Consider the following 57,671-nt stretch of genomic DNA (forward strand, 5'->3'; position numbering starts at 1 on the left):
CCAGAGATTATGTCTTGGGACGAGTATGCCTTTACCAAGGGAAAGATGAGTTTTATCGCACAAGATTTTGATCAGCTCAATATCATTACTGTTCTTGAGGGAAGAACACAAGCTATCATCCGCAATCACTTTCTTCGCTACGATAGAGCAGTCCGATGTCGAGTGAAAATCATTACTATGGATATGTTTAGTCCTTACTATGCCTTAGCTAAACAGCTTTTTCCATGTGCTAAAATCGTTCTAGATCGTTTTCACATTGTTCAACATCTTAGCCGAGCTATGAGTCGGGTTCGTGTCCAAATCATGAATCAATTTGATCGAAAATCTCATAAATACAAGGCCATCAAGCGCTATTGGAAACTCATCCAACAAGATAGTCGTAAACTCAGCGATAAACGATTTTATCGCCCTACTTTTCGCATGCACTTAACGAATAAAGAAATTCTAGACAAGCTTTTGAGCTATTCCGAAGACTTGAAACACCACTATAATCTCTATCAGCTCTTGCTTTTTCACTTTCAGAATAAAGAGCCTGACAAATTTTTCGGACTTATTGAGGAAAATCTAAAGCAGGTTCATCCTCTTTTTCAGACTGTCTTGAAAACCTTCCTCAAGGTTAAAGAAAAGATTGTCAACGCCCTTCAATTACCTTATTCCAACGCCAAATTGGAAGCAACCAATAATCTCATTAAACTCATCAAACGAAATGCTTTTGGTTTTAGGAACTTTGATAACTTTAAGAAACGAATTTTCATCGCTCTGAATATAAAAATGGAGAGGACAATCGTTGTCCTCTCCAGATGTTAGCTTTTTATTCAACCCACTACAGTTGACAAAGAGCCAAAACCTTTAAGTAGCCGGTTGACCAAAAGTAGAACAGATACGAAAAAAAAACCTTGAACCCAAGGCTTTTTCCTGTTGTATTAGATGCCCCCTACAGGGATCGAACCTGTGACCCACGGATTAAGAGTCCGCTGCTCTGCCAGCTGAGCTAAGGAGGCAAACAAAAAAGCTGTATTGGTGCCGAAACTTCACGGTTTGTATTGAACCCGCGCAATTAAGCAGGTGGGCAACTCGCTCTAACTGAAGCTGTTTCCGTGTGAGACGGCCTACATGCTGTTAGAAGACTTTTGTTTCCCTAATAATACAAAAAATAGTCGGTCAACACTTAAGTGTGAGGTCGTACACCACAGCGTTTCTATGTTTATATAATACCACTTTTTCAAAAAAAATCAAGGGGTAAATGTAATTATTTGGAAAGGATTTCACAATTTTCGTAATTTATCAATGGTTTCCTTGCGTTGAGCTAGGGCACGTTCGTATTTCCCAGTATCTTCTGGTGAGAAGTAGCTATGGTCGCGAATTTTTTCTGGCAAATAATCTTGCTTAACCCAGTGGCCGGGATAGCTATGAGGATAGAGGTAGTTTTGAGCGTTGCCTAGCTCCTTGCTACCGCTGTAGTGACCATCTCTCAGGTGTCTTGGGATTGGTAAGTGACCAGACGTTTTAAGGTCAGCCAGAGCCTTATCCATAGCCACATAGGCTGTGTTTGACTTGGGCGAGAGTGCCAGATCAATGACGACATTGGCAATGAGAATTCGAGCTTCTGGAAACCCAATCCTCTGTGCAGCATCTAAAGCAGTTACGGTATGGATCTGGGCATCGGGATTAGCCAAGCCAATATCTTCATAAGCAATCACAGTCAAACGACGTGCCAGGCTAGGTAGGTCACCAGCCTCTATCAGGCGAGCAGCATAGTGGAGACTAGCATCCACATCCGAACCTCGAATGGATTTCTGAAGAGCAGAGAGAACGTCGTAATGTCCATCTCCATCCTTGTCCATAGTAATGTAGCTTCTCTGCAGACTATTTTCCATAATATCGAGCGTGATATGGCGGACACCGTCATCATTTTCTGGGGTGGAGAGAACTGCCAAATCAAGCGAATTGAAGGCAGAACGGAGATCTCCATTGGTAGATGTCGCGATAAAATTAAGGGCATCAGCATCTAACTCAACTGGGAAATCAAAACCTCGTTCAGGGTCAGTCAGGGCGATTTGAATGGCTTCTTTGACATCTTGGTTAGACAAGGGTTCCAACTCAAAAATCTGAACACGACTACGGATGGCTGGGGTGACAGAAAAGAAAGGATTTTCAGTTGTTGCCCCAATCATGATGACTAGTCCGCTTTCTAAGAGAGGAAGGAGAAAGTCTTGCTTGGTTTTGTCGAGACGATGGATCTCGTCTAGTAGGAGAACTAGACCACCTGAAAATTTAGCTTCCTCGGCAATTTCTTGGAGACGTTTTTTGCTATCAACTGTCGCATTAAAGGTCCGAAAGGCATACTTGGTCGTTCCAGCGATTGCTGAAGCGATACTGGTTTTTCCGATGCCTGGAGGTCCATAGAGAATCATGGATGACAGTCGATTGGCCTCCACCATGCGACGGATGATTTTTCCTGGGCCTACCAGATGCTCCTGACCTATAACCTGGTCGATGGTTTTGGGGCGCATACGAAGCGCGAGATTGTCTGGCATAGCAGTCCTTTCTAACATGGATTTTCTGATACTAATGTGGTAATATGGTAGTATCTATTTTAGCATATTTCCGAGTATTCGGGGCGATTTAAGAGTCGTATAGAAAGAGGACAAAATGGCAACATACGGATTTTTAGATGTTTTACAAGAAGAGTTGGACAAGAACTTTCCCTTTGATTATGAGATTAGCTGGGACAAGCGCAATCATGCAGTAGAAGTGAGCTTTTTACTAGAAGCGCAAAATGCTGCAGGGGTGGAGATGTTAGATGAAGATGGAGAGGTTTCGTCAGATGATATCCTTTTTGAAGAAGCGGTACTTTTTTACAACCCTGCCAAGTCAACAGTTAATGCAGAAGACTATCTCACAGTCATCCCTTATCTGCCTAAAAAAGGTTTTTCTCGTGAATTTTTAGCCTATTTTGTCCTATTTCTCAAAGATACTGCAGAGGTTGGACTTGATGCTCTCATGGACTTTTTGGAAGACCCAGAAGCAGAAGAATTCGTCATGGAATGGAACCAAGAAGTCTTTGAAGAAGGAAAAGCAGGCTTGGAAGAGGGAGAATTTTACCCTTATCCGAGATATTAGGAGTTGGTTGGAGATTTTTATGAAGAAAATTGGGACTTATTTGGTTTATGTGCTAGCTTTTGCCTTTATTATGCTAGCTTTTGCTTGTGGAACCATCGCATTTGCAGAGTTGGGATATTCCGCAGTTTTAGCCTTTACTTTTGGTTATGCCTTCGCTCTTCTAAGCATGTATGTGATCTTTATTCTTCATGAGCTGGGACATGCCTTTTGTGGTTACTTGACAGGCTATAGGCTAGTAGCTTTTGGATTAGGCAACTTTCTTTTGGTTAAAAAGTCAGGCAAGTTTTATCTTAGCCGAACAGCTGTTCTCAAAAATGTTGGCGCTCAATACATTGGTTTAAAAGAGGATGAAAACGATCAAAGAATCATCCTGATGCTTTCAGGAGGCTTGATGGTTCATCTCAGCTTGATATTATTGGCGATAGTGTTTGGATTTTTGACAAGAAGCTGGTATTTTGCAGGGACTTGGATTTTTCTTAATTTGTCTTTCTTCCTAAATAACATTTTGCCAGTCGGCATCACCGATGGAGCAAAAATAGTAGAAATGATGCGGCATCCTGAGAATGTGACTTATGCTTATGTGATGTTGAGGCATTCTGCTCAAACTTTGCTGGCTCCTCAAGAATATGATTTGAAAGATTTTGTTCAACCAGTTCCTGAGGATGCAAAAGGGAGCTTTGTTGGTAGTGTATCAGCACTACAGGGATTAGTTTTTATCATGGAGGGTAAGCTTGAGTCAGCTAAAAAGCACTTGCAAACTTTACTTGAAAATACAGATAACTCAATGATTAGAACAATTTCTCAGTTATACCTTCTTCAAGTAACCTTGCTAGAAGGAGATAATAAGAAAGCGGAAGAATATGCAAGCATTCGAGGAGTCAAATCCTTTTTATCTCTAAAAACAGCAGATATGCAGGTCATTCAAGCTTGGTATCAATTTAAGGTAAAGAAAGATGTAGTTCAAACTCACAAGGCTATGAAGATTGCTAGACAGAAAATGAATAGCAGCCGAATGCTGCGGGATGAGAAAGCCTACTACCAGCAGTGGTTAGATGAGTTGGAACAAGCCATACAGGAAGAAGAGACTCAGGTTAGCTGAGAAATAGAAAAGGGAGCTGTCCGATGCTTCAGAAATTTAAGCGGTTATTTAGTAAGAAATCCCAAGAATCTCAAGAACGTGAGTCGTTTCTTCCCCGAAATCGCTTTGCGGATCTAGATTTCGAGCGAGTATTGAAGTCAGGAACTCGTTGTTGTGTTGATGAAGATGGGCACTATGTTGAGGATGGTAAAATCACATTATTTGAATTTTCTATAGACTTTGCAGAATTTGAGTTCATAGGTGATTTCAAAATTGAGGAGGAAGATCAGTTTAAGCAACTATTAGCTCGTTTGAATAGTTTTGACAATGCCATTCAGTCCCATTTGGAAAGCGAGTTGCAACAACCTATCCCTCAGTTTGCCAAGAATCTCGGCTATACTCAGAAGAGGTGGGAGAAAACCTTTTACTTCCATCCTTGGATATTAAGTTTTGATGAAAATCCTCCTAATCTTCGCTATGTTGCAGATTATGTCAATGATGAGTTTACGGTTTATTTTGCTAAAAAACATGGCAGATGGCAGGCGTACTGGGATGCAGAGTGCCAAAAGGAAATAGCAGAAGGCTAGTTCGGTCTTTTACAGACTCTAGTTGTTATCATAGGAAAGAGTAAACATCATGGAATTCTTGAATAAAAAGTTCGATTTCACAGGCTGCAAAATTGCTCTATTTTGTGGAGATAAGCTACTGACGATTTTGCGTGATGACAAGGAAAATATCCCTTGGCCCAATATGTGGGAGTTGCCAGGTGGGGGCCGTGAAGGGGATGAAAGTCCTTTCGAGTGTGCGGCACGTGAAGTTTATGAAGAAGTGGGAATTCATTTAAATGAGGATTGCCTGCTCTGGAGCAAGGTCTATCCCAGCATGCTCTTTGAAGGTCGGCAGTCTGTCTTTATGGTTAGTCAGATAAGTCAAGAACAATTCGACAAGATCAACTTTGGAGATGAAGGACAGACTTACAAACTGATGAGCATTGAGGAATTTCTCAATTCTAAACAGGCAGTGCCTCAGCTACAGGCGAGATTGAGGGATTATTTGGAGGAGAGTTTATGATAAGACTTGAACGAGCAGGAACAGAGGATTTAGAAACCATTATTGCCATTCAAAGAGCTAGTTTTAAAGCAGTTTATGACAAATATCAAGATGAATACGATCCTTATCTGGAGGACCGTGAACGAATTAAGTGGAAACTAGTCGAGCGTCCCAATAGCTATTACTACTTTGTGAAAGAAAACGAAGATAAAATCGGATTTCTACGAATTCAGACCAATGACGAGTTAACGAAAGCTTGGGTGGGAACGGCAGCGATTTTGCCCCAGTATCAAGGAAAAGGTTATGGCTCTGAGGGATTGCGCCTGCTAGAAGAGGAATTTTCAACCGTTAGACAATGGGATTTGTGTACGGTGTTACAGGATGCAGGCATGGTTGCTTTTTATGAGAAAAACGGTTACCGTCAAACCCATATCGAGCCTGAAAAAGAAGGTATGGATATGGTCTACATGAAAAAATTGATAGAGAAATAGAAAGGATGGTTCGGTTAAATTTCTAAACTGAACCTGCCCTAAACACGGTGCCAAAAAGATAAACTTCTCTTAGAAACAAGCGTCTTAAGAGAGTTTCCTATTTTGGCTTTGTGTTTTAAGGGCTTGGTATCTTAATGATGGAAACATGGCAAGAATTAAAAGTTACAGTGAAGCGTGAGGGGGAGGAGTTGGTTTCCAACCTTTTGATCGAGTTAGGCGCCCAAGGGGTTGCAATTGAAGATAGCATGGACTATGTGGGAAATGTGGACCGCTTCGGTGAGATTTTCCCAGAAGTCGAGCAACAGGAAGAAATCGTGGTGACTGCCTACTACCCTGACACAGTTGATGTAGCAGTGGTTGAGGCAGATTTGCAGGCTCATTTAGCAGAATTGACAGACTTTATGGATCTAGGAGAAATCAAGATTGGCACGACTGCCTTGGCTGAGGAAGACTGGGCCGACAACTGGAAGAAATACTATGAACCGGCACGCATCACCCATGACCTGACCATCGTACCGTCATGGACGGATTATGAAGCGACTGCTGGCGAGAAAATTATCAAGCTAGATCCAGGGATGGCCTTTGGGACAGGAACTCACCCGACGACCAAGATGAGCCTTTTTGCCTTGGAGCAGGTCCTTCGTGGTGGCGAAACAGTGCTAGATGTGGGGACAGGTTCTGGTGTTCTTTCTATTGCTAGTTCTCTTCTTGGTGCCAAGGAGATTTTTGCCTATGATCTCGACGATGTGGCGGTTCGTGTCGCTCAGGAAAACATTGAGCTCAACCCGGGCATGGAAAACATCCATGTAGCCCCAGGCGATTTGCTTAAGGGTGTGGAGATTGAAGCAGATGTTATCGTGGCTAATATCTTGGCGGATATCCTCATTCATCTGACAGAGGATGCTTATCGTTTGGTTAAGGATGAAGGTTATCTCATCATGAGTGGCATTATCAAGGACAAGTGGGACATGGTGCGTGAGTCGGCTGAGTCAGCAGGATTTTTCCTTGAAACTCACATGATTCAAGGGGAGTGGAATGCCTGTGTCTTCAAGAAGACCAAGGATATTTCTGGTGTGATTGGAGGCTAGCATGCAACAGTATTTTGTAAAAAGTCTTGCCACATCACCAGTCACCATCGAGGACAAGGAAACCAGTAAGCACATGTTTCAGGTGATGCGCTTGAAAGAAGACGATGAAGTGACATTGGTCTTTGATGATGGCATTAAGCGTTTGGCGCGTGTGGTAAATGTAGAGGCTCGTCAGTTTGAGGTAATTGAGGAATTAGCTGACAATGTGGAACTGCCAGTCCAAGTAACCATCGCATCTGGCTTTCCCAAGGGAGACAAGCTGGAGTTCGTCACTCAAAAAGTGACAGAGCTAGGTGCTAGCCAGATCTGGGCCTTCCCTGCTGACTGGTCCGTTGCCAAATGGGATGGCAAAAAATTGGGCAAAAAGGTTGAAAAATTAAAAAAAATCGCCCTTGGAGCAGCCGAGCAAAGCAAGCGTAACTTCGTTCCAAGCATCACCCTTTTTGAGAAAAAGGCAGATTTTCTAGCACAACTGGACCAGTTTGACCGCATCGTGGTGGCCTATGAAGAGTCGGCTAAAGAGGGAGAGGCAGCTGCCCTCATCCAAGCTGTTGCTGGACTGGAAAAAGGAGCAAAACTTCTCTTCATCTTTGGTCCAGAAGGTGGCCTTTCACCTGCGGAAATAGAAAGTTTTGAGGCTAAAGGAGCTGTTCTGGCAGGACTTGGGCCTCGTATTCTTCGAGCAGAAACAGCCCCGCTTTATGCCTTATCAGCCATCAGTGTATTACTAGAATTAGAGAAATAAGAGGAAGAAGATGGAACAAAAACACCGTTCAGAATTTCCTGAAAAGGAACTTTGGGATTTAACAGCCCTATACCAAGACCGTGAGGATTTCTTGCGTGCGATAGAGAAGGCGCGTGAAGACATCAATCAATTTAGCCGTGACTACAAGGGAAATCTTCACACTTTTGAGGATTTCGAGAAGGCCTTTGCAGAATTGGAACAAATATACATTCAGATGAGTCATATTGGCAATTACAGCTTTATGCCTCAGACGACAGACTATGGTAATGAAGATTTTGCCAATATTGCTCAGGCTGGGATGGACTTTGAGACAGATGCCAGCGTAGCTTTGACCTTCTTTGATGATGCCTTGGTAGAAGCAGATGAAGAAGTCTTGGATCGTTTGGGTGAATTGCCACATTTGACGGCCGCCATTCGTCAAGCCAAAATCAAAAAAGCCCACTATCTTGGGGCTGATGTGGAGAAGGCCTTGACCAATCTGGGTGAAGTTTTCTACAGTCCACAGGATATCTATACTAAAATGCGAGCTGGGGACTTTGAAATGGCCAATTTTGAAGCCCATGGAAAAACCTATAAAAACAGTTTTGTGACCTATGAAAACTTCTATCAAAACCACGAGGATGCTGAGGTTCGTGAGAAATCCTTCCGTTCTTTCTCAGAAGGACTTCGTAAGCACCAAAATACAGCTGCGGCAGCCTATCTTGCTCAGGTTAAATCTGAAAAATTGTTGGCAGATATGAAGGGCTACGACTCAGTCTTTGATTATCTTCTGGCTGAACAAGAAGTAGACCGTGCCATGTTTGATCGCCAGATTGACCTCATCATGAAGGACTTTGCGCCAGTCGCTCAGCGATATCTCAAGCATGTTGCCAAGGTCAATGGTCTTGAGAAGATGACCTTTGCGGATTGGAAATTGGACTTGGACAGCGCCCTTAATCCTGAAGTGACCATTGATGATGCCTATGATTTGGTCATGAAGTCGGTAGAACCTTTGGGACAAGAATATTGTCAGGAAGTTGCTCGCTATCAAGAAGAGCGCTGGGTGGACTTTGCTGCCAATAGTGGCAAGGATTCTGGTGGCTATGCAGCTGATCCATACCGTGTACATCCTTATGTTCTCATGAGCTGGACAGGTCGTTTGAGCGATGTTTATACCTTGATTCATGAAATCGGGCATTCTGGTCAATTTATCTTTTCAGACAATCACCAAAGCTATTTTAACGCCCACATGTCGACCTACTATGTTGAAGCACCGTCAACCTTCAATGAATTGCTTTTAAGTGATTACTTGGAGCATCAGTCTGATGATCCGCGTCAAAAACGCTTCGCTCTTGCTCACCGCTTGACAGATACCTACTTCCATAATTTCATCACCCACCTTTTGGAAGCAGCCTTTCAGCGTAAGGTATATACATTGATTGAAGAAGGAGAAACCTTTGGAGCAAGCAAGCTCAACAGCATTATGAAGGAAGTTTTGACAGATTTCTGGGGAGATGCTATTGAAATTGATGACGATGCGGCCTTGACTTGGATGCGCCAAGCTCACTATTACATGGGCTTGTATAGTTACACTTACTCTGCCGGTCTTGTAATTTCAACTGCTGGCTATCTCCATCTGAAACAATCAGAAACTGGAGCTGAAGACTGGCTCAATCTCCTCAAGTCAGGAGGTAGCAAAACACCACTTGAGTCAGCTATGATTATCGGAGCCGATATTTCAACAGACAAACCACTCCGTGATACCATTCAATTCTTGTCAGACACGGTTGACCAAATTATCGCCTATAGTGCCCAGTTGGGAGAGTAAAATCATAAAAGTGCAACAATAGAGCTATATTGTTGAGATTTTAGAATGACATTTATTTCATAAAGTTTGCCGAAGACTTTGTCTTCAGACTCTGCATCATTATAGATCTATCGGTTGGATTTTATATCTTGTCGTGGGCGATTAGACTAGGGAAAATACTTAGAAAAGGACGGAGATGCTAGTGCGTGTCAATAAAAAACTTAGCTTGTTTATCATTGGAATTGCTATGCCGATTTTGTTTATGATTTGGAAATTCAGTCAACCTGTTCTTCCAAAAACTTATCAGGAAGCTGTTCAGTATACTAAAGCAATCAATATGAAAGAAATGCGCTCCAAACTTGCAAATGGCGACGAGTTTGTTGTCTATATTGGAAGAGAATCCTGTCCCTACTGTCAAAAGTTTGTGCCCAATTTGGCTCTAGCGATTCAAAAAAGTCACCAGACGGTCTATTATTTAGATAGTGCTTCGGATGAAAAGGAGGAGATTACAGCCTTTGCAAAAGAAATGGATATCCAAACGGTTCCGAATCTTTCAGTCTATCAAAATGGTAGTAAATCACGCTATTTAGAGCAAGGAAGTTCCGCTAGTCTTGAAGAAATCCTTTCATTTTTAAAGAATGAATAGTTCTGAAGAATTATTATAAATGACAAAAAACGACTCCGAAAATTGGAATCGTAGAGATGAAAAAAGAGGTTAGATTTTTTTCCAACCTCACTTTTTTAATCTTAATGGAATTGCATACCACCATCAACGATAATGGTTTGACCTGTAATGTAGTTTGAATCTGGTCCAGCAAGGAAGCTAACTGCTGCAGCTACATCTTCTGGTTCAGATAGGCGTTTCAATGTAATATCTTTTGCGAATGTTTGCATACCCCACTCGTCGTCTTTTCCTGCATTTTTTCCAACTTCATGAGCGATATCATACATCATTGGTGTTTTAACGATACCTGGAGCATAGGCGTTGACAGTGATACCTGACTCTGCTAAATCACGCGCCAATGTTTGAGTAATACCACGAACAGCGAATTTTGTACCGCCGTAAACAGTCAAGTTTGGATTTCCGACAACACCTGCTTGAGAAGTAGCATTGATGATTTTACCACCGTGACCAAGTGCTTTGAACTGAGCTTGAGCAGCTTGTGCTCCCCAAATCACACCACCGACGTTAATAGCAAATGTGCGAGCGAATTGTTCCTCTGTAATTGTATCCAGAGGTGTAGTAGGAGCGACACCAGCGTTGTTTACAACAACGTTCAAGTCTCCGAAATGATCGACAACTTTTTGGAAAGCTGCAGCAACTTCTGCTTGTTTAGACACATCAGCTACAACAGCAAAAGCTTTATCTGCTGACAATTCAGTAACTGCTTTTTCAGCTGTTTCAGCGTTGTAGTCTAAAACTCCAACCTTAAAACCATCTTGAACCAAGCGTTTTGCGATTGCAAAACCGATCCCTTGACCTGCACCTGTAACGATAGCTACTTTAGACATATGATTCCTCCTCGGTATCCGTGATACCATTCAAACGTTCATAAAAGAACAGCAAAAGGTTTATAAGTGAGTCGTGATAGGTTTCTAAAAGAAGTCCTATCACGTTTTAGTATACACCTTTGTGAAATTTGTGTCAAACAAATACTTGGTTTTTGGAAAAAATTAACCTTCTAGGAGTGAAAAAAATATCTGAGACTAACATATTTATCTCTTATAATGAAGATAGCTAGAAAAGAATGTTGTATAATAGATTTGTATGATTGGAGGTATAGGGATGTATCAAGAATTGAAAAGAAAAGTAGTAGAAGCAAAACCGAGTTATCGTCAAGAAGAAATCCTGTGGTTGCTTGAGCACATAGGGAATCCGAGTCCAGAGATTCGCGATGAATTGGTTTTTACCAGTCTAGCTAGAGGGATTCAAGAAGAGTTATTTACAAAGGAGCAATTTCAGTTGATTGCTGCTGAGATTGTCTCTGATGGTGGACTAGATAAAGAGCTAGATAAGCTAGGAGCTTCAACGCTTGAACGTTCTTTTAGGGCACTTATTTATGCCAATCTCTTATCTGCCGATGGCAATCAACAGTCTCTTTTTTATCAAGTGCTTAAAACTGATATCAGAAATATGTTGCTCGATCAAGGGGTGCATTACCTTGAAAAAGAAGAGGATACGACAGGTTTTTCAAGTCAATATGGTTGGGTGCATGCTTTTGCTCATGGGGCTGATCTTTTGACTGAAGTTGTTTGTCATCCAGACTTTCCTAAAAATAGAGTTCATGAAGTATTTGACATACTTGGCCAACTATTTAAAAGAATTACGATTCGATTTATAGATGATGAGGACTGGCGCTTGGCCAGAGTGCTTTACGAACCTATTTTGCAAGGAAAGGTGGAGCAAGCGACACTGGCTTCTTGGATAAAATCACTTGATTTTCCGATAGAAGAGAGGGAAGATTTTTATAAATTTTCCAATTTCAGATCCTGTCTCTTAGAAGTCTATGTTCAACTCGACCAGAGAAATAGTTTACAAGATGACTTGAAAGAAGCTATTCAATTTTTTCAATATTAGATTTCGATTATTAAATGTGAAAACTTACACAATGTTTCCAAGCACATTTCTTGAAACCCTTTCCTTCTTCTGATAGACTAATACATAGTTTGAAAAAAGGAGATTTAACATGAAAAAATTTGTTGCTGAATTAATCGGTACTTTTATGCTTGTGTTCATCGGAACAGGAGCTGTTGTTTTTGGAAATGGTGTTGAAGGACTTGGACACCTTGGAATTGCTCTTGCTTTTGGTTTGGCAATCGTAGTCGCAGCCTTCTCAATCGGAACTGTTTCAGGTGCTCACTTGAACCCAGCTGTTTCTATCGCTATGTTTGTTAACAAACGTTTGTCATCTTCAGAGCTTGTAAACTACATCCTCGGTCAAGTGGTTGGTGCTTTCCTTGCATCAGGATCTGTATTGTTCCTCTTGGCAAATTCAGGTATGTCAACTGCAAGTCTTGGTGAAAATGCCTTGGCAAACGGTGTAACTGTCTTTGGTGGTTTCTTGTTTGAAACAATCGAAACTTTCTTGTTTGTTTTGGTCATCATGACTGTAACATCAGCAAGCAAAGGTAATGGCGCAATCGCTGGTTTGGTCATTGGTTTGTCATTGACAGCTTTGATTCTAGCTGGCTTGAACATCACTGGACTTTCAGTAAACCCAGCTCGTAGCTTGGCTCCTGCTGTCTTGGTAGGTGGCGCAGCTCTTCAACAAGTTTGGATTTTCATCCTTGCACCAATCGTTGGTGGAGTTCTTGCAGCTCTTGTAGCTAAAAACTTCCTTGGAACTGAAGAATAATTGAAACTCAAAAAGCCTTGCTCCTCATGATGAGGAACAGGGCTTTTTCGTATCTGTTTATACTCAATGAAAATCAAAGAGCAAACTAGCCGCAGGTTGCTTAAAGCACTGCTTTGAGGTTGTAGATGAAACTGACGAAGTCAGCTCAAAACACTGTTTTGAGGTTGTGGATAGAACTGACGAAGTCAGTAACCATACCTACGGCAAGGCGACGTTGACGCGGTTTGAAGAGATTTTCTAAGAGTATTAGCGGTTGTCAATTTTCTCTGGATAAAGGTCGTGTTGGAAGAGGCGTTGTTCTGCCAATCCTTCATACTTGGTTCCAGGTCTACCGTAGTTGTAGTAAGGGTCGATTGAAATACCACCGCGAGGTGTAAATTTCCCCCAAACCTCTAAATAGCGAGGGTCTAGCAAGTTGACCAAGTCTTTCCCGATGGTATTGATACAGTTTTCGTGAAAATCCCCATGATTTCGGTAACTAAAGAGGTAGAGTTTTAGGGATTTTGACTCGACACAGAGCTTGTCAGGAATGTAGGAAATATAAATCGTTGCAAAGTCTGGCTGCGCAGTGATTGGGCACAGTGAGGTAAATTCAGGGCAGTTGAATTTGATGAAATAGTCATTTTCTACATGACGATTGTCAAAGGATTCGAGGACTTCTGGTTGATAGTCAAAGATGTAGGTAGTTTCTTTATTGCCCAGTAGGCTTAAGTTTTTCATTTCTTCTTGTTGTGACATGATTTTTTCTTTCTAATCTTAAACACCACGTTGGTTATCGTAGAGGAGGGTATGGAGTTGGGGAAGGACGCGGACATTGCCCCAGCTATCGTCAGCAGCGACACGTTCCCATAGCTCTTTGAGGCGGTCCAGTTGTTCTTGGACAATATTGCCTGTAGCTTTGGGCTCAGGATTTCCCGCCGATAAGAAGAGGACATCTGGTCGGTAGCGTTCTTGAATGCCTTTGGCAAAGGCTAGGTCTGCATCATCAAAGACAGGGATTTTAAAGGTGACTTTGTCTGGATCTAGTTGAGAAACAATGAAATCCAAGGTCTCAAAGTTGACTTCCATCTTGGAAGAAGGAGGTTTGGGACTCAGAGTCACCTGGTCGATGTCTTTTAACCAATGTTGCCAGCGGGAGCCTTGGGTTTCAACAGCCAGAGTAACACCACGTTGCTTGAGCTTGGTGACTAACTCGGCCATGTTGGCAGCTAGGATGGCAGGATTTCCTCCAGACAGGGTTACATAGTCGTAGCTTCCTAGTTTGTCTAACTCAGCGATCACTTCATCAGCTGTCATGCGAGTAGGTTTCTCAGAACCATCCCAAGTAAAGGCAGAGTCACACCAGTCGCAGTGGTAGTCGCAACCAGCAGTGCGGACAAACATGGTTTTCTGGCCGATAGCACGACCTTCACCTTGAAATGTTGGGCCAAAAATTTCTAGAACTGGTAATTTAAGTACACGTTCCCTAGTCATCTAACCACTCCCGTCTAAACTCCGCAAAGGCAGTCGGAGTTTCATAGAGGCGAATGTATTCTAGGCGAAGACCACGCTCATCTGGCAACTCTTGGCTCATGGTCTGGAAAATCCAGTAAACCATATTTTCAGCGGTTGTATTCATGTAGGGCAGGGTTTCATTGAGATAGCGATGATCCAAGTGGGGTTCTAAGTAGTCCTTGTAGATTTGTTTGATATCCCCAAAATCGTAGGTCATGCCACGTTCATCTAAAAATCCACTGACAGCGATTTGCAGATGATAGGTATGGCCGTGCAGGGATTTGCATTTTCCCTCATAGTGAAAGAGGTGGTGGGCAGCATCAAAGGTAAATTCTTTTGAGACTAAGGTTCTGTGAGGATTGTAGACAAGGGATTCCCCAGTTTCTTGTTTGATTTCTTTGGGGGCAAAAAACATCAGGCCTCTCCTTTCTGCGAGAGATAAACCTCTAAACCATGTTGGCGTAGATGGCAGGCAGGACAGTCCCCACAACCAGTACCGATAATGCCATTATAGCAGGTCAAGGTCTTTTCACGAACATAGTCAAAGGCACCGAGTTGGTCGGCTAATTCCCAAGTTGCAGCCTTGTCTAGCCACATGAGAGGCGTTTGAATCACAAAGTCGTAATCCATAGCAAGGTTGAGGGTCACATTGAGCGATTTGATAAAGACATCACGACAGTCAGGATAGCCTGAGAAGTCTGTTTCGCACACTCCTGTCACGATATCCGTAATTCCACGCTGCTTGGCAAGGACTGCAGCAAAGGACAGAAAGAGATGATTGCGACCATCGACGAAGGTATTAGGCACCTCTCCTTCTTTTTGCTCAATTTCTAGATCGGAAGTCAAGGCATTTTCAGTAATTTGTCCTAGCAGAGACATATCTAGGATATGATGACGAATTCCTTGTTCCTCAGCGATTTCTTTGGCGACTTGAATTTCGAGATGGTGGCGTTGGCAATAGGCAAAGGTAACGGCTTCGACCTTTTCATAGTGTTGCTTGGCCCAAAAAAGGCAGGTTGTTGAATCTTGACCGCCACTAAAGACGACCAAGGCTGATTGACGTTTCATAGTACTCCTTCCAAAATGGGAAATGTTCAGAGCACGCAAAAAGCTCCCTAGAGGGAGCTAAAAAATACCAAGTATAGGTTTTTTTTAGCGATGGCATGTCCCAAACATCGTGATATTCTAGTTACAGTTTAGCATATTTTTTGAAAAATGGCAAAGGGCAAGAAAAAAGAGACCAAATGAATGCACTTGGTCTCTCCTTTGATTAGCTTAATTCAGCAACGATAGCTTTGATTTGTTCTGCAGTGTGAACACCAGCAACTTGTTTCACCACTTGTCCATCTTTTTTGAAAAGAAGAGTAGGGATAGACATGATACCGAATGAACGAGCTGTATTTGGATTTTCATCAACGTCCATTTTAACGATTTTCAAGACATCTTCTGAAAGTTCTTCAGACAATTTGTCCAAGATTGGACCTTGCATACGACATGGGCCACACCAAGTTGCCCAGAAGTCTACCAAGACCAATCCGTCTTTAGTTTCTTGTTCGAATGTTGCGTCTGTAATTGCTTTTGCCATAGTATTTCTCCTTTTTAGTTATATTGGCTTAAATCTTGTTTCATGAGATAGAAGAAAACATCTCCGTAAGTCCCATGGTAGTCCAAATCATGTCCCTTGTAGGTTACTTTTTGGACGGGGTAGTAGTCTGCGACACCAATTAGGCAGGCCTGTTGAGAACGTTCAAATTCTTCGTATGACTCGAAGGTCATGGTTCTCTCTTGCTTGCTGGCGTCAAGATAGGTGATTTCAATCATAGGATTCTCCTTTGCTAAATCATGTTTTCATTTTACTCCTTGAAAAAAGGAATGTCAAGAAAAATGATTGCGCACGCAAGTTTTTTAAAAAATATGTTAGGCCAACCAGTTTGATTTTGTTGCTAAGCTTTCTTCAACAGCTGTTTGTAAATAAGCCAAGGTAGTCTGTCCTTCGCTTGTCAGGCAGATAAAACTAGCTCGCTTGTCCTGGTCGCAGCATCTCCGACTAAGTAAACCGCAGTTTTTTGCTTCTAAGCGAGCCACCATCCGTGAAACAGCACTAGGACTCAGGTGGAGTTTGTCTGGCAAGTCGATTTGTCGTAGGGATTTGCCTTCAGCCTGATTTAGAAAGTGCAAGAGGTAAAATTCCTTGAGTGTCAAGGTTTGTTCACTCTGCTCAGCGATGGTCTCTTCTAAAATAGCTTCTAGCTCTACTTGCCTACGGTTGAAGTCAAACCATTTTTCTAAGTAAGTCATGTCCATCTCCTTTCCCTCTATAATAGTGTAATCATACTAGTGCATCTATGATGCTTGCGCACGCAATTAGTATACACCTTTTTGGCTTAGATAGCAAGAAGGATGTTTCTTATATATTTCCTTGAAATTTTCTGAAAAAAGAGTAAACTGGTATGCAGAAAGTCTATTTGTGGAGTTTACAATGAAGTTATATGTTCAGTTAATGATTCTCTTTGTGATTTCTTTAATCGGTGAAGGAATCTCCAGTTTTTTTCATTTGCCCATACCAGGAAGTATCATCGGCTTGATTATTCTGTTTCTTGCCTTGCAGTTCAAGTGGCTGCGTATCCGCCATGTCAATATGGTGGGGAACTTTTTGCTGGCCAACATGACCATCCTCTTTCTACCTCCTGCGGTTGGAATTATGGAAAAGTTTGATGTGATTGCTCCCTATCTCCTACCTATTGTCTTGATTGTCTTTTTTGCAGCGGTGATTAATATTATCCTGATTGCGCTTGTGGTTCAATTTATCAAAAAACGCTATGAAGGTGACTACGAAGAAAGAGGTGCTAAATGAGCGAATTTGTATCCAATCCCCTATTTGGGATTGCTTTATCAATCTTAGCCTATCTTGGGGGAATGATGATTTTCAGACGCTATCCTCATCCCTTAACGACTCCCTTGTTGCTGTCAGCTATTTTTATAATTATCTTTCTAAAGGTAACTGGCATTTCCTACCAAGATTACTACCAAGGTGGGGTTTATCTTAATAACTTGATTGTTCCTTCAACAGTGGCTCTAGGAATTCCCCTTTATAAGAGTTTCCACTTGATGAAACATCATGTCAGAAGTATTTTGCTGGGGAGCTTCCTAGCTGTCATCGTCAATACCACTTTTACCGCTCTAGTTGCAAAAATCTTTGGTATGGACTTTTTCCTAGCCATTTCCCTCTTTCCTAAGTCAGTAACGACCGCTATGGCAGTAGGGATTACAGAAAAGTTGCAAGGCTTGACTACTGTGACCCTAGTAGTTGTAGTAGCGACTGGTATTTTGACCAGCGTTATCGGACCAACGCTTTTGAAATGGCTCAAGATAGACGATCCAGTGGCTGTTGGACTAGCACTGGGAGGAACAGGACACGCGGTTGGAACTGGAACGGCCTTCCGCTATGGACCAGTCGCAGGTGCCATGGGAGGACTAGCCATCGGTGTTACAGGTGTTCTCTATGTATTTGTCAGTCCTATTGTAGCTAATTTGATTTTAAGTTAACGCAAAAACCCAGCTCTAGTAGCTGGGCATTTTATTTGAAAAAAACAGTAAAAAAAGCGCAAAAAATCGACCTTCAGGAATTCCTCCTTCTCAAATTCTCTCTTTTGTCATGAGTTGTGTGATCATCCTTCGATATCAAGAAATGCAAATCTTCTGAACTATAATGCCAAGCAATAAGACTTGCCAACAGATCCACCCTATGTGAAATTTATCTAAGCTTGGTTCCGAATGCTTGTGCTTGCTCCTTATAGAGATTACAGTAAATATGGTGGAAATTTAGACCATTTAATGTAGCTTAGAGAGTCCGATTTGTCATCAAAACAACATCTTTTTCTTAGTTCATGTCATGGATTTGTAATGAAAATGTACTTTCTTTGTAAAAATCAAAATGCTATAATTCTCTAAACAATTTTCCTTGCACAGGGAGGTTATTATGAAAAAATATAGATTGTTTAAGAATCCTTTCTTGGCGCGTCTGCTTGGATTGCTGATGGTATTTCTCTTCCTATCAGCATTCACCGCACCTGAAAAACCAGACTATGGTATCTACGATCCAAATCATTATTTGACAGAGGACACTATCACACAAATTCGTGATTTGAATGAAGCCAATAGTAAAAAGGCAGAAAAGCTTCAAGTGGGTGTCTATATCGTAGATAGTCTTGAAGGAGAAAGCATTGAAACGGTCGCTAATGAGACGGCTAGAGCCTGGAAGGTAGGTTATTCAGGAGATAATTTTGGAAGTTTGATTGTGGTAGCTGTTCAAGATCGTAAATCAAGAATTGAAACCAGTAATAATACCGCAATTAGAATAACGGACTATCAAACCAAGCAATTGTTGGCAGCCAGTCGTACAGATTTTAAAAATGGGGACTATAGTAAGGGAATTCTAGCGATTGCCAAAGGTTTGGATAATCAGTTTTATAAGGGAGCTGGAACCTTTTCATCTGATGATACGTCATTTGCAGATGCTTCTGCAAAAATCAGACGTTACTCCGATAGCATCAGTGGAAAAAAATCTAATCGAGAAAGAAGCGATTCATCAAGTCGCCGACAAAAAAATGACCCCATAAAAGATTTCTTTATGTTCCTGACGGTAATATATTTCATTGGAGTCATTATTGCCATTATCAGAGGTAGAGGTGGCGGAGGAGGAGACTCCTCTGACGGCGGCTGGTGGTTTAGTGACTCATCCGATTCGGGTTCATCTTGGTCCGACTCAGGCTCAGATTCTTCTAGTAGCTGGGACGGCGGAGGCTTTGATGGTGGAGGTTCATCCGATGATTGGTAATTCTTTCTCTTTAGTGTTGAATTTAAAGAAATGAGTAGGTTTAGATATGAAAAATAAAGGAATCATTTATGTATTGAGCATTTTACTAGCAATTATCTTGCTGGGAGGTTGCTCGGTCGTAGGTACTTATAACGGTCTTGTCTCCGAACAGACCAAGGTAGAACAAGCTCAAGCAAATGTAGCGACAGCCCTTCAACGTCGTTCAGACTTGATTGGAAATCTGGTAGAGTCTGTAAAGGGACAAATGAACCATGAGACAGAGGTCTTTACCCAGATTGCAGAAGCACGTGCAAAAATTGGGAATGGCTCTGTTACTTCAAAGGAAAACCAAGAGGCTCAAGGTGAGTTGAGTTCAGCTATTTCACGCCTGCTTGTGTTGACGGAGAACTATCCTGAACTTAAGAGCAATCAAAATGTGGAACAACTCATGACGGAGTTGGCTGGAAGTGAAAATCGTATTTTTGTAGCCCGCAAGGATTACAACCAGGCAGCAACTGACTACAATCAAAAATTAAGAAGCTTCCCAACTGTTCTCTTTGCTAATATGATGAACTTTAAAGAAGCAGAAATCTTCAAAGAAAGCGAAGAAGCCAAGACAGTTCCAAAGGTTGATTTTAGTACTTCTACATCAAAACAGTAGACTGGTTGTTTATTTCTAAGACTTGCAAGATCTGGAAACTACTTTCCAGGTCTTTTTGCTATAATAAAAATAGGAAACAATTCTGGAGGTGAGGAGATGGAGAAGTTATTACAATTATTGGTTTTATTGCCCTATTTTTACTTTTTTAGTTGGCAAAGGAAGGTACAACCAGGAAGTAAGCACTTTTCATTCCTTTACTATTTTTACTGGATTTATTTACCTCTCATGGCCTTGTTTAGTCTAGCTTTTACTCTTTTTTCGCTAATCTTATTTAATTTTATTTTACTAGAGCCCAAGGATCTAGCTAGGTGGTTGATATGGATAGTTTTAGTCCTTTTGTCCTTACTCAATGACTGGATAGTTTATACTGGTCTAAAATTTATGAAAAAACTGAAGTTGGAAAAGAAGAAGGCTAATCTTCCTTGAGAGAACTGAGGAAATTCTTGTCTAATAACTGAAGATGATTCGTTTCTCAATGCTAAGTTAAGTAGAAGTTCAAATTAGGAGAAAATGAAGCTAAGAGTAGGAATTTTAAAGGGAACTAATCTTGATGATTAGCCCTTTTTTGCCCTAAGGGAAAACGGAATATTTCTTGAAAAAATTGGGCAAATATGCTACAATAAAAAGAACATTCTAAAATATTCAGAATTTAAAGTAAGGAAAAAAATGGCAAATTTACTAAAAACAATCATCGAAAATGATAAAGGCGAACTCCGTCGCTTGGAAAAGATGGCGGACAAAGTCTTAAGATATGAAGATGAAATGGCTGCGTTAACAGACGAGCAATTGCAAGCAAAAACAGAAGAATTCAAACAACGCTATCAAAATGGTGAGACTCTTGACCAACTTTTGTATGAGGCGTTTGCTGTTGTACGCGAGGGAGCTAAGCGTGTTCTTGGTCTCTTCCCTTATAAGGTTCAGGTTATGGGAGGGATCGTTCTTCACCATGGTGACGTACCTGAGATGCGTACAGGTGAGGGTAAAACCTTGACAGCGACTATGCCTGTATACCTCAATGCTCTTTCAGGTAAAGGGGTTCACGTAGTTACGGTCAATGAATACCTATCAGAACGTGACGCGACTGAGATGGGTGAGTTGTACTCATGGCTCGGCTTGTCAGTTGGGATCAACTTGGCAGCCAAATCTCCAATGGAGAAAAAAGAAGCTTATGAGTGTGATATCACTTATTCAACAAACTCAGAGATTGGTTTCGATTATCTTCGTGATAATATGGTCGTTCGTGCTGAAAATATGGTTCAACGTCCACTCAACTACGCCTTGGTCGATGAGGTTGACTCAATCTTGATCGACGAAGCTCGTACTCCTTTGATCGTTTCAGGAGCCAATGCAGTTGAAACCAGCCAACTCTACCATATGGCTGACCATTTTGTGAAGTCTTTGGATAAGGATGACTATATCATTGATATTCAGTCTAAGACAATTGGTCTATCTGATTCTGGTATTGACAAGGCTGAAAGCTATTTCAAACTAGAAAATCTCTACGATATCGAAAACGTAGCCTTGACTCACTTTATCGACAATGCCCTTCGTGCTAATTACATCATGATTCTTGATATTGACTATGTGGTCAGCGAAGAGCAGGAAATCTTGATTGTCGACCAATTTACCGGTCGTACAATGGAAGGTCGTCGTTATTCTGATGGATTGCACCAAGCTATTGAAGCAAAAGAAGGTGTGCCAATCCAGGATGAAACCAAGACATCTGCCTCAATCACTTACCAAAACCTCTTCCGTATGTATAAGAAATTGTCTGGTATGACGGGTACAGGTAAGACTGAGGAAGAAGAATTCCGTGAAATTTACAACATTCGTGTTATTCCGATTCCAACAAACCGTCCTGTTCAACGTATCGACCATCCAGACTTACTTTTTGCTAGTCTTGAAGCTAAATTTAAGGCTGTTGTTGAAGATGTAAAAGCTCGCTACCAAAAAGGTCAACCTGTCTTGGTTGGTACGGTTGCCGTTGAAACCAGTGATTATATTTCTAAAAAATTGGTAGCTGCAGGTGTTCCTCACGAAGTATTGAATGCCAAGAACCACTACAAAGAAGCTCAAATCATCATGAACGCTGGTCAGCGTGGTGCAGTTACAATCGCGACCAACATGGCCGGTCGTGGTACTGATATTAAGCTTGGTGAAGGTGTTCGTGAACTTGGCGGACTTTGTGTCATTGGTACAGAACGCCATGAAAGTCGTCGTATTGATAACCAGCTTCGTGGACGTTCAGGACGTCAAGGAGATCCAGGGGAGTCACAATTCTACCTTTCTCTTGAAGATGATTTGATGAAACGTTTCGGTTCAGAGCGCTTGAAGGGTGTCTTTGAACGTCTCAATATGTCAGACGAAGCGATCAAATCTCGTATGTTGACACGTCAGGTTGAGGCAGCACAAAAACGTGTTGAAGGAAACAACTACGACACCCGTAAACAAGTCCTTCAATACGATGATGTCATGCGTGAGCAACGTGAGATTATTTACTCACAACGTTACGATGTCATCACTGCTGATCGCGACTTGGCTCCTGAGATTCATGCAATGATTAAACGCACCATTAATCGTGTTGTTGATAATCATGCGCGTGCTAAACAGGATGAAAAACTAGAAGCTATCTTGAATTTTGCAAGATACAACTTGCTTCCAGAAGATTCAATTTCACTTTCAGACCTAGAAGGTTTGTCAGACCAAGCGATCAAAGATGAACTTTACCAACGTGCCTTGAAAGTCTACGATAGCCAAGTTGCTAAGCTTCGTGATGAGGAAGCTGTTAAAGAATTCCAAAAAGTCTTGATTCTACGTGTTGTAGACAACAAGTGGACAGACCATATCGATGCTCTTGATCAGTTGCGTAATGCTGTTGGTCTCCGTGGTTATGCTCAGAATAACCCAGTCGTTGAGTATCAAGCAGAAGGTTTCCGTATGTTTAATGATATGATTGGTTCCATTGAGTTTGATGTGACTCGTTTGATGATGAAAGCACAAATTCATGAACAAGAGCGTCCACAAGCAGAGCGTCATATCAGTACGACAGCTACTCGTAATATTGCTGCACAACAGACTGAGCTTCCTGCAGATTTGGATCTTAGCCAAGTTAAGCGTAACGACTTGTGCCCATGTGGTTCTGGTAAGAAATTTAAAAACTGTCACGGTAAACGACATTAAGAATGACTAATTTTCAGGCGGATGCCTAGTGAAAAGTGAATTTTCGCTTGGCGTCCGTTTGCTTTATAAGGAGGATGAACCATGGTATTTACAGCCAAAAGCCCTAAAATTAATATTGAAGAAGTTCGCAGTTTGTCTAAATTAGAAGGACAAGCACTTGCCAATAAACAACAACGCGATCAAGAACTTGAAGCGATTATTCGTGGTGAAGATCAACGCATTTTGTTAGTGATTGGTCCGTGTTCGTCTGACAATGAAGAAGCAGTTCTTGAGTATGCCAAGCGTTTGGCAAAACTGCAAGAAGAAGTAAAAGACCGCGTCTTTATGGTGATGCGTGTCTACACTGCTAAACCACGTACTAATGGTGATGGCTATAAGGGCTTGATTCACCAACCAAATGCCAAAGAAGCACCTAGTCTCATCAATGGGATCAAGGCGGTTCGTCACCTGCATTACCGTGTTATTTCTGAAACAGGAATGACGACCGCGGATGAAATGTTGTACCCAGAAAACCTTCCTTTGGTAGATGACTTGATTTCTTATATGGCAGTTGGAGCTCGCTCGGTTGAAGACCAACAACACCGTTTTGTAGCTAGTGGAGCAGATTTTGCGACAGGTTTTAAAAATCCAACGTCTGGAAATCTCAATGTCATGTTCAACGGTATTTATGCGGCTCAAAACAAACAAAGTTTCCTTTTCCTAGGGAAAGAAGTTGAAACGACTGGAAATCCTCTATCGCATGCTATTCTCCGTGGTGCCCTCAATGAATACGGGAAAAATATTCCTAACTACTACTATGATAATTTGATGGATACCATTGCCCAGTATGAAAAGATGGGCCTTGAAAATCCATTTATCATCATTGATACCAACCATGATAACTCAGGCAAGCAGTATATGGATCAGATTCGTATTGTACGTCAGACCTTGATTAACCGCGACTGGAATGAAAAGATTAAAAAATATGTCCGTGGTTTCATGATTGAGTCTTATCTAGAAGATGGTCGTCAAAATGAACCAGAGGTCTTTGGGAAATCTATCACCGATCCATGTCTAGGATGGGAAAATACTGAGTCTCTTGTTCGCGAAATCTACCAAAGACTAGGAGAATAGTATGGCATTTATTGAAAAAGGTCAAGAAATCGATATTGAAGCGATTAAGGCGGAAACACAGCTGTCTGCAGAAGCCTTGCAACATAAGGAAAGCCGAGACCAAGAACTAGCTGATATTCTATCTGGTAAGGATGATCGTATCCTTTTAGTCATTGGTCCTTGTTCATCTGATAATGAAGAAGCAGTGCTTGAATATGCTCGCCGTTTAGCAGACTTGCAGAAGAAAGTTGCGGATAAGATTTTCATGGTCATGCGTGTTTACACAGCCAAGCCACGTACCAATGGAGATGGCTACAAGGGGTTGGTTCATCAGCCAGATACTTCTAAAGCACCAAGTTTGATTAATGGTTTGCAGGCTGTTCGTCAGCTTCATTATCGTGTTATTACAGAAACTGGATTGACTACAGCAGATGAAATGCTTTATCCATCCAATCTAGTCTTGGTTGACGACTTGGTGAGCTACCATGCCGTGGGTGCACGCTCAGTAGAAGACCAGGAACACCGTTTTGTAGCTTCAGGGATTGATGCACCAGTGGGTATGAAAAATCCAACCTCTGGAAATCTGTCTGTTATGTTTAATGCCATCTATGCTGCACAAAACAAGCAAACATTTCTTTACCATGGACAAGAAGTTGAAACTTCAGGGAATCCCCTAGCTCACGTTATCCTTCGTGGAGCTATGAATGAATATGGGAAAAATGAACCAAACTTCTACTATGAAACTCTCTTGGATGCTATCGAACGTTACGAGTCTATGGGTCTTGAAAATCCCTTTATCATGATTGATACCAACCATGATAATTCAGGGAAGCAATATATGGAGCAAATTCGAATTGTTCGTCAAGCTCTGCTCAATCGTGACTGGAATGAAAAGATTAAGAAAACAGTTCGAGGTTTCATGATTGAATCCTACTTGGCAGATGGTCGCCAAAATCAACCAGAAATCTTTGGTTGCTCTATTACAGACCCATGTCTAGGATGGGAAAATACAGTAGCCCTGGTAGAAGAAATCTATTCTACCTTAACAAAATAAGTGAAAAGGATGGAGTTGGGGGTGTCTCAACTCCTTTTGACGAAAATGATAGTTGGACACGGAATTGATATTGAAGCATTAGCTTCTATACAAAATGCAGTTGAAAAAAGAGAAGGATTTGCACGGCGTGTCTTGACCGACAAGGAAATGGAGCGTTTTGCCAGTCTCAAAGGTCGTAGACAAATCGAGTATTTGGCTGGGCGTTGGTCAGCTAAAGAAGCCTTTTCAAAGGCTATGGAAACGGGAATTGGGAAATTAGGTTTTCAGGATTTGGAAGTTTTGAACAATGAAAGAGGAGCCCCCTACTTCAGTAAATCCCCGTTTTCAGGGAAAGTGTGGCTATCGATCAGCCATACAGATCAGTTTGTGACAGCTAGTGTTATTTTGGAGGAAGATTATGAAAACTAGTCCACATAGACCAACCAAGGCCCTCATCGATCTGGGTGCTATCCGCTACAATATCCAACAAATGGGTGCGCATATTCCCAAAGATACTCTTAAATGGGCGGTTGTGAAAGCCAATGCTTACGGACACGGAGCGGTAGCTGTTGCAACAGCTATTCAGGATGATGTTGACGGCTTTTGCGTTTCGAATATCGATGAAGCCCTCGAGCTTCGTCAGGCAGGAATTTCTAAGAAAATTCTCATTTTGGGAGTATCTGAGGTTGAATCTCTTTCATTGGCTAAGGACTTTGATATTACCTTGACAGTGGCAGGATTGGAATGGATTGAGAATCTCCTTGCAACTGAGTCAGATTTATCAGGTTTAACCGTTCACCTTAAAATTGATTCAGGTATGGGACGAATTGGTTTTAGAAGTGCAAGCGAGGCGGCACAAGCCCAAGCTTTACTCAAGGAACATGGAGCAAATGTTGAGGGAATCTTTACGCACTTTGCAACTGCTGATGAAGAGTCGGATAGTTACTTTAAACAACAGTTAGAGTGTTTCAAGGGAATACTTGCAGGCTTGCAAGATGTCCCAGAACTAGTCCATGCTAGTAACTCCGCAACGACTCTATGGCATGCAGAAACGATTTTCAATGCGGTTCGCATGGGAGATTCTATGTATGGGCTCAATCCAAGCGGACAAGTTTTAGAATTGCCTTATGAACTAAAACCAGCCTTGACCTTAGAAACAGCCATCGTTCATGTCAAAACAGTAGATGCTGGGGCTTGTATGGGCTACGGAGCGACCTATCAGGCAGACAGTGAACAAGTCATTGCAACGGTACCGATAGGTTATGCTGATGGTTGGACACGAGATATGCAGAATTTCTCAGTTCTGGTGGATGGACAATTGTGCCCTATCGTAGGGCGGGTATCCATGGACCAAATCACGGTTCGTTTACCTAAGCTGTATCCATTAGGTACCAAGGTAACCTTGATTGGCTCAAACGGTGACAAGGAGATTACTGCAACAGATGTTGCGGTTTACCGTGGAACGATCAATTATGAGGTAGTTTGCCTCCTCAGTGATCGAATTCCGAGAGAATATCATTAAGAAACAGAAGGAAAGGAGAAGAGCATGAATTTACATCAACCCTTGCATGTCTTGCCTGGCGTGGGACCAAAGTCAGCAGAGAAATATGCCAAACTAGGAATCGAAAACCTGCAAGATCTCTTGCTCTACTTTCCTTTCCGTTATGAAGATTTCAAGACCAAGCAGGTGCTGGAGCTGGAAGATGGGGAAAAGGCGGTACTGTCTGGTCAAGTAGTGACTCCTGCTAGTGTCCAGTACTATGGTTTTAAACGCAATCGCTTGCGTTTTAGCCTCAAGCAGGGAGAAGTCGTTTTTGCGGTGAATTTCTTTAATCAGCCCTATCTAGCTGATAAGATAGAGTTGGGAGCAACTCTTGCCGTCTTTGGAAAATGGGACCGTGCCAAGGCTAGCCTGACAGGGATGAAGGTCCTAGCTCAGGTGGAAGATGACCTCCAACCTGTCTATCGTCTGGCTCAGGGAATCAGTCAGGCCAGTCTAGTCAAGGTTATCAAGACGGCCTTTGATCAGGGGTTGGACCTCTTGATTGAGGAAAATCTTCCCCAGTCTTTGCTGGACAAATACAAACTCATGTCTCGTTGTCAGGCAGTCCGTGCTATGCATTTTCCTAAGGATTTGGCAGAATACAAGCAGGCCCTTCGCCGTATCAAGTTTGAGGAACTCTTTTATTTCCAAATGCAATTACAGACCCTCAAGTCTGAGAATAAGATTCACGGAAGTGGTCTGGTCCTGAATTGGTCCCAGGAAAAACTAACTGCGGTTAAAGAAAATTTGCCTTTTGCTTTGACCCAAGCACAAGAAAAGAGCCTGCAAGAAATCCTGACCGATATGAAGTCGGACCATCACATGAATCGACTCTTGCAAGGGGATGTTGGTAGTGGGAAAACAGTGGTGGCAGGTCTAGCGATGTACGCAGCCGTTACGGCTGGTTATCAGGCTGCCCTCATGGTTCCAACAGAGATTCTTGCAGAGCAACATTTTGAAAGTCTAGAAAGTCTCTTTCCTGATTTGAAACTGGCTCTCTTAACAGGTTCATTAAAAGCTGCAGAAAAACGCACGGTTTTGGAAACTATTGCCAAGGGCGAGGTCGATGTGATTATCGGAACTCATGCTCTGATTCAAGATGGGGTAGACTATGCTAAACTCGGTTTGATTATCATCGACGAGCAACACCGTTTTGGTGTGGGACAAAGGCGTATTTTACGTGAAAAAGGAGAAAATCCAGATGTCCTTATGATGACGGCAACACCGATTCCACGAACCTTAGCCATCACCGCCTTTGGAGATATGGATGTTTCCATTATTGACCAGATGCCTGCTGGGCGCAAACCAATCGTAACTCGCTGGATCAAGCATGAGCAATTACCACAGGTCCTGACTTGGTTGGAAGGAGAAATTCAAAAAGGTTCTCAAGCCTATGTTATTTCGCCCTTGATTGAAGAATCTGAAGCTCTAGATCTTAAAAATGCTATTGCTTTATCGGAAGAATTGACGGCTCATTTTGCAGGAAAAGCAAAAGTTGCTCTCTTACACGGGAAGATGAAGAGTGATGAAAAAGACCAGATTATGCAGGAGTTCAAAGATAGAAAGACTGATATTCTGGTTTCGACAACGGTTATAGAAGTTGGGGTCAATGTGCCAAATGCGACAGTCATGATTATCATGGATGCTGACCGTTTCGGACTTAGTCAGCTTCATCAGCTCAGAGGTCGTGTCGGTCGTGGGGAGAAGCAGTCCTATGCAGTTCTTGTGGCCAATCCCAAGACTGACTCTGGTAAAGACCGCATGCGTATCATGACAGAAACGACCAATGGATTTGTCCTTGCAGAAGAAGATTTAAAAATGCGTGGTTCGGGTGAGATTTTTGGAACCAGACAGTCAGGTCTACCAGAGTTTCAAGTGGCTGATATTATCGAGGACTTCCCAATACTTGAGGAAGCACGTAAGGTGGCTAGCTATATCAGCTCACTGCCTAACTGGCAGGAGGATCCAGAGTGGCATGTGATTGCCCTGAATCTAGAGAAGAAAGAACATTTAGATTAATACTCTTCAAAAATCTCTTCAAACCACGTCAACGTCGCCTTGCCGTATATGTAGGATACTGACTACGTCAGTTCCATCTACAACCTCAAAACAGTGTTTTGAGCTAACTTCGTCAGTTCTATCCACAACCTCAAAACGGTGTTTTGAGCAACCTGCGGCTAGCTTCCTAGTTTGCTCTTTGATTTTCATTGAGTATAAGCTTTCTCTAAGAAAATCTTAAGCTTGCTTTTAGGGTTATTGCCTATACTAGAGTCATCAAAAAGAAACGAGGACTCTCACATGACAATGACGATTAAAGTAAATTATCAAAAAACGTTTCAACAGGAACAAACACCTTCTCCTAAATACTAAGTAAAAGAGCGGTAACGCTCTTTTTGTGTGGGAATTCTCAGGTAAGGGATTTAGAAAAATGCTTATATTAATTTTATTTACTGAATGCATAAACTTAAACATCACTTCAAACAAGGTCTTAGTCTATCTGGTAAGCTGAAAGCGGTGCTTTGAGAAAGCTGTGGCTAGCTTTCTAGTTTTCTCTTTCGTTTTATTGAGTCACAAGTTACTTTTAGTTTTTTCTAAGGAAAATATAAGCTATGTTTTAGGAAGGGATTTTATACTAGGTTTATCAAAAAGAAACGAGGACTCTCACATGACAATGACGATTAAAGTGAATTATCAAAAAACCTTTCAAGAAGTAGTAGAAGCAGACAAGCTTGCTACAAAATAGTAGTTATTAAGGGCGATAGAGCCCTTTTTAAATACTTGCTTTAGGCGAAATATGATAGATTTTTAGCATGTGGGATCAGTAGAATTAGGCTATACCAATTTTTGTTCTTGACAAGTGAAAGAAACAAGTATATACTGTTTCTGCTGATTCTGAAAAGCGAGAATTAGACTATACCAATTTTAAGGGGAAAGCACAGCTAGCCTGTGTCGTATATACTATGTGTGGAATTGTTGGTGTTGTTGGAAACACAAATGCAACTGATATTTTGATTCAAGGGCTTGAAAAGCTCGAATACCGTGGTTATGATTCTGCGGGGATTTTTGTCCTAGGTAGTGCTGAAAACCATTTAGTGAAGGCGGTTGGTCGTATCGCAGAATTATCTGCTAAAACTGCTGGTGTTGAGGGAACAACTGGTATCGGACATACTCGTTGGGCGACTCACGGGAAACCAACAGAAGACAATGCTCACCCCCACCGCTCTGAGACAGGACGTTTTGTCTTGGTGCACAACGGGGTGATTGAAAACTACCTTGAAATCAAGGAAGACTACCTTGCAGGTCACCACTTCAAGGGACAAACAGATACTGAAATCGCCGTTCACTTGATTGGTAAATTTGCGGAAGAAGACGGATTGTCAGTGCTGGAAGCCTTCAAAAAAGCTCTTCACATCATCCGTGGTTCTTATGCCTTTGCCTTGATCGACTCTGAAAATCCAGATGTTATCTACGTGGCCAAGAACAAATCACCACTCTTGATTGGTCTTGGTGAAGGTTACAACATGGTCTGCTCAGATGCTATGGCTATGATTCGTGAAACTAATCAATATATGGAAATCCATGACCAAGAGTTGGTAATTGTGAAAGCTGATAGCGTTGAAGTGCAGGACTATGATGGTAACAGCCGTGAGCGTGCTAGTTATACTGCCGAGCTTGACTTATCTGATATCGGTAAGGGAACCTATCCTTACTACATGCTCAAAGAAATTGATGAGCAACCAACAGTGATGCGTAAGTTGATCCAAGCTTACACAGATGAAGCTGGTCAAGTTGTCGTAGATCCAGCTATCATCAAGGCTGTTCAAGACGCAGACCGCATCTACATTCTCGCAGCTGGGACTTCTTACCATGCAGGATTTGCTTCTAAGAAGATGTTGGAAGAATTGACAGATACGCCGGTTGAACTTGGTATCTCCTCTGAGTGGGGGTATGGTATGCCGCTTCTCAGCAAGAAACCACTCTTCATCTTTATCAGCCAATCTGGTGAAACAGCTGATAGCCGTCAGGTTTTGGTTAAGGCCAATGAAATGGGAATTCCAAGCTTAACAGTGACAAACGTTCCAGGTTCAACTCTGTCACGTGAAGCCAACCATACTATGTTGCTTCATGCAGGTCCTGAAATTGCCGTAGCGTCAACTAAGGCTTATACAGCCCAAATAGCAGCCCTTGCCTTCCTTGCAAAAGCGGTTGGTGAAGCAAATGGCAATGAAAAAGCCAAAGCCTTTGACTTGGTTCATGAATTGTCTATCGTGGCTCAGTCTATCGAATCAACTCTCTCAGAAAAAGAATTGATTGATAGCAAGGTTCGTGATCTTCTTGAAACAACACGTAACGCCTTTTATATCGGACGTGGTCAAGATTACTATGTAGCCATGGAAGCCAGTCTCAAACTCAAAGAGATTTCTTATATCCAATGTGAAGGTTTTGCGGCTGGAGAGCTCAAGCACGGAACTATTGCTTTGATTGAAGAAGGAACGCCTGTATTGGCCCTCTTGTCAGATCCGGTTCTTGCTAATCACACTCGCGGAAATATCCAAGAAGTGGCAGCGCGTGGCGCTAAGGTCCTCACTATCGCAGAAGAAAATGTTGCCAAAGATACAGACGACATCGTTCTTACGACCGTACACCCTTACCTCTCACCAATCTCAATGGTCGTACCAACACAATTGGTCGCTTACTTTGCAACTCTACACCGTGGACTTGATGTGGACAAACCACGTAACCTTGCTAAGTCAGTAACGGTAGAATAAACCCAAAGTTTAAATCATAAGCAAAAGTGAACAAAATAGTTTTCTGGAAATCAGAATGCTATCTTGTTCACTTTTTTGTATACTTAATGAAAATCAATGACCAAACTAGTTCTCTTGTGTAGATGTCTCCAAGCATCGCTTTGAGGTTCTAGATAAGAGTGACGAAGTCAGTCTGATTACACCAATTTGATATTGTAGAGAAAACGGATCAAGACCTCAGCCAAGGTAGTTCAAGTCAAGATTGAAGAGGATTGATTCATACTCTTCGAAAATCTCTTCAAACCGCGTCAACGTCGCCTTGCCGTAGGTATGGTTACTGACTTCGTCAGTTCTATCCACAACTTCAAAACAGTGCTTTGAGCTGACTTCGTCAGTTCTATCCACAACCTCAAAACAGTGTTTTGAGCTGACTTCGTCAGTTTCATCTACAACCTCAAAGCAGTGCTTTGAGCAACCTGCGGCTAGTTTCCTAGTTTGCTCTTTGATTTTCATTGAGTATCACTCCTTTTAAGGATTCATTAGAAATAAATCTAAAATTAAATGTTATCCCAGTTTCTATGAAAATGAGAATTCTTTTTGAAAGATATGCTTGTGGAAGACTTGCAAGATATAAAAAACTCCAAGAGCTGGATGATAAGTATCCAATTCTTAGAGAGTTTGTCATGCTTTATTTGCGATACAAACGATCGTATTGGTAGTAAGGATCAAAGGTTACGTTGATTCCTAGTTTACGAAGAACGTTTTTATCTTCATCTGTCAGGATGATTGTAGAATGAGCTTCGCTACCCTTGAGATTTCCTAGCTCCTTCATGGCGCGGTCAGCATCAGGATTCTGCATAGCTGTGATTGCAAGTGCGATAAGGATTTCATTTGAGTGGAGTCGGGGATTGCGGCTACCCAAGTGATTGATTTTCAAACCTTGGATTGGTTTCACCACTTCTGGTTCGATTAATTTTGTTTCAGCATCGATGTTAGCTGATTTCTTGATTGCATTGATCAAAGCAGCGGCTGTTGGACCAAAGAGTTCTGAGTTCTTACCAGTAACGATTTCACCAGAAGGTAATTCAAGAGCGAGAGCAGGTCCGCCTGTTTCTTCTGCTTTTTGACGTGCGGCAACAGCAACCTTTCTATCAGCGGGTGTGATACCTAGGTCATTCATGAGAAGCTCAATTTTCTTAACGGCAGTTTCACCGACTTTTTCAGCCTTGAAATCAAGAACAGTTTGATAGTAGCGACGGATAATTTCCTGTTTAGATGCTTCAATGGCAGCGTCGTTATCAGTGATTGCAAAACCAACCATATTAACACCCATGTCAGTTGGAGATGCATAAGGAGACTCACCCAAGATACGTTCCAGCATACGCTTAAGAACAGGGAAAATTTCAATGTCGCGGTTGTAGTTGACTGTGGTTTCTCCATAAGTTTGGAGATGGAATGGGTCAATCATGTTGACATCATCTAGGTCTGCTGTAGCAGCTTCATAAGCCAAGTTGACTGGGTGATGAAGTGGGAGATTCCAAACTGGGAAGGTTTCAAATTTTGCATAACCAGACTTGATACCATTGATTTGGTCGTGGTACATGTTAGACATACAAGTTGCCAACTTACCTGAACCAGGCCCAGGAGCAGTCACGACAATCAAGTTACGACTAGTTTTGATATAGTCGTTTTTCCCCATACCTTCAGGAGAAATGATGTGATCCATATCTGTCGGATACCCCTTGATAGGGTAGTGAAGATAAGAGTCGATACCATTTTTCTCTAATTGATTACGGAAGGCATCAGCTGCCGGTTGGCCTGCATATTGAGTAATGACAACTGAACCAACAAAGATACCGAGTTCATTGAATTTATCAATCAAACGAAGCACTTCTTGGTCATAAGAAATGCCCAAGTCTCCACGAGCTTTTGAGTGCTCGATATTGCTAGCGTTAATAGCGATAACAACCTCAACTTGCTCCTTCAACTCTTGCAAGAGCTTGATTTTATTGTCAGGTTCATATCCAGGAAGGACACGAGCAGCGTGGAAATCTTCTAACATTTTGCCACCAAACTCCAAGTAGAGTTTGCCGTCAAATTGGTTGATGCGCTCCAAGATATGGTCGCGTTGTAGATTTAAGTATTGTTCAGAACTAAAAGCTTGTTTTTTCATTTTTTTACCTCTGATCTCTATTATATAAAAAAAATGGAAGATAAGAAACAACGGAGGTTCGAAATAAGGAAAAAGATTAAAGCAAACGCTTGCATAAAATTAAGAAAAGGTCTATGATGGAATAAAGTGAATGTTAAAAGGGGAAAAAAGATGCAAGAAAAATGGTGGCACAATGCCGTTGTTTATCAGGTCTATCCAAAAAGTTTTAAGGATAGCAATGGAGATGGGATTGGTGATTTACCTGGAATTACCAGTAAGCTAGACTATCTAGCTAAGTTAGGGATCACAGCGATCTGGCTTTCTCCAGTCTATGATAGCCCCATGGATGACAATGGTTATGATATTGCCAATTATCAAGATATCGCGGCTATCTTTGGAACCATGGAAGATATGGATGAGCTGATTGCTGAGGCTAAAAAACGAGATATCCGAATCATTATGGATTTGGTGGTCAATCATACATCAGATGAGCATGCTTGGTTTATCGAAGCTTGTGAAAATCCTGATAGTCCTGAGCGAGACTACTATATCTGGCGTGATGAACCTAACGAATTGGAGTCAATTTTCAGTGGTTCTGCCTGGCAATATGACGAAAAGGCTGGTCAATATTATCTGCACTTTTTCAGTAAGAAACAACCAGACCTTAACTGGGAAAATGAAGAACTACGCCAAAAAATCTATGAAATGATGAATTTCTGGATTGATAAAGGGATCGGTGGATTTCGTATGGACGTTATTGACATGATTGGGAAGATACCTGATCAGAAGATTGTCAACAATGGTCCTATGCTCCATCCTTATCTCAAGGAAATGAATCAGGCTACTTTCGGCGACAAAGAGCTCTTGACAGTAGGGGAGACATGGGGAGCGACACCAGAAATCGCAAAACTCTATTCAGATCCAAAAGGACAAGAACTGTCTATGGTCTTCCAGTTTGAACATATCTGTCTTCAGTATCAGGAAGGACAACCTAAGTGGCAGTACCAAAAAGAGCTAAATGTTGGGAAATTAAAAAAGATTTTCAACAAATGGCAGACAGAATTAGGAGTTGAGGACGGCTGGAATTCGCTCTTCTGGAACAACCATGACCTCCCTCGTATCGTCTCAATCTGGGGAAATGACCGAGAATACCGCGAAAAATCTGCTAAAGCGTATGCAATCTTGCTTCATCTCATGAGAGGGACTCCTTATATTTACCAAGGGGAGGAGATTGGGATGACCAATTTTCCGTTTGAAACGCTGGATCAAGTAGAGGATATTGAATCCCTCAATTATGCGCGTGAAGCTCTTGAAAAAGGCGTTCCGATAGAAGAAATTATGGACAGTATCCGTGTGATTGGACGTGACAATGCCCGTACCCCAATGCAGTGGGATGAGACAAAAAATGCTGGTTTCTCAGATAGTCAACCTTGGCTTGCTGTAAATCCAAACTATGCCAAGATAAATGTAAAAGAAGCTTTAGCAAACCCAGATTCTATCTTCTATACCTATCAAAAATTAGTAAAACTTCGTAAAGAAAATAGCTGGTTGGTTCGTGCTGACTTTGAACTTCTCGAAACGGATGAAAAAGTCTTTGCTTATATCCGTAAGGATGGAGAACGTCGTTTCCTAGTTGTGGCCAATTTGTCCAACCAACAGCAAGAGTTTACAGTAGAAGAGTCAGTCAAGTCTATCTTGATTGAAAATACCTCAGTAGAAGAAGTTTTGACTACACAGACCTTGGCTCCATGGGATGCCTTCTGTGTCGAACTAGCTGATTAAAACCAGAAACTTAAGTGTCCAAAGATGCTTGAGTTTTTTTCTAAAATAAGTGTAAAAACTTCTTTAATAAATATTAGTTTGAATTTTCTAAAAAATCACCTGAAAACCCTTGCTTTTATATAAAAATAGGGTATAATGGTGAAAAATAGTATTTTAAAGGAGAATATCTATGAAATCGAAAAAGTGGCTCGCAGTAGCAGGGATAACGATGAGCGCAGCTCTTCTTTTGGCGGCTTGTGGTAAGACTGAAAAAAAAGCAGATGCTCCAACAACATTTTCGTATGTATATGCCATTGATCCAACAACATTGGACTATAGCGTTACTAGTAAAAGTTCAACATCAGACGTCATTGCCAACTTGGTCGACGGACTCTTGGAAAATGACAAATATGGAAACTTGATTCCATCGCTTGCTGAAGACTGGTCTGTTTCACAGGACGGTTTGACCTACACCTACAAGCTACGTAAAGGTGTTAAATGGTATACTTCTGAAGGAGAAGAGTATGCTGAAGTCAAGGCCCAAGACTTTGTGACAGGTTTGAAGCATGCTGCAGATGGTAAGTCAGATGGCCTAACTCTTATCCAAGACTCTATCAAAGGATTGGCAGAATACGTCAGTGGTGAAAGCAATGACTTCTCAACAGTTGGAGTTAAAGCAATTGACGACTACACTGTTCAATACACCTTGAACCAACCAGAAAGCTTCTGGAATTCTAAGGTGACAACAGCGACTATGCTCCCTGTTAATGAAGAATTCTTAAATTCTCAAGGAAAAGATTACGGTGCGGCAGCTCCTTCAGGTATTCTCTACAATGGTCCATATATTTTGAAGAACTTCACTTCAAAATCCGTGATCGAGTACGAAAAGAATCCAAACTACTGGGATAAAGACAATGTGAAGATTGACCACGTCAAGCTGACTTTCTACGACGGTTCTGACCAAGAATCATTGATTCGTAGCTTTGCGTCAGGCTCATATACGACAGCTCGTCTTTTCCCAACTAGTTCAAGCTTTGATTCAACTAAGAAAGAATACGGCGATAAGATCGTTTATAGTCCTCAAGAAGCAACTAGCTATTACTTTACTTTCAACGTAAATCGTCAGTCTTACAATAAAACAGCTAAGACAGATGATGCCCAAAAAACTTCAACTAAAGAAGCGCTTCTCAATAAAAACTTCCGTCAAGCTATCAACTTCGCTCTAGACCGTCATGCCTACTCTGCACAGATGAATGGCGAAGAAGGTGCAGACAAGATTATCCGTACCAGCCTTGTGCCTTATGACTATGTCCAAGTTGGTGAAAAGACCTTCGGTGAATTGGCTCAAGAACAATTGGTAACATACGGAGACCAGTGGAAGGATGTAGCTTTGACAGATGGTAAAGATACCCTTTACAATCCGACAAAAGCAAAAGCTGCTTTTGAAAAAGCAAAATCAGAATTGCAAGCTAAAGGTGTAACCTTCCCAATCCATTTGGATATTCCAGTTGAGCAGACTGATGTCATTGCTGTACAGCAAACCAACTCTCTCAAACAGTCTGTCGAAGCAGCACTTGGAAGTGAGAATGTTGTCATCGATGTACTTCAAATGACTGACAATGAGAAAATGAGTATCACATCTCAAGCCAAAGTGCCTTCTCAAAAAGACTATGACTTGAACGGAACTGGATGGGGACCAGACTATCAAGACCCAGCAACCTACCTCAATATCTTAGATGCTAAGAAGGGTTCTGCTCTTAAACACTTGGGTATCACAAAAGGTAAAGATCCAGAAGTTATGGCTCAAGTTGGACTTGATGAGTACAAGAAACTCTTGGATGATGCAGCATCAGAAACAAGCGATCTTAACAAACGCTATGAAAAATATGCCAAAGCACAAGCTTGGGTTTCAGATAGCTCACTTCTTATCCCTGTAGCTTCTTCAGGTGGTTCTCCGACAGTTAGCCGTACAGTGCCATTCACAAAAGCTTACTCTCAAGTTGGTATCAAGGGAGATCCATTTGTATTTAAAGGTTTAGAATTGCAAAACGATATTGTAACAGCTAAAGAATACGAAGAAGCTCTCAAGAAATGGCAAAAAGAGAAAATCGAAACAAATGCCAAATACCAAAAAGAACTAGCAAATCACGTTAAATAGTCTTTTGTAATGAATAAAGAAATCCTGTTTTGAAGCGGGATTTCTTTATTTTTTGATTTTCAATGAGAGGTCAAATCAGTATATAACTTTACTTTTTGGACAAAATTTGTTAAAATATAACCATGTTACAAAACCTAACATACGAGGAGAAATAAAACATGAAACTTAAAAAACGTTTGATTGGAGCGGGGTTGACACTTGCTGCTGCGGTCCTATTGACAGCATGTGGCCAGTCAGCATCAGACGGCAAGACATACTCGTCTACCTTTGGTGCAGATCCAACAACCTTCAACTATCTCTTGGACTACGCTGGTGATAACACTGCTATTGTAACCAACTTGGTTGATGGTTTGCTTGAAAATGATAACTATGGAAACCTCATTCCTGCCCTTGCAGAAGATTGGAGTGTTTCTAAGGATGGTTTAACTTATACCTACAAACTTCGCCAAGATGCCAAGTGGTTTACAGCTGACGGTGAAGAATACGCTCCCCTTAAAGCACAAGACTTTGTAACTGGTATCAAGTATGCTGCTGACAACAAGGGACAAGCTTTGGACTTGATTCAGAACTCTATCAAGGGCTTGGATGATTATGTAACAGGTGCAAATACTGACTTCTCAAATGTTGGTGTCAAAGCCTTAGATGACTATACTGTCCAATATACCTTGACTCGTCCAGAGCCATTCTGGAACTCAAAAACAACCAACAGTATCTTATTCCCTGTAAACGAAGAATTCCTTGCTTCTAAAGGTAAAGACTTCGGAACCCTGAAACCAGATAGCATTCTTTATAGCGGACCATATTTGTTAAAAGATTTTACATCTAAGTCTTCTATCGAATATGTGAAAAACCCACATTACTATGACCAAGAAAAAGTAACGATTGAAAAGGTAAAATTGGCCTACTTTGATGGTTCAGACCAAGACTTGACAATTCGTAACTTTGAAAGTGGTGCTTACTCATCTGCAGGTGTTTATCCAAATAGCTCAAACTTTGCTAAGACAAAGGAAAAATACAAGGACAATATCGTTTATAGCTTGCAAGATGCAACATCTTGGTACTATAACTTTAACGTTAATCGTGGTGCTTATAGCCATACTGCAAAAACAAGCGATGAACAAAAACAAGCAACTCAAGCTGCAGTTTTGAATAAAAACTTCCGTCAGGCAATTAACTTCGCCATTGATCGTACAGCCTACTCAGCTCAATCAAATGGTGAAGAAGCAGCTAAGAACACCCTTCGTAACTCGCTTGTACCACCAACTTTCGTACAAGTTGGAGACAAGACTTTTGGTGAAACAGTTGCTTCAAAATTGGTCAACTATGGTACACAATGGTCGAATATGAATCTTGAAGATGCTCAAGACGGTTATTTCAATAAAGAAAAAGCACAAGCCAAGTTTGCTGAAGCTAAAAAAGAATTAGAAGCCCAAGGTGTGAGCTTCCCAATTCATTTGGACTTGCCTGTAGACCAGGTTAACAAGACCTTGCTTTCTGGAACAAACTCAATCAAACAATCAATTGAATCAACACTTGGTTCTGAAAATGTAGTGGTTGACGTTATCCAATTATCGACGGATGATTATACAAACGCAACAGTTCAAGCACCAACTCCTGCAGATCACGACTATGATTTGAATTTGGATGGATGGTCAGCTGACTATCAAGATCCTTCAACTTACCTCAATCCTTTCAACGCTGAAGATGGATTCTATCTCAAGATTTTGGGACTTGATCCAAGCAAGGATGCAAATAAGATTACTAGTCTAGGTTTGGACCAATTTACTCAAAAATTAAAAACAGCAGATGCAGAAAATACAGATGTAGCTAAGCGCTATGAAAACTATGCAGACGCACAAGCTTGGTTGATTGATAGTTCCCTTCTAATCCCAGTTGTGTCAAACGGTGGTGGTGCTTCAGTGACTCGTGTGACACCATTTACACGCGCTTACTCACTAGTTGGTATCAAAGGAACTGGAAGTAACTACAAGTACATGAGATTGCAGACAGATGTTGTTACAAGCTCTCAATTTGCTGAAGCGAAGGCTAAATGGGAACAAGAACGTAAAAATTCTGTCGAAAAGAGTCAAAAAGACTTTGAAAGTCACGTGAAATAAGTATAAGAAGAGGTTGGGACAAACATCCCAGCCTTACTTTTTATTAGCGATAAGTTTTCGATGTGACAGCTGGTTGGATTTTTTTGTTAATTTTTTGGATTCTAGAAATCTTTTTTGGGGGAAAATCTTGTATTCCTTACTTACAATATTTGATAACCCAGTCGATTGTTAAAACATCGTAGATTTGGAACTAGGAAGTCGAGGTTTGATTTAACAGTTTATAACCCCGTCTTTTTTAGATTAGATACCTCTTTCAAGCGACATTTTAGCCATTTTATCATTGGAATTTACTATTCATGTTTTTAAGGTGAATAAAAACGGTTACTTAACATGTGTTGATGGTATCCAGCAATACTTTGTGATATAATGAAAATGAAAAATACTTTGTAGAGGTGTAAGTTGAGTAGACATTCAAAAGGAAGCAAAACGAGCAAGTTTCAACAAAGCATCAATATTATTTTGTTGTTTGTATATATAGTGCTTGCTTGTTTTTTGCTGTTTTTAATATTCAGATATCATATTTTAGCAATTAGCTATGCAAATGTCCTTATAGCGATTGTTATGATCCTGCTTGCGCTAATAGCCTTGCTTTTGATTCTAAAAAGAAAAGCTAAGATCTTCACCATGATTTTACTCTTGGTGTCGGTATTTGTCAGTTCCATTTCTTTGATTGGAGTTCATCAATTTATCAGCCTAGCAAATCAACTCAATGCGACATCTAACTATTCTAGTTACTCTATCAGTGTTGCAGTTTTGGCGGATAGTGAGATTGGAAATGTTTCGGAATTATCCAGTGTGACGGCTCCAACCAAAACAGATGCCGAAAATATTAAAAAACTGCTCGATGATATTAAGACAAGTCAGAGTAAAGACTTAACGGTTGAAGAAAGTGCTTCCTATCTTGCGGCTTATAAGAGTTTGCTGGCTGGAGAGACCAAGGCAATCGTTTTGAACAGTGTCTTTGAAAATCTGATTGAGCAAGAGTACCCAGACCATGCCAAAAAGATCAAGAAGATTTATACCAAAGAACTAACCAAGACTGTTGAGGCACCTAAGGTTTCTCAAAACAAGGCATTTAATATCTATATTAGTGGGATTGATACATACGGACCGATTAGCTCCGTTTCTCGTTCGGATGTCAATATCATCATGACGGTTAATCAAGAAACCAAGAAAATTCTCCTGACAACAACGCCTCGTGATGCCTATGTGCCTATAGCTGATGGCGGTAATAACCAAAATGATAAATTGACCCATGCAGGTATTTACGGCGTGGATGCTTCCATTCATACCCTAGAAAATCTCTATGGAATTGACCTGAATTATTATGCACGACTCAACTTTACCTCCTTTTTGAAATTGATTGATCTCTTAGGTGGTGTCGATGTTTATAATGATCAAGACTTCACATCACTTCATGGGAATTATCACTTCCCTGTTGGAAATGTGCACCTAAACTCTGAGCAGGCTCTAGGTTTTGTTCGTGAACGTTACTCCTTAACTAATGGTGATGGAGATCGTGGACGTAATCAACAAAAAGTCATTGCTGCCATTATTCAAAAACTAACTTCGGCAGAAGCCTTGAAGAATTTTGATGGTATTATGCAAAGTCTGCAAGATTCTGTACAAACCAATATGCCTCCTGAAACCATGGTTAGCCTAGCAAATGCTCAACTAGCAAGTGGAGGAAAATATACTGTCATCACTCGAGATCTAAAGGGAACTGGTCGTATGGATCTTCCTTCCTATGCCATGCCTGACAGCAGCCTTTATATGCTAGAGGTAGATCCAAATAGCTTAGAGACACTCAAAACAGAGATCAAAGATATCATGGAAGGAAAATAAGATGATTGACATCCATTCACACATAGTTTTTGATGTAGATGATGGTCCGAAGAATAAGGCAGAGAGTATAGCCCTCCTGAAGGAAGCTTATGCTCAAGGAGTTCGTACCATCGTTTCGACTTCTCATCGTCGGAAGGGGATGTTTGAAACACCAGAAGAGGACATATTAAGAAATTTTAAAGTTATCAAGGAATTGGCTAAAGAAATTGCTCCCGACTTAACCATCTTGTATGGAGCAGAAATCTATTACAGCAGTGATGCTTTAAACAAATTAGAGAATCAACAGATTCCTCAACTAAATGGCACCCGTTACGCCCTGATAGAATTCAGTATGAATACCCCTTATCGTGAAATCCATAGCGCATTGACCAATATTTTGATGTTGGGAATAACCCCTGTTATTGCCCATATAGAGCGTTACGATGCTTTGGAAAATAATGAAAAAAGGGTGCGAGACCTTATCAATATGGGATGCTATACCCAGGTCAATAGTTCGAGTATCCTCAAACCAAAACTGTTTGGCGACACCTATAAATTCATGAAAAAGCGTGCTCGCTATTTTTTGGAGAGGGACTTGGTTCATATAGTTGCTAGTGATATGCATAATCTAGAGAGTCGTCCACCTTATATGCGAGAGGCTTATGAGATAGTGAGCAAAAAATATGGCCAAGATAAGGCTCGGGAACTCTTTGTGGAAACCCCCGAAAAAGTCATTAAAGATCAAATAATATAGGAGTTAAAATGAAAGAACAAGATACTATTGAAATCAACGTTATTCAGTTATTAAAGGCGCTATGGAAAAAGAAACTGCTAATCCTTCTTGTAGCCATAGTAGCAGGAGCTGCTTCCTTTGCGTATAGTAGTTTTGTGGTCAAACCTGAGTATAGAAGTACAACGCGAATCTATGTGGTTAATCGAAATCAAAACGATAAAGCAGGACTAACAAATCAGGACTTACAAGCAGGGGCCTACTTGGTCAAGGACTATCGTGAAATCATTCTATCTCAAGATGTCCTAGAGAAAGTAGTTGCTGATCTTGGCTTGAACGTTAATGCAAAAGCATTGGCTAAAAAGGTTCAAGTAACGGTCCCTGCAGATACACGTATCGTATCTATTTCAGTTAGTGATCATAAACCTGATGAAGCTAGTCGTATTGCAAATGCACTGCGAGACGTTGCAGCACAAAAAATTATCGCAGTTACTCGAGTTTCGGACGTAACGACTCTGGAGGAGGCCCGTCCAGCTACTGGTCCTTCATCACCAAATATCCGTCGTAATACTTTAATGGGAATCGGTGCAGGTGCAGGCTTGGTGATTGTCGTGGTTCTATTGGTTGAACTTCTAGACGACCGTGTTAAACGTCCAGAAGATATCGAAGACGTTATGAAAATCTCACTCCTTGGAGTCATTCCAGACCTGGATAAATTAAAGTAAGGGAGAACATATGGTAAAGTTAGAATTAGCACAACAAAAACTGAACTCTTTAAAAAAGGCGGAAGAGTATTACAATGCTTTACGTACAAATATACAACTGAGTGGGAATAACTTAAAGGTTATTGCAGTTACATCGGTCGATCCGAGTGAAGGAAAATCTACAACTTCTACAAATATCGCTTGGGCTTTTGCGCATGCAGGCTACAAAACGCTATTGATTGATGCCGACATCCGAAATTCAGTCATGTCTGGAGTATTCAAGTCAAGAGAAAAAATCACTGGTTTGACAGATTATCTAGCTGGGACTCAGGATTTGTCACATGGTCTCTGTGAAACAGACGTTGAAAATTTATTTGTAGTTCAATCAGGAGCAGTTTCACCGAATCCAACAGCTCTCTTACAAAGCGCTAACTTTGAAAGAATGATTGAGACTTTACGCAAATATTTTGATTATATCATCGTTGATACTGCCCCTATAGGGGTTGTAATTGATGCAGCCATTATTGTCCAAAAATGTGATGCATCCGTTTTAGTAGCAGAAGCTGGTGTAGCAAAACGAAGAGAAGTGCAAAAAGCTAAAAGTCAGTTAGAACACACTGGGAAACCATTTCTAGGTGTAGTTTTGAATAAATTTGATGTTCAACGTGAAAAATATGGTTCTTATGGTGGCTATGGCAATTATGAAAAAAGATAAAATGAAGTTAGGGAGTCCAGTATGGAAGGAAGGGTTTTCTACAATGTAACTCTGGCATTCTTACAGAGTATACTTGTTAGTGTATTAGCTTATATACTGATTGCAATTTCAGAAACTGATATTGTTCCAAATACAGTATTCGTCTTATTTTTTCTTCACTTTGCAGCCTTCTACATTAGTGATTATGGTAAAGATTTTTTCAAACGAGGCCAGTATGTTGAGCTAGTAGAAACGATTAAATACATCCTCTTTTATGCCTTGTTGATTAGTTTTTCAAGTTTCTTCTTAAAAGAAAAATTTGTGATTTCTAGACGAGGGATGCTCTATTTGCTTTCTTTGTATGGTGTTTTGAATTATCTACTTAGTTTCTTTGTGAAGCGTTATTGGAAAACCTTTAATCATAATTTGAAGAGCAGTCGTAATATTTTGTTGATCACAGCGACATCACGTACTGAAAAAGTGTTGGACCGTTTGTTGACCGCTAACGATGTTCAAGGGAAACTGGTTGCAGTCAGTGTCTTAGACATGCCAGAATTTACTCATGAAAAGGTGACGGTTGTTCCGAGGGAACAGTTGATCTCTTATGCAACGCACGAGGTAGTGGATGAAGTCTTTGTCAATCTTCCAAGTGAAGACTACGACATTGGAGCCATTATTTCTCAGTTTGAAACCATGGGAATCGCTGTCACAGTCAATCTCAATGCTTTCGACAAAAACTTAGGTCGCGATAAACAAATCCATGAGATGGCGGGCTTGAATGTAGTGACATTTTCTACAAATTTTTACAAGCCGAGTCATGTCATAGCCAAACGTATCCTCGACATTTGTGGAGCTATTGCTGGGCTGATCCTTTGTGGAATTGCTAGTCTATTTTTAGTTCCTATGATTCGTAAAGATGACGGTCCTGCAATCTTTTCACAAACTCGTGTCGGAAAAAATGGTCGTCACTTTACCTTTTATAAATTCCGCTCGATGCGAGTCGATGCAGAAGCGATCAAGGAACAGTTGATGGATCAAAATACGATGCAAGGTGGTATGTTTAAGATCGATAACGATCCTCGAGTGACAAAGATTGGACATTTCATCCGAAAAACTAGTTTAGATGAATTGCCACAATTTTGGAACGTGTTGATTGGGGATATGAGTCTAGTCGGCACTCGTCCGCCAACGGTAGATGAGTACGAAAAGTACACACCTGAGCAAAAACGTCGTCTAAGCTTCAAACCTGGAATTACAGGCTTGTGGCAAATTAGTGGTCGCAGTGCAATCACAAACTTCGATGATGTTGTAAAGCTTGATGTGGCTTATATCGATGGTTGGACCATCTGGAAAGATTTCGAAATATTGTTAAAAACTGTAAAAGTTGTGTTGATGAGAGATGGAGCAAAGTGAGTTTGTTTGCGCTCTCTGTCTATAAATTAGGAGTAACATGAAAAAAACGGTCTATATTGTAGGGGCAAAAGGGATTCCTGCTAAGTATGGGGGATTTGAAACCTTTGTTGAAAAATTAACAGCCTTTCAACAAGACAAGGACATCCAATATTATGTAGCTTGTATGCGTGAAAACTCTGCAAAGTCAGGGATTACTGAGGATGTTTTTGAACATAACGGTGCTATCTGTTATAACGTCGATGTACCTAATATTGGTCCAGCGAGAGCTATAGCCTATGATATCGCTGCAATTAACAGAGCGATTGAAATTGCTAAAGAAAATAAGGACGAAGCTCCTATCTTCTATATTTTAGCTTGTCGCATTGGACCATTTATCCATGGAATCAAGAAAAAAATTCAAGCAATAGGTGGGACTCTTCTAGTTAATCCGGATGGTCATGAGTGGTTGCGTGCTAAGTGGAGCGCCCCGGTTCGTCGTTACTGGAAAATTTCTGAAGGTCTTATGGTCAAACATGCAGATCTTTTAGTGTGTGATAGTAAGAATATTGAAAAATATATCCAAGAAGATTATAAACAGTATCAACCTAAGACAACCTATATCGCTTATGGGACAGATACAACACGCTCTACATTAAAAAGTAGTGATGAAAAAGTACGTACTTGGTTCAAAGAGAAGAATGTTTCTGAAAACGACTATTACCTAGTTGTAGGACGTTTTGTTCCAGAGAATAACTATGAGGCTATGATACGTGGGTTTTTGGCGTCTAACTCTAAGAAGGACTTCGTCCTAATCACAAATGTAGAACAGAATAAATTTTATAATCAGCTATTAGCAAGTACTGGATTTGATAAAGATTCACGAGTGAAATTTGTTGGAACAGTCTACGACCAAGAACTTCTGAAGTATATTCGAGAAAACGCCTATGCTTACTTCCATGGACATGAAGTTGGAGGAACAAATCCTTCGCTACTTGAAGCTTTGGAGTCAACAAAGTTGAACCTACTACTTGATGTTGGTTTTAACCGCGAAGTTGGGGAGCAAAGTGCGATCTATTGGAAAAAAGACAAACTATCACAAGTGATTGAGGAAGTTGAACAATTTGATCAAAAAATGATTGATGAGTTAGATAGACAATCAAATCAGAGAATTTTGGATGCTTTCACTTGGGAAAAGATTGTTACAGACTACGAGAAATTATTTAAAGGTTAGAGTTAATGGCAGTAAAATTAAAATATGATAAGTCAGATATTATATTTTTAGATGATGACGGATTGAAAAAATACCAATCAGAATTGTTGAAAATGATATCAGATGTGTTTACTTTTTTTGATGAAAATGGGATAGCGTATTCTTTAAGTGGAGGTAGCATTTTAGGGGCAATCCGTCATAAAGGGTTTATCCCTTGGGATGATGATGTTGATATCAATATTCCGAGGGAAAGTTACGATAAACTATTTTCTCTATTTGAGTCAGACAATAGTCTTAGTCGCAAATATTATCTTCAATCACCAAAAAGTCATCCAGAGTTGGGACTTCATGTTTCTCAAATTAGAAAAAAAGGAACAGTTGCTCGTAGGAAATATGATCATTCGGCTGAGGAGTGCGGTATTTCTATAGATCTTTATATTGTAGAAAATGTATACAATAATCCAGTGAAACGATTCTTTCAAGGTTATACAAGTATGTTTTTGACTTTTGCCTTAGCTTCTGTACGAGAAACAAAGAATCATGCCCTGATGAAAGAAATGTTTAGACTGGAAGGTAGAAAACTAAATTATTCAGCTGGAAAGTTAATGGTTGGTTGGTTTTTTGGAATTATTCCAATTGAAAAGTGGTTGAATTGGCTTGATAAATGTAATTCAAGCTGTAAGGATTCACATACAAAATATGTATCCATACCTACAGGAAGAAAACACTTTAGACGCGAGACTTACTTGCGAGAGAATATGAATATTTATAAAAAGGTTCCTTTTGAAACTTTGATGGTGAATGTTCCTGTTTGGTCAGAAGAGTATCTAGAAATGTTTTACGGTAAAGATTATATGGTCGTTCCTCCTATGGATAAGAGAGAGCAACATTTATTTTTAGAGTTGAGTTACGGAGAAGAATAAATGAAAGTAGCAATATTAACTGCTTCAGGTATTGGGAGCAGGATTGGTCAAGATATCCCTAAACAATTTATTCATGTTGAAAATAAGCCAGTCATTATCTATACCCTTGAAAAATTTCAAAATCATCCAGAAATTGATGAAATCTGTATTGTCATTTTAAAAGGGTGGGAGCAGATGGTTAAGGCTTATGCGGAACAATTTGGAATTACAAAGTTAAAGATGATAACTTTGGGAGGGAAGTCTGGTCAAGAATCAATTTATAACGGTCTTAGAGCAGTTAAGAAAGCTCATCCCAATGAGGATGTGACTGTATTAATTCATGACGGGAATCGTCCTTTAGTGAGCAATGATATTATTAGCAACGCTTTAGCAACATACCAACAGTTTGGAAATGCTGTTGCAGCAATACCAACGACTGAGGTAGTATTTGTTTTAGAAAATCTACAATCAACTTCGTCCACAGAAGCACTGAATCGTGACTTGTTGAGACGAACACAAACTCCTCATGTTTACCATCTTGATAATATTCTATCGCTTCATGAAAAAGCATTAGAAAATGGGATAACTGATGTTGCAGCATCATGCCAACTCATGCAACTATTCGGAGAAAAGAGTTATTTCTCTCTTGGATCAGAGAAAAACTTGAAAATTACGACTGTAGAAGATCTCGATATTTTTAAAGCCTTATTGAGTTCAACTCGAGATAAGTGGATTAAATAGTAATGACATTATTATTAAATAAAATATATAGACAAGATGTAGAATCTTCTCTAGAAACAATCGTCAATATTAATGATTTGAATGGCAAGTCAATTTTAATTACTGGAGCTTCTGGTTTGATTGGTTCAAGTGTCATTGACCAGTTATTATTGCTAAATGAAATAAGGAATTTTAACATTAAAATTTTTTGTTGTGGAAGAAAGGTTGAGTCATTAGAAAAACGATTTGGTAGACAAACAGAGTATTTACACTTTGTGTTCTATGATGCGACTGAAGTACCTCACTTTGATTTTGCAGTGGATTACATTATTCATGCTGCTAGTCCTGCTAGTCCTGAATTATATGTGAATCAGCCTGTAGAAACAATGGCTAGTAATTTTCTGGGCATGTATAATCTACTGGAATACGCCAAAAATTCTAAAGTTTCAAATCTAGTTTATATCTCATCTAGTGAAGTTTATGGAATTAGCACTAGTAATAATCCTTTGGACGAAAATTATATTGGAACTGTTGATCATCTTAGCGTACGGTCTTCTTATGCCAGTTCAAAAAGAGCTACTGAAACACTTTGTGCTAGTTTTGCTTCCGAGTATGGAATCAAAATAATGATAGTAAGGCCAGGACATATCTATGGTCCTAGTGCCAAGAACTCTGATAATCGTGTATCATCATTTTTTATGACAGAAGCTATTGCTGGGCGTGATATTGTCATGAAAAGTACAGGTAGTCAGTTAAGATCCTATTGTTATAGTTTGGATTGTGCCAGTGCTATTCTAAGTGTTCTCCTTTCGGGTGAGTCAGGGCAAGCTTATAATGTTTCCAATCCAAATTCAATTGTTACTATAAAACAGATGGCTGAAATAGTTTCTCGAGTTGGCAATGTGAAACTTACCATGGCTGTTCCTAGCAATCAAGATATTAAACAGACTAATCCTATGCAGAATGCTAGTCTTAGGAGTGATAAGCTAGAAGGTTTAGGATGGCAAGGATTATTTTCTGCTGAAGTAGGCTTCCAGCACACATTTAGTATTTTAAAGGAGTTATCAAGTGAAAAATGATAGTGTTTTAATCATGATGACAACATACAATGGAGAAGAATTTATACGTGAACAGTTGGAAAGTATCCGTTTTCAAACCATTCCAGCATGGAAACTATAGATTCGTGATGACAATTATAGTGATCAAATAAGAGCAATTATTAAAGAATACGAAGAAAAAGATAGTCAATTTTTGATATAAGCTATCCAAGGGGGATTTTGGAGAAGTTTTTTATAGAAGATGGAGAGAATTTTCATTAAAAAAACGACACTATATTATCAATGGAAATGTTAGAACTATATATTAAAAACATGCGAGAGTATCTTTTGTTATGAATATTATGAGAGTACATAGAAAGATAGAGATTCCACTGATGGAATTTTATAGAGAAGGGGAAACTGTATTTGTTTGGATATATTGAACTCCGTGGAATGGATTGATTAGGGTATGTACATATGGTAAATGGATGTAACCCGCAAACAGAACGCGGATGGAGTACACATTTGCTAATTACAGAGATTCATTGAAAAATATTAGAGTTTCAAATAGGAAAAGTAATGATTGACGGAGATTTTATGAATAGAAGACTTGTAATAAAAAAGAAAAGTATAATGTTTTTCATGCTTATGTTATGTGTTACGGCATTTTATGGGACAAATTATTGGTATACAAATATCTATATATATGATTTTATGATTATAACATCATGCTTATTATCAATAATAGTATTTGTATGTAATGGTATTAGAATTGATAAAACATATTATAAAGGGACAATAATACTGAGTATTGTAATGTGGTTTTCAGGACTTATTGCTGCACAAGGAAAAGGGCTCCCTGCTATTGTAATCTTTAAAGAGAGTTTATATACTATTACTCCAATAATGATATTTTTAGCTTTCCGACCTATGATAAAGTCAATAAAAGACACTTCATTATTCCTTCGTACTATTTCTGCTGCCGGTGTTATATGCAATTTAATTGCTTGTATTGAAATGTTCTTTGCAAAAAGAGGATTTGATTTTCTAAATATAAGTGTATTTGAAAAACTTAGAAATGGTACTCCTAGATTTATAATTGGAGAAACAATAATAGTTCTTAGTTTTTTTATCTCCTGTAGTATTGTTTTTAGTAAAGGTGGAAAGAGAAATAGACGCATTTTCCATGTTCTAAATATAGCTCTCACAGCTATAAATTTAGTGTATATTATTAAAACAAGGACACTTAATTTATATATTTTATCAACACTTATGATGATTCCTGTTTTAAAAAAAAATATAAAGAAAAAACTTAAGTTTTTGGTTGTGTTTTTGATATCTATAATTATTACTTTTGTTTCTGCAGAATATTTTATACCAATAGTCAAAAATTTAATTCATAGTGATCATGGGGTTCAAATTAGATTCTTTACGATAGAATACTATATAGAGTATTTTAAAACTCATTACTTATTGGGAGCGGGATATATTTCTTCTAGTCCATATTATGAAACCCATTCTATTGTTACCGGTCCATTAGGACGTTATTATCCAAGCGATGTAGGTTTGATTGGACTTATGTTTAGAAGTGGGATTATCGGGCTAATTTGGTTAATAAGTTGGTTTTATACAAGCCTGAAGATAATCAAAGATAATACGATTAGAATTCCAGCTCAGTATGATTTATTAATGAAGCTAGTTATAGTTTTTTTGATGTTTTCTTGTATTAATTTGATAATCACTGATGCACCTAGATTCCCATACATTGCATTAGTTATGTTACTTTTTGAATCAAGTTACACCTTGAGTTATGAAAACAGTTCTAATTAGAATATATATCAGATAGTTATTTTAAAGGATGGGGGAAATGATTAAGAGATTAGCAATACTTATGGCCACATATAATGGCGAAAAATATATAAAAGAGCAAATTGAAAGTATTCTCAACCAAGATACAGAAGATTTTGATTTTACTCTAATTATTAGAGATGACGGTTCAACAGATAATACTAAAAATATAATTAGAGAGTATGTTGATAGTGGGAAAATTATTTTTATAGAAGGCCAGAATAAGGGGGCGGCAAGAGGATTTATTTCTTTGTTATGTGATAATCCGGGATATGATTATTATGCTTTCTCGGATCAAGATGATGTTTGGAATCATAATAAATTACAGAAAGGTATATGGAGTCTTTCCAAATATACTGGGCCAGCACTTTATTGTTCTAATTGTGAATTAGTTGATTCAGAGTTAAATAGTATAGGTCGTAACACACATAGGAAGAGGCCGAACTATACTCTTGAATCTATTCTTTGTCTTGCTAGTTGTGCACAAGGATGTACATCTGTATTTAATAAAGAGCTAGCTTCGATAGTTCAGGAGAATGATGTGCCTGATACTTTTATTATGCATGATTCTTTGATTACTTGTTTATGTGCACTGATAGGTGGAACGATAATTTACGACGAAATTCCATCAATGAAATATAGAATGCATGATGATAATATATTTGGAATGGTGTCAGCTAAGCAAAATGTACTAAATGTTATAAAAGATCGTATTAGTGAAATAACAAAAAAGCGAACGATTAGTATGTACGATCAAGCAGAGTGTTTACTAAAGGTTTATAAAAAATATATAGATTCTAACAATCAAGATATATGTAGAATTGTTATTGATTCTAAAGTATCGCTAAAGGCAAGACTTAAGCTGATTTTTAATAAAAATTTGCAGCATACTACATTAAATAAAACCATAACAAAAAAATTAGAGATATTATTTGGCAATGGCTAATAAAGGAGTTTAGATATGAAGTATCAACTCATTGTATCAACAATGAATCAACAGGATGACAGTCTGATAGAGAAAATGAATATAAAATCTGATGCAATTATCATAAATCAATCAAACTCATTTTCTTACCATGAGACGAAATTGAAAAATTCGATTGTAAAATGGTATGAATTCAATGAAAGAGGTATTGGTTTAAGTCGAAACACAGGTTTCATGAGATCGGATGCTGATATTATTCAATTTGCTGATGACGATATGATTTTTACAGATACATATTATGAAGACGTATTATTAGAATATCAAAAACATCCAGAAGCTGATGTAATTCTTTTTTCAAATAAATGTCTTAATGAAGATCGAATGCCTTATCAGGTTAATAATTTTGGACGTATAAATAGGTTTGAAGGTGTTAAGTTTGGTGGTGCTAGAATTACAGCCAGGAGAGAAAAGATATTGCATAATAACATAACGTTTTCTCTTTTATTTGGGGGGGGAGCAAAATACGGTGCAGGAGAGGACGTAACATTTATTCAGGACTGTATCAAGGCAGGATTACGGGTATATAAATCACCTATTATTGTTTCTACAATGAAACAAGATTCTTCTACATGGTTTAAAGGATATGATAGAAAATATTATAAAGATAAAGGTGCTTTATTAGCAGCAAATTTCCCTTCTATAAGTGAGGTAGGAGTATATATACAAGCTTTCAAAAATAGGGGGGGGATTTATACATTTAGTGAATTACTTAAATTTTATAAGGAAGGTGTTAACGAATTTAAAACAAACAGATGATAGGTTGATATGATAAAGAGGTTTTTAATTATGCCAAGAAATAAAGTTTACAATACTGGCGAGACAGATATCGAGTTGAAAAATAAATACACTTATGAAGTGATGTATATTATTTCTTTACTAATTGTAGCCTATAATATTATTCTTTGGTATTGGAATGCGGACGGTACTTTTATATTAGTAATAATGATTTGCGCATTGGAGCATGGAGAACAATTATTACATCAGAGGAATGGAGTGTGATTGGATGAATTTAAATAAAGAGGTTAGATGGAAGGATAAGCAATATATTGCTTTTGATTTTTTTGATACAACTATCCATAGAAATTGTCATCCTGAAGTGATTTTATTTGAATGGTCTAAAAAAATTTCTATTTATTTCTCTTTCAAAATATCTGCTACAGAAATTTATTCAATTAGGAAAAAATCTGAAATACATGAGAAGCAAGAAAAACAATTGGAAGAAATTAAATATGAAAGATTACTTCAACTTGTTTTTTATACTATTTTAAGTCGTTTGAAGTCAGATGTTACCGACTATAATCTTGAAGATTTTTTAATTTATGCAAGAACGTGTGAAGAGGAAATAGAATTAAGACATATTAGTATTGATACAGATACAATTAATTTTATTGAATTTTTAAAACAAAATGGGAAAAAAATAATTTTAATTTCAGATTTTTATTCTGATAAAAAGCTAATTGAAAAAATAATGGTTTCATTAGGGATTAGAAATTATTTCTCTAAAATATTTATTTCAAGTGAAATTGGGTTACGTAAGTCATCAGGAAATTTATATGAATATGTGATCAATGAATTGAGCTGTAAACCTATAAATTTACTTATGATTGGTGATAATATTTATTCTGATGTAAAAGTTCCAAAAAAACTAGGAATAGATTCTTATCATAAATCTTATTCAGATTCACATGTGACTGTGAGTCCTAACGATATTGTGAAAGCGATGAATAATGTTGTTTCTCAAGCTTGTACTGAATCTTTATTTAATCTCTATATACCTGAAATACTTTATTTTATTTCAAAGTTATACAAAGAATTATCTGTTAACAAAGCTAGTGATATATTATTTTGTGCAAGAGAAGGTTTTTTTATAAAAAAATTATTTGATCTTTATCAAAAAAAAATGAACTTAAAGCTTATTAACTCACATTATTTTTATGTTTCTAGAAAATCAACGCTATATCCATCATTTAAAAATATTGAGGATGAAGATTTTGAAGTTATTTTTAGACAATTTCCTGAAATTACTTTAGAAAATTTTTTGATTAATTTAAATTTTTCCGATAATGATATTAACAATATTTCTAAGCAAACAGAAATTAAACAAACAGACAAAGTATCAGATAAATCTATTATTAACAAATTAAAACAAAATAAATTATTTAAAGATGTTTATGATTTGAACTGTAAAGAAGAAAAATATTCTTTTAGAGAATATTTAAAGTCTGTAGGAGTTGAGAATGACAATTCTACAATAAATATGGTAGATATTGGTTGGAAAGGCACGATACAAGATAATATTCAAAAAGCTTTTCCATCTTTAAATATAAAAGGGTATTATATGGGGTTGAATTTTCAACGGTATTCTACTACAAATAGTATGAATAAGACGGGAATATTGTTTACGGACGATCCCCAAAAAACAAAGTTTTTTAACTTATTTAATTATAAATATTTATTTTATGAAAGAATTTTTGTTGCAGATCATGGACCGACAGTTAGATATGAAACTATGAATGGTGTTGGGCTACCAATATTGGATACAGATGAAAATCATATAGAAATTTATAGATTTTCTGAGGAATTTCAGATTACATTTTTCAACACATTTGAGAAAATTTTAGATTTGTTCAATGAATCACTAGTAACACCAGATGAATTATTTAACGAAATAGCTAATTTATCATTAAAAAAACATTGCATCTATTTACCAAGGCTTTCAGTAAGTATAAAAAAATTAGATAGAGCAGCAAAAGAAAATTTTGGTATTATAAAATCTACTAAAAGGAATAGTGATAATAAGGTAAGAAATTTTTGGAAAAATAGAAATTTTTTATTTTTAGATTATATATATAAAGCGTATGGAAAGAATAGATTGTTAAACCCTATATTGGATATTTACGGATATTTTGTATATCTGATTAAAACACTGCAAATAAAAATAGTAGGGGATATTTGATGAGCATGAAAGAAAAATCAATAAAGAAAAATGCTATTTTAAATATTATTTTAACACTAACAAATATTGTGTTTCCATTAATTACTTTTCCTTATATTTCTAGAATTCTGAATCCGTCAGGAATAGGTGCAATCTCTTTTTTTTCATCTATTGGTTCTTATGGTGTTTTAGTCGCCTCGCTTGGAATTTCAACTTATGGGATTCGAGTGATTGCAAAGGATCGTTATCATAAAGATAAGATAACTAAAATATTCCAAGAATTGATAGTTATTAATAGTGTAATGTCTATTATAGTGACGTTCTTCCTTGTTTTAATGAGTTTCCGATTAGAGCAGTTAAGTTCAGAAAAAGGTTTATTAATAATCACATGTATTACTATTTTGTCCTCTCCTTTTAATTTGAATTGGTTTTATAGTGGAATAGAAGAGTATTCATATATAACAAAACGTTCAATATTTTTTAAATTAGTTTCATTGATATTAACCTTTTTATTTGTTAAAAGTAAAGACGATTATATTCTATATGCTGTGATAACATTGTTTTCAACATTGGCTTCCAATTTTATAAATATTTTGGAGAGTAGAAAATACATTAATTTTAATTTGAGAAGGGATTTAGAATTTAGATATCATCTAAAACCAATGTGGTATTTATTTGCTTCGTTACTTGCAGTTAATATTTATATAAATTTGGATTCTGTGATGTTAGGAATTATTAAAGGTAATGACGCGGTAGGTATTTACTCAATCGCATCAAAAGTAAAATGGATTTTATTATCAGTTGTTACTTCAGTGAGTTCAGTTTTATTACCCAGATTATCATTTTATAATAATAAATATGACGAAACGAAGTTTAATAATATTTTGAGGGAGTCATCTACAATAATTTTTATGATTTCAATTCCTCTAACAATTTTTTTTATGATAAAAGCGAAAGAGAGTATATTATTGTTAGGTGGAGAGCAGTATATTCAGGCAGTTTTAGCAATGCAAATATTAATGCCGATCTTGATAATATCAGGTTTTTCCAATATTACAGGTAATCAGATATTGATCCCTACTGGTAATGAGAAATATTTTATGAGAGCAGTTTCTATAGGGGCAATAGTAAATTTATGTTTAAATTTGTTGCTTATGCCTATTTGGGGAATTATCGGAGGTGCAATCGCAACTCTTTGTGCAGAAACAGTCCAAATGGTTGTTCAATTTTATTTTTCTCGTAATAAATTAATGGGTAATATTTCATTAAATTCAATCAAAAAAGTAGCCTATTCATCAATTTGTGCGGGCATACTGTTAATAGTAATACAAAATATTATAGAGAATTTTAATAGCTTCTTAAATTTAGCTGTATCTAGTTTCCTATATTTTGGAGTATATTTTTTCTTATTGGCATTGTTTAAAGAAAGTACAATTAAGAGATTTCTAAATCAAATTTTTTATAAGGATATTTCATGAATTTATTACCAATTATTTATGGAGCGATTCTTGATTTAATATTAGGATAATTTTTTAAAGTGAATGAAATCAAAGCAATAAAAGATTAAAAAATAAATTGCTGTCTATTATGTTTTTTTTCAAACTAAGTAAAACATAACTCATGAAAACAAATTTAAAAAGGAGGGACTATAGTATGAAAGGTATTATTCTCGCAGGTGGTTCGGGGACACGTTTATATCCGTTGACTCGAGCTGCATCAAAACAACTGATGCCGGTTTATGATAAACCGATGATCTACTACCCACTTTCAACATTGATGTTGGCTGGGATTAGGGATATTTTGATAATCTCAACTCCTCAAGATTTGCCTCGTTTTAAAGAGCTCCTTCAAGACGGGTCTGAGTTCGGGATTAAACTTTCTTACGCGGAGCAACCGAGTCCAGATGGTTTGGCACAAGCCTTTATCATTGGGGAAGAGTTTATTGGCGATGACAGCGTTGCTCTGATCTTGGGTGACAATATCTATCATGGTCCTGGCCTTTCGAAGATGCTACAAAAGGCCGCAAGCAAGGAGTCAGGAGCAACTGTGTTTGGCTACCATGTGAAGGATCCAGAACGGTTTGGTGTTGTTGAGTTTGATGATGACATGAACGCTATTTCTATCGAAGAAAAGCCAGAACACCCTCGTTCAAATTATGCAGTTACAGGCCTCTATTTCTATGATAATGATGTAGTAGAAATTGCCAAAAATATAAAACCAAGCTCTCGTGGGGAATTGGAAATTACAGATGTAAACAAGGCTTACCTAAATCGCGGAGATTTATCCGTTGAGGTTATGGGACGGGGCTTTGCTTGGTTGGATACTGGCACTCATGAAAGTTTGCTAGAGGCTTCACAGTACATCGAAACAGTCCAACGGATGCAAAATGTTCAGGTGGCAAACTTGGAAGAAATTGCTTACCGTATGCGCTATATCAGTCGAGAAGATGTGTTGGCCTTAGCTCAACCGCTTAAGAAAAATGAATACGGACAGTATCTGCTCCGTTTGATTGGAGAAGCATAGATGACAGATAATTTTTTCGGTAAGACGCTTGCAGCACGCAAGGTTGATGCAATTCCAGGTATGTTGGAGTTTGATATCCCCGTTCATGGTGATAATCGTGGCTGGTTTAAAGAAAATTTCCAAAAGGAAAAAATGCTTCCACTTGGCTTTCCAGAGTCTTTCTTTGCAGAAGGGAAGTTGCAAAACAATGTATCCTTCTCACGCAAACATGTTCTCCGTGGCCTCCACGCAGAACCTTGGGATAAGTACATCTCTGTAGCAGATGGTGGGAAAGTTCTGGGTTCTTGGGTTGATCTACGCGAGGGCGAAACCTTTGGGAATACCTATCAGACAGTCATTGATGCTAGCAAGGGAATCTTTGTTCCTCGAGGAGTGGCCAATGGCTTTCAAGTCCTATCAGATACAGTTTCTTATAGTTATCTGGTCAATGATTATTGGGCTCTTGAACTCAAACCCAAGTATGCCTTTGTGAACTACGCTGATCCGAGCCTTGGTATTGAATGGGAAAATCTTGCAGAAGCAGAGGTTTCAGAAGCAGATAAAAATCATCCGCTACTTAAGGATGTAAAACCTTTGAAAAAAGAAGATTTGTAAAAAGGAAAGAATATGACTGAATACAAAAAAATTATCGTGACGGGTGGAGCTGGTTTTATCGGTTCCAACTTTGTCCACTATGTTTATAATAATTTTCCAGA

General features: G+C 39.1%; 56 protein-coding genes and 1 tRNA gene (1 of these 57 running past the window's edge). 44 read left to right on the plus strand and 13 right to left on the minus strand.

What is annotated here, in order from left to right:
- The coding region (locus tag TZ96_RS02855) for an ISL3 family transposase (RefSeq protein WP_045762798.1) at positions 1–807 on the plus strand (807 nt) is incomplete at its 5' end.
- Between the two features lie 121 nt (positions 808–928).
- Here the strand turns inward: TZ96_RS02855 and TZ96_RS02860 are convergent.
- Together TZ96_RS02860 and TZ96_RS02865 are read right to left on the minus strand one after the other, a co-directional pair.
- A tRNA-Lys gene (locus TZ96_RS02860) sits at positions 929–1,001 on the minus strand.
- 264 nt (positions 1,002–1,265) lie between these two features.
- Complete coding sequence (locus tag TZ96_RS02865) at positions 1,266–2,537, minus strand: replication-associated recombination protein A (RefSeq protein WP_045762799.1); 1,272 nt, start codon at positions 2,535–2,537, stop codon at positions 1,266–1,268.
- Between the two features lie 115 nt (positions 2,538–2,652).
- On the opposite strand from TZ96_RS02865, the gene TZ96_RS02870 reads away from it, so the two are divergent.
- From TZ96_RS02870 to TZ96_RS02910, 9 genes are all read left to right on the plus strand, one after another.
- Positions 2,653–3,123, plus strand: coding sequence for a DUF3013 family protein (locus TZ96_RS02870; RefSeq protein WP_045762800.1), 471 nt, complete (start codon positions 2,653–2,655; stop codon positions 3,121–3,123).
- A gap of 19 nt (positions 3,124–3,142) precedes the next feature.
- Complete coding sequence (locus TZ96_RS02875; RefSeq protein ID WP_045762801.1) at positions 3,143–4,222, plus strand: M50 family metallopeptidase; 1,080 nt, start codon at positions 3,143–3,145, stop codon at positions 4,220–4,222.
- A gap of 23 nt (positions 4,223–4,245) precedes the next feature.
- Positions 4,246–4,788: a hypothetical protein gene (locus TZ96_RS02880; RefSeq protein ID WP_045762802.1), complete on the plus strand. Its 543-nt coding sequence runs from the start codon at positions 4,246–4,248 to the stop codon at positions 4,786–4,788.
- Positions 4,789–4,837: 49 nt separating this feature from the next.
- Complete coding sequence (locus TZ96_RS02885; RefSeq protein ID WP_045762803.1) at positions 4,838–5,272, plus strand: NUDIX hydrolase; 435 nt, start codon at positions 4,838–4,840, stop codon at positions 5,270–5,272.
- A complete protein-coding gene (locus TZ96_RS02890; RefSeq protein WP_045762804.1) occupies positions 5,269–5,742 on the plus strand; it encodes a GNAT family N-acetyltransferase in 474 nt (157 codons plus the stop codon). Before TZ96_RS02885 ends, TZ96_RS02890 begins: the two co-directional genes overlap by 4 nt.
- A gap of 137 nt (positions 5,743–5,879) precedes the next feature.
- Positions 5,880–6,830, plus strand: a complete 951-nt coding sequence (prmA, locus tag TZ96_RS02895) for a 50S ribosomal protein L11 methyltransferase (RefSeq protein ID WP_142322010.1) — start codon at positions 5,880–5,882, stop codon at positions 6,828–6,830.
- A 1-nt stretch (position 6,831) separates the two neighbouring features.
- Positions 6,832–7,575, plus strand: a complete 744-nt coding sequence (locus TZ96_RS02900) for a 16S rRNA (uracil(1498)-N(3))-methyltransferase (RefSeq protein ID WP_045762806.1) — start codon at positions 6,832–6,834, stop codon at positions 7,573–7,575.
- 10 nt (positions 7,576–7,585) lie between these two features.
- On the plus strand, positions 7,586–9,382 hold the full coding sequence (gene pepF / locus TZ96_RS02905; protein WP_045762807.1) for an oligoendopeptidase F: 1,797 nt from the start codon (positions 7,586–7,588) through the stop codon (positions 9,380–9,382).
- A gap of 175 nt (positions 9,383–9,557) precedes the next feature.
- Positions 9,558–10,007, plus strand: a complete 450-nt coding sequence (locus TZ96_RS02910; RefSeq protein WP_241768478.1) for a thioredoxin domain-containing protein — start codon at positions 9,558–9,560, stop codon at positions 10,005–10,007.
- Between the two features lie 101 nt (positions 10,008–10,108).
- Here the strand turns inward: TZ96_RS02910 and TZ96_RS02915 are convergent, their stop codons facing one another.
- Positions 10,109–10,873, minus strand: coding sequence for a (S)-acetoin forming diacetyl reductase (locus TZ96_RS02915; RefSeq protein ID WP_045762808.1), 765 nt, complete (start codon positions 10,871–10,873; stop codon positions 10,109–10,111).
- A 274-nt stretch (positions 10,874–11,147) separates the two neighbouring features.
- Here TZ96_RS02915 and TZ96_RS02920 point away from each other — a divergent pair, with 274 nt between their 5' ends.
- Positions 11,148–11,939 (plus strand): DUF2785 domain-containing protein, encoded by a 792-nt coding sequence (locus TZ96_RS02920; RefSeq protein ID WP_045762809.1) that lies wholly within the window; start codon positions 11,148–11,150, stop codon positions 11,937–11,939.
- Between the two features lie 109 nt (positions 11,940–12,048).
- A complete protein-coding gene (locus TZ96_RS02925) occupies positions 12,049–12,717 on the plus strand; it encodes an MIP/aquaporin family protein (protein ID WP_045762810.1) in 669 nt (222 codons plus the stop codon).
- A 246-nt stretch (positions 12,718–12,963) separates the two neighbouring features.
- On the opposite strand, the gene queF is transcribed toward TZ96_RS02925, so the two are convergent.
- From queF to TZ96_RS02965, 7 genes are all read right to left on the minus strand, one after another.
- Complete coding sequence (gene queF, locus TZ96_RS10835; protein WP_000082591.1) at positions 12,964–13,455, minus strand: preQ(1) synthase; 492 nt, start codon at positions 13,453–13,455, stop codon at positions 12,964–12,966.
- Between the two features lie 18 nt (positions 13,456–13,473).
- Positions 13,474–14,190 (minus strand): 7-carboxy-7-deazaguanine synthase QueE, encoded by a 717-nt coding sequence (gene queE / locus TZ96_RS10840; protein WP_045762811.1) that lies wholly within the window; start codon positions 14,188–14,190, stop codon positions 13,474–13,476.
- Positions 14,183–14,626, minus strand: a complete 444-nt coding sequence (gene queD, locus TZ96_RS02945) for a 6-carboxytetrahydropterin synthase QueD (RefSeq protein ID WP_045762812.1) — start codon at positions 14,624–14,626, stop codon at positions 14,183–14,185. Before queD ends, queE begins: the two co-directional genes overlap by 8 nt.
- A complete protein-coding gene (gene queC, locus TZ96_RS02950) occupies positions 14,626–15,279 on the minus strand; it encodes a 7-cyano-7-deazaguanine synthase QueC (RefSeq protein ID WP_045762813.1) in 654 nt (217 codons plus the stop codon). The genes queD and queC overlap by 1 nt, the downstream gene beginning before the upstream one ends.
- Positions 15,280–15,481: 202 nt before the next feature.
- Positions 15,482–15,796, minus strand: coding sequence for a thioredoxin (gene trxA / locus TZ96_RS02955; RefSeq protein ID WP_001029584.1), 315 nt, complete (start codon positions 15,794–15,796; stop codon positions 15,482–15,484).
- Positions 15,797–15,810: 14 nt separating this feature from the next.
- The gene (locus TZ96_RS02960) at positions 15,811–16,032 is read right to left on the minus strand and encodes a DUF4649 family protein (RefSeq protein ID WP_000570260.1); all 222 of its coding nucleotides are present in this window, start codon (positions 16,030–16,032) and stop codon (positions 15,811–15,813) included.
- A 96-nt stretch (positions 16,033–16,128) separates the two neighbouring features.
- On the minus strand, positions 16,129–16,509 hold the full coding sequence (locus TZ96_RS02965; RefSeq protein ID WP_045762814.1) for a MarR family winged helix-turn-helix transcriptional regulator: 381 nt from the start codon (positions 16,507–16,509) through the stop codon (positions 16,129–16,131).
- A gap of 181 nt (positions 16,510–16,690) precedes the next feature.
- Between TZ96_RS02965 and TZ96_RS02970 the strand changes: the two genes are divergently transcribed.
- From TZ96_RS02970 to recG, 10 genes are all read left to right on the plus strand, one after another.
- Positions 16,691–17,065, plus strand: coding sequence for a CidA/LrgA family protein (locus TZ96_RS02970; protein WP_000781321.1), 375 nt, complete (start codon positions 16,691–16,693; stop codon positions 17,063–17,065).
- On the plus strand, positions 17,062–17,757 hold the full coding sequence (locus tag TZ96_RS02975) for an LrgB family protein (protein ID WP_045762815.1): 696 nt from the start codon (positions 17,062–17,064) through the stop codon (positions 17,755–17,757). Before TZ96_RS02970 ends, TZ96_RS02975 begins: the two co-directional genes overlap by 4 nt.
- 433 nt (positions 17,758–18,190) lie before the next feature.
- Positions 18,191–19,048 carry a TPM domain-containing protein gene (locus tag TZ96_RS02980; protein ID WP_045762816.1) on the plus strand — a complete coding sequence of 286 codons (858 nt, stop codon included), beginning with the start codon at positions 18,191–18,193 and terminating at the stop codon, positions 19,046–19,048.
- Positions 19,049–19,094: 46 nt separating this feature from the next.
- Positions 19,095–19,688: a LemA family protein gene (locus tag TZ96_RS02985; RefSeq protein WP_045762817.1), complete on the plus strand. Its 594-nt coding sequence runs from the start codon at positions 19,095–19,097 to the stop codon at positions 19,686–19,688.
- Positions 19,689–20,354: 666 nt separating this feature from the next.
- Positions 20,355–22,868: a preprotein translocase subunit SecA gene (secA, locus tag TZ96_RS02995; protein WP_045762819.1), complete on the plus strand. Its 2,514-nt coding sequence runs from the start codon at positions 20,355–20,357 to the stop codon at positions 22,866–22,868.
- 81 nt (positions 22,869–22,949) lie between these two features.
- Positions 22,950–23,981: a 3-deoxy-7-phosphoheptulonate synthase gene (locus tag TZ96_RS03000; RefSeq protein WP_045762820.1), complete on the plus strand. Its 1,032-nt coding sequence runs from the start codon at positions 22,950–22,952 to the stop codon at positions 23,979–23,981.
- A gap of 1 nt (position 23,982) precedes the next feature.
- Positions 23,983–25,014, plus strand: a complete 1,032-nt coding sequence (locus tag TZ96_RS03005) for a 3-deoxy-7-phosphoheptulonate synthase (RefSeq protein WP_045762821.1) — start codon at positions 23,983–23,985, stop codon at positions 25,012–25,014.
- Positions 25,015–25,059: 45 nt separating this feature from the next.
- Complete coding sequence (gene acpS / locus TZ96_RS03010; protein WP_045762856.1) at positions 25,060–25,422, plus strand: holo-ACP synthase; 363 nt, start codon at positions 25,060–25,062, stop codon at positions 25,420–25,422.
- Positions 25,412–26,515 (plus strand): alanine racemase, encoded by a 1,104-nt coding sequence (gene alr, locus TZ96_RS03015; protein WP_045762822.1) that lies wholly within the window; start codon positions 25,412–25,414, stop codon positions 26,513–26,515. Before acpS ends, alr begins: the two co-directional genes overlap by 11 nt.
- Positions 26,516–26,539: 24 nt before the next feature.
- Complete coding sequence (gene recG / locus TZ96_RS03020) at positions 26,540–28,555, plus strand: ATP-dependent DNA helicase RecG (RefSeq protein WP_045762823.1); 2,016 nt, start codon at positions 26,540–26,542, stop codon at positions 28,553–28,555.
- Between the two features lie 18 nt (positions 28,556–28,573).
- On the opposite strand, the gene TZ96_RS10915 is transcribed toward recG, so the two are convergent.
- On the minus strand, positions 28,574–28,744 hold the full coding sequence (locus tag TZ96_RS10915; protein WP_045762824.1) for a hypothetical protein: 171 nt from the start codon (positions 28,742–28,744) through the stop codon (positions 28,574–28,576).
- Positions 28,745–29,496: 752 nt separating this feature from the next.
- Here TZ96_RS10915 and glmS point away from each other — a divergent pair.
- Complete coding sequence (gene glmS, locus TZ96_RS03030) at positions 29,497–31,305, plus strand: glutamine--fructose-6-phosphate transaminase (isomerizing) (protein ID WP_045762825.1); 1,809 nt, start codon at positions 29,497–29,499, stop codon at positions 31,303–31,305.
- A gap of 216 nt (positions 31,306–31,521) precedes the next feature.
- On the opposite strand, the gene TZ96_RS10920 is transcribed toward glmS, so the two are convergent.
- Together TZ96_RS10920 and TZ96_RS03040 are read right to left on the minus strand one after the other, a co-directional pair.
- Complete coding sequence (locus TZ96_RS10920; RefSeq protein WP_045762826.1) at positions 31,522–31,797, minus strand: hypothetical protein; 276 nt, start codon at positions 31,795–31,797, stop codon at positions 31,522–31,524.
- A 175-nt stretch (positions 31,798–31,972) separates the two neighbouring features.
- Positions 31,973–33,457, minus strand: a complete 1,485-nt coding sequence (locus tag TZ96_RS03040; RefSeq protein WP_045762827.1) for a DUF1846 domain-containing protein — start codon at positions 33,455–33,457, stop codon at positions 31,973–31,975.
- 150 nt (positions 33,458–33,607) lie between these two features.
- Between TZ96_RS03040 and TZ96_RS03045 the strand changes: the two genes are divergently transcribed.
- The 21 genes from TZ96_RS03045 to rfbB all read left to right on the plus strand — a co-directional run.
- Complete coding sequence (locus TZ96_RS03045) at positions 33,608–35,218, plus strand: glycoside hydrolase family 13 protein (RefSeq protein ID WP_045762828.1); 1,611 nt, start codon at positions 33,608–33,610, stop codon at positions 35,216–35,218.
- A gap of 169 nt (positions 35,219–35,387) precedes the next feature.
- The gene (locus TZ96_RS03050; protein ID WP_045762829.1) at positions 35,388–37,355 is read left to right on the plus strand and encodes a peptide ABC transporter substrate-binding protein; all 1,968 of its coding nucleotides are present in this window, start codon (positions 35,388–35,390) and stop codon (positions 37,353–37,355) included.
- Between the two features lie 158 nt (positions 37,356–37,513).
- A complete protein-coding gene (locus tag TZ96_RS03055) occupies positions 37,514–39,472 on the plus strand; it encodes a peptide ABC transporter substrate-binding protein (protein WP_045762830.1) in 1,959 nt (652 codons plus the stop codon).
- A 399-nt stretch (positions 39,473–39,871) separates the two neighbouring features.
- Positions 39,872–41,317: an LCP family protein gene (locus tag TZ96_RS03060; RefSeq protein WP_045762831.1), complete on the plus strand. Its 1,446-nt coding sequence runs from the start codon at positions 39,872–39,874 to the stop codon at positions 41,315–41,317.
- A gap of 1 nt (position 41,318) precedes the next feature.
- Positions 41,319–42,050, plus strand: a complete 732-nt coding sequence (gene cps4B / locus TZ96_RS03065; RefSeq protein ID WP_045762832.1) for a capsular polysaccharide biosynthesis protein Cps4B — start codon at positions 41,319–41,321, stop codon at positions 42,048–42,050.
- A gap of 8 nt (positions 42,051–42,058) precedes the next feature.
- On the plus strand, positions 42,059–42,751 hold the full coding sequence (locus tag TZ96_RS03070; RefSeq protein WP_045762833.1) for a CspC family polysaccharide chain length determinant protein: 693 nt from the start codon (positions 42,059–42,061) through the stop codon (positions 42,749–42,751).
- Between the two features lie 10 nt (positions 42,752–42,761).
- Positions 42,762–43,445, plus strand: coding sequence for a tyrosine-protein kinase (locus TZ96_RS03075; RefSeq protein ID WP_045762834.1), 684 nt, complete (start codon positions 42,762–42,764; stop codon positions 43,443–43,445).
- 21 nt (positions 43,446–43,466) lie between these two features.
- Positions 43,467–44,837 (plus strand): sugar transferase, encoded by a 1,371-nt coding sequence (locus TZ96_RS03080; RefSeq protein WP_045762835.1) that lies wholly within the window; start codon positions 43,467–43,469, stop codon positions 44,835–44,837.
- A 37-nt stretch (positions 44,838–44,874) separates the two neighbouring features.
- Complete coding sequence (gene cps2T / locus TZ96_RS03085) at positions 44,875–46,047, plus strand: beta 1-4 rhamnosyltransferase Cps2T (protein ID WP_045762836.1); 1,173 nt, start codon at positions 44,875–44,877, stop codon at positions 46,045–46,047.
- Positions 46,048–46,052: 5 nt separating this feature from the next.
- Entirely contained in the window at positions 46,053–46,949 is an 897-nt protein-coding gene (locus TZ96_RS03090) for a LicD family protein (RefSeq protein ID WP_045762837.1), read from the plus strand.
- A complete protein-coding gene (locus tag TZ96_RS03095) occupies positions 46,950–47,669 on the plus strand; it encodes an IspD/TarI family cytidylyltransferase (RefSeq protein WP_045762838.1) in 720 nt (239 codons plus the stop codon). It abuts the gene before it with no gap.
- A 2-nt stretch (positions 47,670–47,671) separates the two neighbouring features.
- Positions 47,672–48,727 carry an NAD-dependent epimerase/dehydratase family protein gene (locus tag TZ96_RS03100; protein WP_045762839.1) on the plus strand — a complete coding sequence of 352 codons (1,056 nt, stop codon included), beginning with the start codon at positions 47,672–47,674 and terminating at the stop codon, positions 48,725–48,727.
- 537 nt (positions 48,728–49,264) lie between these two features.
- The gene (locus TZ96_RS03105) at positions 49,265–50,515 is read left to right on the plus strand and encodes a hypothetical protein (protein ID WP_045762840.1); all 1,251 of its coding nucleotides are present in this window, start codon (positions 49,265–49,267) and stop codon (positions 50,513–50,515) included.
- A 37-nt stretch (positions 50,516–50,552) separates the two neighbouring features.
- A complete protein-coding gene (locus TZ96_RS03110; RefSeq protein WP_052696545.1) occupies positions 50,553–51,479 on the plus strand; it encodes a glycosyltransferase family 2 protein in 927 nt (308 codons plus the stop codon).
- A 15-nt stretch (positions 51,480–51,494) separates the two neighbouring features.
- Entirely contained in the window at positions 51,495–52,274 is a 780-nt protein-coding gene (locus TZ96_RS03115) for a glycosyltransferase family A protein (RefSeq protein ID WP_052696547.1), read from the plus strand.
- Positions 52,275–52,304: 30 nt separating this feature from the next.
- Entirely contained in the window at positions 52,305–52,517 is a 213-nt protein-coding gene (locus TZ96_RS10765) for a hypothetical protein (RefSeq protein ID WP_045762841.1), read from the plus strand.
- A 4-nt stretch (positions 52,518–52,521) separates the two neighbouring features.
- The gene (locus tag TZ96_RS03125) at positions 52,522–54,474 is read left to right on the plus strand and encodes an HAD-IA family hydrolase (protein WP_045762842.1); all 1,953 of its coding nucleotides are present in this window, start codon (positions 52,522–52,524) and stop codon (positions 54,472–54,474) included.
- Between the two features lie 5 nt (positions 54,475–54,479).
- Positions 54,480–55,931 carry a flippase gene (locus tag TZ96_RS03130; RefSeq protein ID WP_045762859.1) on the plus strand — a complete coding sequence of 484 codons (1,452 nt, stop codon included), beginning with the start codon at positions 54,480–54,482 and terminating at the stop codon, positions 55,929–55,931.
- A gap of 175 nt (positions 55,932–56,106) precedes the next feature.
- Positions 56,107–56,976 (plus strand): glucose-1-phosphate thymidylyltransferase RfbA, encoded by an 870-nt coding sequence (gene rfbA / locus TZ96_RS03135; protein ID WP_045762843.1) that lies wholly within the window; start codon positions 56,107–56,109, stop codon positions 56,974–56,976.
- A complete protein-coding gene (locus TZ96_RS03140) occupies positions 56,977–57,570 on the plus strand; it encodes a dTDP-4-dehydrorhamnose 3,5-epimerase family protein (protein ID WP_045762844.1) in 594 nt (197 codons plus the stop codon).
- A 12-nt stretch (positions 57,571–57,582) separates the two neighbouring features.
- Positions 57,583–57,671 carry the 5' portion of a dTDP-glucose 4,6-dehydratase gene (gene rfbB, locus TZ96_RS03145; protein WP_045762845.1) on the plus strand. The gene runs 961 nt beyond the window's last position, so 89 of the gene's 1,050 nt are visible here — the first part of the coding sequence; it begins with the start codon at positions 57,583–57,585; the stop codon falls past the right edge of the window.

Source organism: Streptococcus infantis (genome assembly GCF_000963255.1).
In the GTDB taxonomy this organism is placed as follows: Bacteria; Bacillota; Bacilli; order Lactobacillales; family Streptococcaceae; genus Streptococcus; species Streptococcus nidrosiense.

Bases quoted from the DNA above. Each gene is read 5' to 3' on its own strand.
- TZ96_RS02865 (WP_045762799.1), bottom strand. From the start codon at position 2,537: ATGCCAGACAATCTCGCGCTTCGTATGCGCCCCAAAACCATCGACCAG.
- TZ96_RS02870 (WP_045762800.1), top strand. From the start codon at position 2,653: ATGGCAACATACGGATTTTTAGATGTTTTACAAGAAGAGTTGGACAAG.
- TZ96_RS02875 (WP_045762801.1), top strand. From the start codon at position 3,143: ATGAAGAAAATTGGGACTTATTTGGTTTATGTGCTAGCTTTTGCCTTT.
- TZ96_RS02880 (WP_045762802.1), top strand. From the start codon at position 4,246: ATGCTTCAGAAATTTAAGCGGTTATTTAGTAAGAAATCCCAAGAATCT.
- TZ96_RS02885 (WP_045762803.1), top strand. From the start codon at position 4,838: ATGGAATTCTTGAATAAAAAGTTCGATTTCACAGGCTGCAAAATTGCT.
- TZ96_RS02890 (WP_045762804.1), top strand. From the start codon at position 5,269: ATGATAAGACTTGAACGAGCAGGAACAGAGGATTTAGAAACCATTATT.
- prmA (WP_142322010.1), top strand. From the start codon at position 5,880: ATGGAAACATGGCAAGAATTAAAAGTTACAGTGAAGCGTGAGGGGGAG.
- TZ96_RS02900 (WP_045762806.1), top strand. From the start codon at position 6,832: ATGCAACAGTATTTTGTAAAAAGTCTTGCCACATCACCAGTCACCATC.
- pepF (WP_045762807.1), top strand. From the start codon at position 7,586: ATGGAACAAAAACACCGTTCAGAATTTCCTGAAAAGGAACTTTGGGAT.
- TZ96_RS02910 (WP_241768478.1), top strand. From the start codon at position 9,558: ATGCTAGTGCGTGTCAATAAAAAACTTAGCTTGTTTATCATTGGAATT.
- TZ96_RS02915 (WP_045762808.1), bottom strand. From the start codon at position 10,873: ATGTCTAAAGTAGCTATCGTTACAGGTGCAGGTCAAGGGATCGGTTTT.
- TZ96_RS02920 (WP_045762809.1), top strand. From the start codon at position 11,148: ATGTATCAAGAATTGAAAAGAAAAGTAGTAGAAGCAAAACCGAGTTAT.
- TZ96_RS02925 (WP_045762810.1), top strand. From the start codon at position 12,049: ATGAAAAAATTTGTTGCTGAATTAATCGGTACTTTTATGCTTGTGTTC.
- queF (WP_000082591.1), bottom strand. From the start codon at position 13,455: ATGTCACAACAAGAAGAAATGAAAAACTTAAGCCTACTGGGCAATAAA.
- queE (WP_045762811.1), bottom strand. From the start codon at position 14,190: ATGACTAGGGAACGTGTACTTAAATTACCAGTTCTAGAAATTTTTGGC.
- queD (WP_045762812.1), bottom strand. From the start codon at position 14,626: ATGTTTTTTGCCCCCAAAGAAATCAAACAAGAAACTGGGGAATCCCTT.
- queC (WP_045762813.1), bottom strand. From the start codon at position 15,279: ATGAAACGTCAATCAGCCTTGGTCGTCTTTAGTGGCGGTCAAGATTCA.
- trxA (WP_001029584.1), bottom strand. From the start codon at position 15,796: ATGGCAAAAGCAATTACAGACGCAACATTCGAACAAGAAACTAAAGAC.
- TZ96_RS02960 (WP_000570260.1), bottom strand. From the start codon at position 16,032: ATGATTGAAATCACCTATCTTGACGCCAGCAAGCAAGAGAGAACCATG.
- TZ96_RS02965 (WP_045762814.1), bottom strand. From the start codon at position 16,509: ATGACTTACTTAGAAAAATGGTTTGACTTCAACCGTAGGCAAGTAGAG.
- TZ96_RS02970 (WP_000781321.1), top strand. From the start codon at position 16,691: ATGAAGTTATATGTTCAGTTAATGATTCTCTTTGTGATTTCTTTAATC.
- TZ96_RS02975 (WP_045762815.1), top strand. From the start codon at position 17,062: ATGAGCGAATTTGTATCCAATCCCCTATTTGGGATTGCTTTATCAATC.
- TZ96_RS02980 (WP_045762816.1), top strand. From the start codon at position 18,191: ATGAAAAAATATAGATTGTTTAAGAATCCTTTCTTGGCGCGTCTGCTT.
- TZ96_RS02985 (WP_045762817.1), top strand. From the start codon at position 19,095: ATGAAAAATAAAGGAATCATTTATGTATTGAGCATTTTACTAGCAATT.
- secA (WP_045762819.1), top strand. From the start codon at position 20,355: ATGGCAAATTTACTAAAAACAATCATCGAAAATGATAAAGGCGAACTC.
- TZ96_RS03000 (WP_045762820.1), top strand. From the start codon at position 22,950: ATGGTATTTACAGCCAAAAGCCCTAAAATTAATATTGAAGAAGTTCGC.
- TZ96_RS03005 (WP_045762821.1), top strand. From the start codon at position 23,983: ATGGCATTTATTGAAAAAGGTCAAGAAATCGATATTGAAGCGATTAAG.
- acpS (WP_045762856.1), top strand. From the start codon at position 25,060: ATGATAGTTGGACACGGAATTGATATTGAAGCATTAGCTTCTATACAA.
- alr (WP_045762822.1), top strand. From the start codon at position 25,412: ATGAAAACTAGTCCACATAGACCAACCAAGGCCCTCATCGATCTGGGT.
- recG (WP_045762823.1), top strand. From the start codon at position 26,540: ATGAATTTACATCAACCCTTGCATGTCTTGCCTGGCGTGGGACCAAAG.
- TZ96_RS10915 (WP_045762824.1), bottom strand. From the start codon at position 28,744: ATGAAAATCAAAGAGCAAACTAGGAAGCTAGCCGCAGGTTGCTCAAAA.
- glmS (WP_045762825.1), top strand. From the start codon at position 29,497: ATGTGTGGAATTGTTGGTGTTGTTGGAAACACAAATGCAACTGATATT.
- TZ96_RS10920 (WP_045762826.1), bottom strand. From the start codon at position 31,797: ATGAAAATCAAAGAGCAAACTAGGAAACTAGCCGCAGGTTGCTCAAAG.
- TZ96_RS03040 (WP_045762827.1), bottom strand. From the start codon at position 33,457: ATGAAAAAACAAGCTTTTAGTTCTGAACAATACTTAAATCTACAACGC.
- TZ96_RS03045 (WP_045762828.1), top strand. From the start codon at position 33,608: ATGCAAGAAAAATGGTGGCACAATGCCGTTGTTTATCAGGTCTATCCA.
- TZ96_RS03050 (WP_045762829.1), top strand. From the start codon at position 35,388: ATGAAATCGAAAAAGTGGCTCGCAGTAGCAGGGATAACGATGAGCGCA.
- TZ96_RS03055 (WP_045762830.1), top strand. From the start codon at position 37,514: ATGAAACTTAAAAAACGTTTGATTGGAGCGGGGTTGACACTTGCTGCT.
- cps4B (WP_045762832.1), top strand. From the start codon at position 41,319: ATGATTGACATCCATTCACACATAGTTTTTGATGTAGATGATGGTCCG.
- TZ96_RS03070 (WP_045762833.1), top strand. From the start codon at position 42,059: ATGAAAGAACAAGATACTATTGAAATCAACGTTATTCAGTTATTAAAG.
- TZ96_RS03075 (WP_045762834.1), top strand. From the start codon at position 42,762: ATGGTAAAGTTAGAATTAGCACAACAAAAACTGAACTCTTTAAAAAAG.
- TZ96_RS03080 (WP_045762835.1), top strand. From the start codon at position 43,467: ATGGAAGGAAGGGTTTTCTACAATGTAACTCTGGCATTCTTACAGAGT.
- cps2T (WP_045762836.1), top strand. From the start codon at position 44,875: ATGAAAAAAACGGTCTATATTGTAGGGGCAAAAGGGATTCCTGCTAAG.
- TZ96_RS03090 (WP_045762837.1), top strand. From the start codon at position 46,053: ATGGCAGTAAAATTAAAATATGATAAGTCAGATATTATATTTTTAGAT.
- TZ96_RS03095 (WP_045762838.1), top strand. From the start codon at position 46,950: ATGAAAGTAGCAATATTAACTGCTTCAGGTATTGGGAGCAGGATTGGT.
- TZ96_RS03100 (WP_045762839.1), top strand. From the start codon at position 47,672: ATGACATTATTATTAAATAAAATATATAGACAAGATGTAGAATCTTCT.
- TZ96_RS03105 (WP_045762840.1), top strand. From the start codon at position 49,265: ATGATTGACGGAGATTTTATGAATAGAAGACTTGTAATAAAAAAGAAA.
- TZ96_RS03110 (WP_052696545.1), top strand. From the start codon at position 50,553: ATGATTAAGAGATTAGCAATACTTATGGCCACATATAATGGCGAAAAA.
- TZ96_RS03115 (WP_052696547.1), top strand. From the start codon at position 51,495: ATGAAGTATCAACTCATTGTATCAACAATGAATCAACAGGATGACAGT.
- TZ96_RS10765 (WP_045762841.1), top strand. From the start codon at position 52,305: ATGCCAAGAAATAAAGTTTACAATACTGGCGAGACAGATATCGAGTTG.
- TZ96_RS03125 (WP_045762842.1), top strand. From the start codon at position 52,522: ATGAATTTAAATAAAGAGGTTAGATGGAAGGATAAGCAATATATTGCT.
- TZ96_RS03130 (WP_045762859.1), top strand. From the start codon at position 54,480: ATGAAAGAAAAATCAATAAAGAAAAATGCTATTTTAAATATTATTTTA.
- rfbA (WP_045762843.1), top strand. From the start codon at position 56,107: ATGAAAGGTATTATTCTCGCAGGTGGTTCGGGGACACGTTTATATCCG.
- TZ96_RS03140 (WP_045762844.1), top strand. From the start codon at position 56,977: ATGACAGATAATTTTTTCGGTAAGACGCTTGCAGCACGCAAGGTTGAT.